Origin of the sequence: Kitasatospora sp. NPDC127060 (genome assembly GCF_042724935.1) — a bacterium.
Lineage (GTDB): Bacteria > Actinomycetota > Actinomycetes > Streptomycetales > Streptomycetaceae > Kitasatospora.
In genome coordinates, this window is record NZ_JBHXEG010000039.1 from 1 (window position 1) to 56,823 (window position 56,823).

The window sequence follows — 56,823 nt, forward strand, 5'->3', positions numbered from 1 at the left end:
CCGGCACCCCTGGTCACCAGGCGGGGTGCCGGGCTCCGGCGCGTCCGGCGCGGGCCAGGGCCGCGTCAGAGCCGGGCCAGGTCGACCAGGCCGCTCTGCTGGACGAGACCGGTGGCGGTCGAGGTGGCCGTGTCGGTCGCGTCGGACTGCTGCAGCACGCCGGTGGCGGTCGCGGTGGTGGTGTTGGCCAGGTCGTTCACCTCGTCGGTGACGGAGAGCCGGCTCTCGTCGCCGCCGAGGCTCGCGGTGGCCCCCGGGACGGTCTGCACGGCGCCCGGCACCAGGTGCGGGTCCACCTCGTCCACCCGGAGCCGGCCGTCGGCGAGCTGGCCGGTGCCGTCGTGCACCAGCGCCAGCGGCTTGCCCACGTCCAGGCCGGGGGTCTTGGCCTGCAGCGGCGCGGCCGGGGCCTCCAGCAGCACCTCGCCGAGGTCGGCGCCCTGGTCGACCAGCGGGAGCGGCAGCTGGGCCTTGGCGCTCGGGCCGACCTTGCCGGTGGCCAGCTGGGGCACCAGGTGGTTCGGCAGCAGCCCGTTGTCGGTGGTCCGGCCGGACGCCGGCGGCATGACCAGCGAGGTCGGGATGCCGGCCGTGACGTGGCTGCCCAGCGGGGTGAGCGGCACGTCCGCCGGGACCTGCTGGGTGGACAGCTTGTCCTCCAGGGCTCCGACCTGGTCCGGGCTGACCGAGGCGGCGGAGGCCGCTCCCTGGGAGGCGAGCACGCCCGCACCGACCGCCAACAGCATCGCGCCGGCCCGCTTGGAGAACTTCATGCTTTTCACCGTTCTGCCTGTCCGTACTGGGGACGTCCTGGTGGTCCAGTACCGGAGTTCCTTCGGGGAGGGCTGCGGGTACCCGCAGCCGGAAAGCAATCTGCGCAACGAGTGACCGTGAGTTCGGATTGCGGGCCTTAACCGGTTCGGCCTAATAATCCGACCGGAAACCACTCCCGGACGCGCCTCCCGGACTCTTTTCAAAAATCCCCGTAACCTTCCGTGCCGTCATTCTTTGATCTGGACGTCAGTGACTGCAGACCGGGTCTGAGCGTTCGACGCGTTGCTACGCACGGAAACCGAAAGCATTTCAGAGAGGGATCTCCCCATGATCCAGAAGTCCTTCGCCGCCGCCGGCCTGGCTGTCGCCGCGCTGGCCGGCGCCGCAGCTCCCGCCTCCGCCATCGGTGACGCGGACGGCGCAGCCGCCTCCATCGAGGGCAACGGCGGCACCAACTTCACCGGGACGGTCGGGAACAACAGCCCGAACTTCCACTTCCTGGACAACGCGAACGTCTGCCTCCCCGAGATCCACAACATCGCCGTCGGCGTCCTCGGTGTGGCCGTCCCGGTCGAGGTCCCGATCGCCAACAGCGGTGGCAAGCAGTACTGCACCCAGGGCCAGGGCACCCAGAGCCACGGCGACGCGGGCGTGTCCCACCTGGTCGGCTGACGTTCCCACAGCCCACCTCCGCACCACCCCCTGAACCACCCTCGAATCGCTCCCCGATTCACCCTTGAGAGGAAAACCGGAAATGATCAAGAAGTCCCTCGCCGCCGCCGGCCTGGCCGCCGCCGCCATCGCGATGTCCGCCGGCTCGGCTTCCGCCATCGTCGACTCGGACGGCGCCGCCACCTCCGTCCAGGGCAACGGCGGCACCAACCAGACCGGCACCCACGGCAACGGCAGCCCGAACTTCCACACCCTGGACAACGCGAACATCTGCCTGCCGGAGGTCCACAACATCGCCGTCGCCGTCGTCGGCGTCGCGGTTCCGGTCGAGGTGCCCGTCCTGAACAGCACCCCGAAGCAGATCTGCAACGTCGGCCAGAACACCCAGTCCTCCGGCGACGCGGGTGTCTCGCACCTGATCGGCTGATCAAGGGGCATGGCACGGACGGAGGGCCCGGGGAGGAAGGTCTCCCCGGGCCCTCCGGGCTTGACCGAGGTGTCCGGCCGGCCGCCGAGCCGCTGCGGCCGACCGGGTGACCGTCCGTCCGGACCGGCGCGCGGGGCGTCGGCCGGACGGGCCGAGGTGATCACCAGTCACAGCAAGGGCGCCCGCTGGGGCGCCCCCACAGAGAGGGCAGATCCATGAAGAGCATGCTGGCCAAGGCCGCCCTGACCGCCACCGCCGCGCTCGCGCTCGCGGGTGCCGCCACCCCGGCGTTCGCCCACGTCGGCCTGGCGGGCGGCGGCGGCCTCGTCGCCTCCGGCGACCACCCGTTCGTGGCCGGGATGGAGTGGGGCGTCGGCCACACCTCCAACACCATCGCCGGCGGCTTCGGTGGCGGCGCCGCCACCGCGACCGACCTGATGGGCGGCGGCGAGGGCTTCGCGCACATCAACGGCTGGAAGTAACAGCCGGAAGGCCGGGCCGCCCCCGTCGGGGGTGGCCCGGCCTTCCGCTGTGCGCGTCCGCTACTTGAGCATCCCGGCGGCCTCGACCGCCCAGTAGGTGAGAATCTGCTCGGCACCGGCCCGGCGGAGCGAGGTGAGCGTCTCCATGATCATCCGCTCCCGGTCGATCCAGCCGTTCGCGGCGGCGGCCTCGACCATCGCGTACTCGCCGGACACCTGGTAGGCGGAGACCGGCACCGGGGAGGCGTCGGCGACCTGGCGCAGGATGTCCAGGTAGGCCATGCCCGGCTTGACCATCACCATGTCGGCGCCCTCGGCGAGGTCCTGCTCCAGCTCGCGCAGCGCCTCGCGGGCGTTGGCCGGGTCCTGCTGATAGGCCTTGCGGTCGCCCTTGAGCGAGGAGCCGACGGCCTCCCGGAACGGGCCGTAGAAGGCCGAGGCGTACTTGGCGGTGTAGGCGAGGATGCCGGTGTCCTGGTGCCCGGCCTCGTCCAACGCCCGCCGGACGACGGCGATCTGACCGTCCATCATTCCTGACGGGCCGACCAGGTGGACGCCCGCGTCGGCCTGCACCCGGGCCATCTCCGCGTAGCGCTCCAGGGTGGCGTCGTTGTCCACGCTGCCGTCGGCGGCCAGCACGCCGCAGTGGCCGTGGTCGGTGTACTCGTCCAGGCAGAGGTCGGACATGACCACCAGCGAGTCGCCGACCTCGGCGACCACGTCCCGGATCGCCTGCTGGAGGATGCCGTCCGGGTTGGTGCCCTCACTGCCGATCGCGTCCTGCACGGCCGGGACGCCGAACAGCATGACGCCGCCCAGGCCGGCCTCGGCCGCCTCGACGACGGCCTTGCGCAGGCTGTCGCGGGTGTGCTGGACCACTCCCGGCATCGAGGCGACCGGGACGGGCGCGCTGACGCCCTCGCGGACGAACAGCGGCAGGACCAGCTCCGCGGGGTGCAGCCGGGTCTCGGCGACCAGTCGGCGCATCGCCGGGCTCTGCCGCAGCCGGCGCGGGCGAACGTACGGGAATTCAGCGGACACGGCTTCTCTCTCCGAACGGTTGTGCAGCGCTGGGGGCGACGAACTGCCGCCCCCAGCACCATAGTTGGGAATCCTGTCGGGAATCCTCAGCGGGCCTTGCGGCGGGATCCCGGACGGCGCTCACTGGGCCGGTAGACCGGCTCGCCCGCGGCCGTCGCGGCGTCCCGGCGCTTGGCTCCGAAGTCTGCCAGCGCCTGGGCCAGCGCGGCCGCCGACGGCGCCGGGGCCATCACGTCGACCCGCAGGCCGTGCTCCTCGGCGGTCTTGGCGGTGGCCGGGCCGATGCAGGCGATGACCGTGACGTTGTGCGGCTTGCCGGCGATGCCGACCAGGTTCCGGACGGTCGAGGACGAGGTGAACAGCACCGCGTCGAAGCCGCCGCCCTTGATCGCCTCGCGGGTCTCGGCCGGCGGCGGCGAGGCGCGCACCGTCCGGTACGCCGTCACGTCGTCGACCTCCCAGCCGAGCTCGACCAGGCCGGCCACCAGGGTCTCGGTGGCGATGTCGGCGCGCGGCAGCAGCACCCGGTCGATCGGGTCGAAGACCGGGTCGTACGGCGGCCAGTCCTCCAGCAGCCCTGCGGCGGACTGCTCACCCGACGGCACCAGGTCCGGCTTCACGCCGAAGTCCACCAGGGCCTGGGCGGTGGTCTCGCCGACCGCCGCGACCTTGATCCCGGCGAACGCCCGGGCGTCCAGGCCGTACTCCTCGAACTTCTCGCGGACGGCGCGGACGGCGTTCACCGAGGTGAAGGCGATCCACTCGTAGCGGCCGGTGACCAGTCCCTTGATGGCCCGCTCCATCTGCTGCGGGGTGCGCGGCGGCTCGACCGCGATGGTCGGCACCTCCTGCGGCACCGCGCCGTACGAGCGCAGCTGCTCGGACAGGCCGTGGGCCTGCTCCTTGGTGCGCGGCACGAGGACGTTCCAGCCGAACAGCGGCTTGGTCTCGAACCACGAGTGCGAGGCGCGGTGGGCGACCTGCTCGCCCACCACGGCTATCACCGAGGTCGCCGGGTCCACCGGGGCGGAGACCGGCGAGGGCAGCACCCGGGCCGCCTTGAGGTCGGCCGCGATGGTGGCCAGCGTGGACGTGAAGGTGCGCTGGCGGGTGGTGGTGCCGGAGAGGGTGGCGCTCAGCGCCGACTCCGGCTTGCGGCCGTTGGAGACCAGCGCGCTCGCGGTGGCCGGCAGCTGGCCCAGGGTGGTGCGGACCACCAGGGTGGTCTCCGGCGCGCCCAGGTCGACCGGGGCGCCGGACAGCAGCTGGCCGCCGTCCACGAAACGGACGTCGGTGCCGGCCGCGCCGCGCAGCGGGACGCCCGCGTACGCCGGGACGCCGACCGACTGGGCCACGCCCGGGATCACCTCGAAGGGGATCCCGTCACCGGCGCAGCTGAGCATCTCCTCGGCGGCGCAGCCGTCCAGGCCCGGGTCGCCGTCGACGGTGCGGACCACGTGCTTGCCGGCCCGGACGGCCTCGGCGACCAGCTTGGCCAGGTCGAAGCCGGTGCCCTCGGCGGCCGGGGAGTGCACCTGCACGCCGGTCGGACAGTGGGTGCGCACGGCCGCGGCGGTCAGCGGGTCGGCGACCAGGATGTCGGCCGAGGACAGCACCTCGACGGCGCGCAGGGTCAGCAGGCCCGGGTCACCGGGGCCCGCACCCAGGAAGGTGCACCGTCCGGTGGGCTGCCCGGCCGGGAACAGGGCATCGGTGGCGGCGGTGGGGCTCATCGGGCTCGCTCCCCCATCAGGGTGGCCGCGCCCGCGTCGAGCAGCCGGGCGGCCAGGGCGTGGCCGAGGGCCCGCGCCTGCTGCTCGGCGGTCTCGTCGAGGACGATCGGACCGTTGGCGGACATCTTCAGCAGGGCGGCGCCGTCGGGGTCGCCGACCACGCCGTCCAACTGCAGTTCGTTCTCCCGGCCCCAGGTGGCCAGTGCGGCGACCGGGGCCGAGCAACCGGCCTCCAGAGCGGCCAGCAGAGCGCGCTCGGCGGCCACGGCGACCCTGGTGGGGGCGTGGTCCAGCAGGGCGAGCGCGGCGGTCAGCTCAGTGTCGGCGGTGGTGCACTCGATCGCGAGCGCCCCCTGGCCGGGGGCCGGGACCATCAGCTCGGGGTCGAGGTACTGGGAGATCTCGGCGCTGCGGCCGAGCCGGTTGAGTCCGGCGGTGGCCAGCACCACGGCGTCCAGCTCGCCGGCGCTCACGTAGCCGATCCGGGTGTCCACGTTGCCGCGGATCGCGACGGTCTCCAGCTGGGCCTCGCGGGCCCGGGCCCAGGCGTTCAGCTGGGCCATCCGGCGCGGGGAGCCGGTGCCTATCCGGGCCGGGCGGCCGGCCCCGGCCAGCTTCTCCACCAGCTCGTCCAGGGTCAGGCCCTCGGCGGCGACCAGGGCGTCCCGGGCGTCCTCGCGCGCGGGGACGGCGGCCAGCGTCAGGCCTTCGGGCGCGGCGGTGGGCAGGTCCTTGAGCGAGTGCACGGCGAAGTCGATCCGACCCGCCAGCAGGGCGTCCCGCAGGGCGGAGACGAACACGCCGGTGCCGCCGATCTGCGCGAGCGCCTCCCGGGAGGTGTCGCCGTAGGTGGTGATCTCGACCAGCTCGACGGGGCGGCCGGTGAGCCTGGTCACCTCGCGGGCGACCATGCCCGACTGGGCCATGGCGAGCGCGCTGCGCCGGGTGCCGAGCCGCAGGGCGGCGGCCGGAGCCTGCTCGGAGAGCGGTTGACCATTCATGAGGTGATCGTCCCGGTGGTACTCGTGGGATGGCTGACGGTTCATCTGGTGCTCCCGGCCGAAGGCTGGGGGCGGCCGCCGACGGGCGTGCCCGACACGGCGTGCACGGCCGCCGGGTCGAGGTCGAACAGCTCGCGCAGGGCGTCCGCGTAGGAGGCGCCGCCGGGCTCGGCGGCCAGCTGCTTCACCCGGACGGTCGGGGCGTGCAGCAGCTTGTCGACGACGCGGCGGACGGTCTGGGTGATCTCGGCGCGGGAGCGCTCGTCCAGGTCGGGCAGCCGGGTGTCCAGCCGGCCCAGTTCGGCGGCGACCACGCCGGAGGCCATCGCCCGCAGCGCGACCACGGTCGGCGCGATCCGGGCGGCCCGCTGGGCGGCGCCGAAGGCGGTCACCTCGTCGGAGACGATCCGGGTGACCTCGTCGACGTCACCGGCACCGGGGCTGGCGGCGTGCGCGTGGGAGAGGCTCTCCAGGTCGACCAGCAGGGCGCCGTCCAGCTCGTGCACGGCGTGGTCGACGTCGCGCGGCATGGCGAGGTCGAGCAGGGCGAGCGGCCGGGGCGAGCGGCGCACGGCCACCGCGGCGGCCACGTCCTCGGCCCGGACCACCACGCCGGCCGCGCCGGTGCAGGAGATCACCAGGTCGACGTCGGCCAGTGCCTCGGGCACCTTGGCGAGGTCCAGGGTGCGGGCCACGTCCGGGCCGAGGATCTCCACCAGGCGCTCGGCGCGGGCCGGGGTGCGGTTGGCGATCAGCAGGTCGGTGACCCCGGAGCGGACCAGGGTGGCGGCGGCCAGCGAGCTCATCGAGCCGGCCCCGACCACCAGCGCGCGCTTGCCGGCGATCTCGCCCGCGCCCGCGGCGACCTGCTCCAGGCCGAAGGTGACCAGCGACTGGCCGGCCTTGTCGATGCCGGTCTCGCTGTGCGCCCGCTTGCCGACCCGCAGGGCCTGCTGGAACAGCTCGTTCAGGTCGCGCCCGGCGGTGTGCTCGTCCTGGGCCTTGGCCAGCGCGTCGCGCAGCTGGCCGAGGATCTGGCCCTCGCCGACCACCATCGAGTCCAGGCCGCAGGCCACCGAGAAGAGGTGGTGGACGGCGCGGTCCTCGTAGTGGACGTACAGGTGGGAGGTCAGCTCCTCCAGGTCCACCCCGCTGTGGTGGGCCAGCAGCAGCGACAACTCGGCGACGCCCGCGTGGAACTTGTCCACGTCCGCGTACAGCTCGATCCGGTTGCAGGTGTTGAGCAGCGCGGCCTCGGCGACGGTCGAGGACGCGGCCGCGTCGTGCAGCAGCCGGGTCGGGACCTCACCGGTCAGCGCGGCGCGCTCCAGCACGCCGACCGGGGCCGTCCGGTGGCTCAGTCCGACGACGAGAAGACTCATGCCCGTCCCCCACAGCTTTCGGTGTTCATGCGGGCATCACCGCGGACAGCTCGCCCTCGCCGCCCTTGGCGGACTTGCCCTTGGCCGACTGCTCGGCCTGGTCCTTGGCCGGCGGCTCGGCGCCGCCGCGGCCCTTGGCGGTGCCGCCTGCCGCCCGGCGCAGCTTGGCCGCGGCCGCGCGGACCGGGCCGGGGGCGCGGTCCAGCACGGACTCGGTGCGGTCGGGCTCCTCGCCGGCCTTGCGCTGCTCGTGGAAGGCGAGGATCTGCAGCTCGATGGAGAGGTCCACCTTGCGCACGTCCACGCCGTCCGGGACGGTCAGCACGGTCGGGGCGAAGTTCAGGATGCTGGTCACGCCCGCCTCGACCAGCCGGTCGCAGACCTGCTGGGCGGCGCCGGGCGGGGTGGTGATCACGCCGATCGAGACGTGCTGGCTCTCGACGATCGCCTCCAGCTCGTCCATGTGGCGCACCGGCAGCCCCGCGGCGGTGGAACCGACCACGTTGGGGTCGGCGTCCAACAGGGCGGCGACCCGGAAGCCGCGGGAGGCGAACCCGCCGTAGTTGGCGAGGGCGTGGCCGAGGTTCCCGATGCCGACGATGACGACCGGCCAGTCCTGGGTCAGACCGAGCTCGCGGGAGATCTGGTAGACGAGGTACTCGACGTCATAGCCGACACCACGGGTGCCGTAGGAGCCGAGGTAGGAGAAGTCCTTGCGCAGCTTGGCCGAGTTCACGCCGGCGGCGGCGGCCAGCTCCTCGGAGGAGACGGTCGGCACCGAGCGCTCGGAGAGCGCGGTGAGGGCCCGCAGGTAGAGGGGGAGCCGGGCGACCGTCGCTTCCGGGATGCCCCGGGCGCGCGAGGGTCGGCGCGCGGCGCCCTGGTCGGGCGTCTGCGAACTGCTCTGTGGTGATCGGCCGATTGCCACGGTGCTCCTGTGGGTGAAGCTGGGCTTTGGCAGCCAGGCTAAGCGTTTGTGAACGTGTGCACAAAGATGGTGTCCGTTTTGTCCCTGCACAGTGATGCGCATCACGCCGTTGTGCTCATAACACCGGCCTGGGTCAGAACCAGCTCCGGGGCCGCGGAACCGGGCAGCCAGGGGCCGTACGGGGCCTCCCGGCGCACCAGCGGGACGGCGCCGCCGGACGGCCGGGACCGCGCCCGGCCCAGCCGCGGCCAGGGCACCCGGGCGGCCTCGCGCAGCGGGCCGGTCCAGTCGTCCGGCGGGCAGGACGGGGCGCCCGCGCAGTGCCGCAGCAGCTCCGCCGTCACCCGGGCGTCACCCAGCGCGGTGTGCGCCGGGTACCAGCCCAGACCGGCCGCCTCCGCGCAGGCCGCCAGGCCGTGGCTACGGGCCTCCGGCAGGTGGGCGCGGGCCAGCCCCATCGTGCACAGCAGCGGGACGGGCGGCAGCGGCACCCCGATCCGGGCGAACTCACGGTCCAGGAAGGCGTGGTCGCAACTGACGTGATGGCCGACCAGCACCCGGCCGGCCAGCAGCTCCAGCAGCCGGGGGGCGATCTCCCGGAAGCGCGGGGCACCCTCGACGTCGGCCTGGTGTATCCGGTGCACATGGGTCGGGCCGACCGGGCCCAGCGGGTCCAGCAGGGTCGCGAACTCGCCCTCGGGACGGAGCCGGGCGTCCAGCAGCACCACCGCGACCTCGACCACCCGGTGCCGCCACGGACTGCGGCCGGTCGCCTCCACGTCCACCACCGCGAAGCCCTCGGAGGCTACGGGCGTCCCTGGGACCGGGCGGGGAAGCATGACGGCACTCCTCGTGTGCTCAGCCCCCCACGGGCGCAAACGCGTTCGATCGTAAGCCGACCGAGGCGCCCCGCCCCAAGCCCGGACGGAGTGTCTTTGGCAACGATTCGGCGAACCGCCCCCGCCGGTCGGCGGGGGCGGCGGCGCCCGTACGAGCGTCTCGTCAGGCGCCCAGGGCCTTGCGCAGACGGCTCTCGTCGACCCGCCAGAAGTCGTGCTGGCGACCGTCGATCAGGGTGACCGGGATCTGCTCCCAGTAGCGGCGGTACAGCTCCTCGTCCCGGGTGATGTCCTTCTCCTCGAAGGTCGCGCCCAGCTCCGCCGCCACCCGGACGATCACCTCCCGGGCCTCGTCGCACAGGTGGCAGCCGGGCTTGCCGACCAGGGTCACGGTACGGTCCGCCGGCTCGGGGCTCTTGCGTCGCAGCAGTGGGCTCACCCCGCCATTGTGGCGGCTGCCCACCCGCCCGCCCCCGGGGCGGTGGCGGGGAGCTGTTCACCGCACGGGCACGGCTCCGTCACGGCCGCTCCCCGCCCGGCTGGATATGCTCGATGACATGGCCGTGCTCCGAAGGCTCACCCAGGCGAGGCGCTCCACCACCGAGCGGAGCGCCCTGGCGGGCGAGGCCGCCGCCGCGGCCGCCGAGGCCGCGCTGCGCGCCGAACCGCTGCTCTCCCCCGCCGGCCCCACCGGGAACGACACGGCCGCGAACGGCACCGTCATGGAGGGCACCGTCGTGGACGCTCCCGCCGGGAACGCCGCCGCCGGGCATGCCCCCGGGACGGACGCGCCCGAGGCCGTGGCGGCGGGCAAGCCCGGAAAGGCCCCCAAGGCCCCGACCGGGAACCACACCCCCGACCAGGACGACCCGCGCGCCGCGGCCTTCTTCGACTGCGACAACACCATCCTGCGCGGCGCCGCGATCTTCTACCTCGGCGTCGGCCTCTACCGGCACGGCTTCCTCACCCGCCGCGACATCGCCCGCTTCGCCTGGCAGCAGGCGCTCTTCCGGCTGCACGGCACCGAGGACCCGGACCACATCTCGGACGCCCGGAACACCGCCCTCGGCATCGTGGCCGGCAAGCGCACCGCCGACCTGGAGGTGATCTGCGAGGAGGTCTTCGAGCAGGTCGTCGCCGACAAGATCTGGCCCGGCACCCGCGCCCTGGTCCAGATGCACCTGGACGCCGGCCAGCGGGTCTGGCTGGTGACCGCCGCCCCGTTGGAGGTGGCCCGGATCATCGCCCGGCGGCTCGGCATGACCGGCGCGCTGGGCACCGTCGCCGAGGCCCGGGACGGCCACTACACCGGCCGCCTGGTCGGCGACCTGCTGCACGGCCCGGCCAAGGCCGCCGCGGTGAACGCGCTGGCCCGGCGCGAGCGGCTGGACCTCGACCGCTGCGCCGCCTACAGCGACTCGGCCAACGACATCCCGATGCTCTCGCTGGTCGGCCACCCGTACGTGGTGAACCCGGACGGCGCGTTGCGGCGGCACGCCCGGGCGCAGGGCTGGCGGGTGCGCGACTTCCGGACCGGCCGGAAGGCGGCCCGGGTGGGGCTGCCGGCGGCGGCCGCGCTCGGGGTGCTCGCCGGGGCGGCGGCCGGGGTGGCGCTGCAGCGGCGCCGTCGGCGCGGCTGAACTCCGGCCGGCCTGAGGCCGGCGTCGGGACGAACTCCGGCCGAACTTCCGTCGGACCCGGCCCGACCGCGTCCACGGAACCGTTTCTGCCGCGCTTCCCGCCGCTCCCCCGCGCGGGTGAGAAGGCGTCAATCAGGGGCTTGACCTGGCCCCTCGTACGAGCGAACTCCCAGCTCCGACACGGCCGTCCGGGTCGGTTGTCCGAATCTGTCACCCGGTGACCGGTTCTGATCGTTCGTCAGGCCGGGAAAGTCAGGGGTTGCCGAGCCCCAAGGCTGGGAAACCGCCCCCAGTACCGCCGAATTGGTCACCCTGGGCGCCCGAACGGTCACGTTGAGCCGGATGAACGATGACATCTCCGGTCAGTGTCAGCCGAATATGCACAACAAATGGATCCCAAACGACCACTTCGACCACACGGTGTAGCTGTCATTGCACAAAGCGTTATTCTCTCCTGGATGCACGTCACCCATGCATCCCGCTCGAACGGGTGTCATGGGGAGTGCTCTCCGCGCAGGCGGAGGTGATCCGTCCACAGTTCTGCCTCTGGGAGTCCCGTGTACCCACCCGTCCGGAACGACGCGCCTGCACCCTCCCGCCCGTCGTCCGCGTCCCTGCGCCCCCGCACCGGCCTCCGCTGCCGCCCGGCCGGCGAGCGGCAGATCTCCACCGGCCTGGAACTGTTGCGCACGCTGCTCCTCAGCCAGCTCGCCACCACGCCCCAACTCGTGCCCGCCGGCGGCTCGTTCGGCCACCAGCACGGCCCCGGGACGGCGCTGCGCACCACCGCCGCCGGCTCGACCGGCACCGGCTCGCGGGGCCGCACCGGCAGCTCCGGCGTCGGCCGCAGCCGTACCCGCACCGCGCCGAGCCCCGGCTACGAGACCGAGCACAACCCGATCATGGAGCTGGTCGAGCGGGCCCAGGCCGGTGAGAGCGAGGCCTTCGGCCGGCTCTACGACCACTACGCGGACACCGTCTACCGCTACATCTACTACCGGGTCGGCAGCCGGGCCACCGCCGAGGACCTCACCAGCGAGACGTTTCTGCGCGCGCTGCGCCGGATCGGCACCTTCACCTGGCAGGGGCGGGACTTCGGCGCCTGGCTGGTCACCATCGCCCGCAACCTGGTCGCCGACCACTTCAAGTCCAGCCGGTTCCGGCTGGAGGTCACCACCGGCGAGATGCTCGACTCCAACGAGTGCGAGCGCAGCCCGGAGGAGTCGGTGCTGGAGTCGCTCTCCAACGCCGCCCTGTTGGACGCGGTGCGCCGGCTCAACCCCCAGCAGCAGGAGTGCGTGACGCTGCGCTTCCTGCAGGGCCTCTCGGTGGCCGAGACCGCGCGGATCATGGGCAAGAACGAGGGTGCGATCAAGACCCTCCAGTACCGCGCCGTCCGCACCCTGGCCCGGCTCCTCCCGCCCGACGCGCGGTGAGGCGACGGTGACCGAGGGGGCGATAGCCCGGCGACGGAGCCGGCCCGACGGCCCGTCACCACACCCGTCCGACCGACACGTCCGGGTGAACGGTCGGTCCGATGATCAGCCGTGCGTAACCGACCGCCCGCACCGCTCGTTGGCCAACGTGCAAGCCCCCACCAGGCGTACGGTCAAGCCGAATTGTGACCTATCACCCGATGGAGTGGCTTTGGCCCGCCGGGGCAACCGTCCGGCAGGCCGGGGTGTCGACAACGACGAAGGGAGGTGTGGCCCGTGACGGCAAACGTGCTGGAGCACCGGCGGGCGAAGGCCTTCGCCGAGGCGCTGGAGGCCCACCAGGCGGAGCAACGCCGCGCGGCCGACGCCGAATCGGCCAACGCCGCTGCCGGCGAGGCCGGTTCGGTCGCGATGGCCGAACTGGTCGGTCTGGCCGACGCACTGGGGGCGCTGCCCGGACCGGCCCTGGACCAGGAGGTCCGGACGGTCCAACGCGCCCAGCTGATGGCCGCGTTCGAGCAGGCCTTCGCGGGCGGGCCGGGTGCCACGGTGCCCCGCCAGCGCCGCCACCGGGCGATCCGGACGGCGCCGCGCGGCCGGTGGAGCCGCCGCTTCGCGATCGGCGGGCTGGTCGCCGGGCTCGCCGTCGGCAGCCTGGCCGGGGCCGCCGCCGCGAGTACCAACGCCCTCCCCGGGGACACGCTGTACGGCATGAAGCGCGGCCTCGAAGGGCTCCGGCTGGACCTCGCGGACTCCGACTCGGAACGCGGCGAGCTGCTGCTCGGCAACGCCGCCACCCGGCTCGGCGAGGCCAACACCCTGGTCGGGCAGACCGGTTCGGCCACCGGGCTCAGCCCGGCCACCGTGGACCGGGTCCGCCGGGCGCTGGACGACATGCACGCCGACGCCCTCAAGGGCCGCGACCTGCTGCGCTCGGTCTACCGCAGCAACGGCTCGCTGGACCCGATGCGCGCGCTGGCCGGCTTCGCCCAGGACGAGGACGGCCGCTGGAGCGAGCTGCAGGGCAGACTGCCCGTCCAGCTCACCGATCAGGCCCACTTGGTGAACCAGCTCTTCGACGACATAAGCGAGGACGTCGCGCCCCTGCGCCTGGCCCAGCCCCCCGCCAAGAGCGGTGGCGCGGCCGGCACCGGAGCGGGCGACGACTCGTCCTCCTCGACCGGCGGATCCCCGGCCGGCTCCGGAGCGAACGGCTCCGGCACCGCCCCCGGCTCCGGGCAGCCCCAGGACGGCACCGGCAACGGCAGCCGCCCCGGCAGCACCGACCGCTCCCCGGCCGACACCGGCGGCACGGTCGGCAGCGCCGGCAAGGGCGGTGGGCTGCCGAGCACCCTGCCCAGCAGCGCACCGGACGCCGTCAACGGCCTGGTCGGCAACCTCACCAACGGGCTCACCGGGGCCGGCCGGCCCTCGCCGAGCGCCGACGCGGCCCCGCCGCAGGTGCCGCAGCAGCCGTCCGGTGCGCCCAGCACGCCGAGCGGCGCCCAGCAGGGCGTGGACGTGCCCCCGCTGATCCCCGGCCTGCTGCCCGGGCTGCGGATCCTCGGCGGCAGCTGAGCGGCACGTGACCGGGCCCCGGCGGAACGTCCGCCGGGGCCCGGTCACGTCGGGGCCCCCTGACGCGGTTCAGCCGGGCCGAAGGGGCTCAGCGAAGCCCGGAGGGGCCGGGACGGGGCCGGGACGGGTCAGAAGAACACCGAGCGCCGCTGCACCAGCAGCTGGTACAGGGTGTGCTGGATGGTCTCCCGCACCTCGTCGGCCAGGTCGAAGACCAGCATCGGGTCGTCCGCCGCCTCCGCGGGATAGCCGTCGGTGGCGATCGGCTCGCCGAAGCGGATCGTCCACTTGGTCGGCAGCGGCAGCACCCCGAGCGGCCCCAGCCACGGGAAGGTCGGCGTGACCGGCACGTACGGCAGACCGAGCAGCCGGGCCAGCGTCCTGACGTTGCCGATCATCGGGTAGGTCTCCTCCGCCCCGACGATCGAGCACGGCACGATCGGCACCCGCGCCCGCAGCGCCGAGGAGACGAAGCCGCCGCGGCCGAAGCGCTGGAGCTTGTAGCGCTCCGAGAACGGCTTGCCGATGCCCTTGAAGCCCTCCGGCCAGACCCCGACCACCTCGCCGCGCTCCAGCAGCGCCTGGGCGTCCTCGTTGCAGGCCAGGGTGTGGCCGGCCTTGCGGGCCAGTTCGTTGATGCCCGGCAGCACGAAGACCAGGTCGGCGGCGAGCATCCGCAGGTGCCGGTGGTGCGGGTGGTGGTCGTGGATGGCCACCTGGGTCATCAGGGCGTCCAGCGGGATGGTGCCGGAGTGGTTGGCGACGATCAGCGCACCGCCCTCGGCCGGGATGTTCTCGATCCCCTGGACGTCGATCCGGAAGTACTTCTCGGCCAGCGGGCGCAGCAGCGAGAGCAGCACCTCCTCGGTCAGCTCCCGGTCGAAGCCGAACTCGTCGACCTCGTAGTCGCCGGTGATCCGGCGGCGCAGGAAGGCCAGCCCCTCGGTGGCCCGGCCCTCCCAGCCCTTGCCGAACAGCCGGGTGGCCGCCGGGCCGAGCTGCCCGGACAGCGCGCCGCCGACGGCCCCGGCGAGCCGGTCGGCCAGGCCGGGGCCCTCGGGCGAGGTGTAGCTGGGGGCGGACTCGATCGGAATGACCTTGGCCTCGCCCGGCCTGTTCTCGGCAGCGGCACTCATCGCGGGTTCAGCTCCTCGGGCGGTGGGTCGGTACGGCGTCGCCGGCCCCTTCGGGGCCGAGCAGGGCGGTCAGCCGGTCGGCGACGGCGGCCAGCCGCTCGGGCGGCAGCAGGCCGGGGCCCAGGGCGGCGGCGAAGTCGGCGAACGCCTCCGGGGTGCTGAACGCCGGGCGGTAGCCGAAGGTCTCCCGCAGCCGGGTGGTGTCCACCACCCGGCCGTGGGTGAGCAGCCGCAGCTGTTCCGGGGAGACGTCCACCAAGCGGGTCTGCCGGGCCAGCACGGCCATCCAGCTGACCGCGGGCAGCAGCAGCGGCAGGGTGGGCCGGCCGAGCCGGCGGGCGCACTGGGAGAGCAGCAGCACGCCCTCGCCCGCCACGTTGAGGGTGCCGGTGTTGACGGTGCCCGGTACGGGCTCGTCGGCGGCCCGGCAGAGCACCTCGACGGCGTCGTCCTCGTGGACGAACTGCAGTCGGGGGTCGTAGCCGAGCACGGTCGGCAGCACCGGCAGGGCGAAGTACTCGCTGAGCGGGGTGTCGGCGCCGGGGCCGACGATGTTGGCGAAGCGCAGCACCGTCACCGCGACGTCCGGGCGGCGCCGGGCGAAGCCGCGGACGTAGCCCTCGACCTCGGCCGCGTCCTTGGCGAAACCACCGCCGGGCGGGTCCTTCGGCTGGATCCGCTCGCTGAACACCGCCGGGTCGCGGGGCGCGGAGCCGTAGACGCCTGTGGTGGACTTCACGACCAGCCGGCGCACCCCGGGCGCCTTCTGGCAGGCGCCGAGCAGCTGCATGGTGCCGATGACGTTGGCCTCCTTGACCGCGGAGCGGTTGGTGGAGCCCAGTCCGGTGGCGCTGACGCTCAGGTGCACCACGGTGTCCACCCGGTGCTCGGCGATCACCCGGGAGACCGCGGGCCGGCGCAGGTCGAGCTGGTGGAAGGTGTACGGCGCGGCCGGTCCGGCCGGCTCCTCGACCGGCAGCCGGGGCGGCTGCACGTCCACGCCGACGACCCGGTCCACCCCCGGCCGGCGGCGGACCTCGGCGGCGAAGCGGGCGCCGAGATGGCGTGCCACGCCGGTGACGAGCACGACCACGCCCACGGTGCTGCACCCCATTCCCTCGGCCCGAGCGGCCCTCGTTGCACCGTACCGCGCCGCCCCGGGGGGCCGTGAAACGACACCGCCCGCCCTGGCCACGGGGACCAGGACGGGCGGCGAAAGCGCTGGGCGCGCTGGGCGCGGCCGAGGGCGCTTACTTCTTGTTGCGACGCTGAACGCGAGTGCGCTTGAGAAGCTTGCGGTGCTTCTTCTTGGCCATACGCTTGCGACGCTTCTTGATGACAGAGCCCACGGAACAACCCTCGCTCACTGAGACTCTCGTCCGTGAGAGACGGAGTCCATACGACTGACGTGAGGGCCTAGCCTACCGTCCGCGTGGCCGGGGCTGTAAATCGCGCTCCCCGTGACCGGGAAACTCATGGCAAATCCGGGGCGAACGGGGGCGGATCCACGGCTGTGGCCCGCCCCCGTCCGCCCGTCGGCTACGCGCTCTCCAGCCGCACGTAGGACTCCTTGAGGTACTCGTGCACCGCCTGCTGGGGCACCCGGAAGGACCGTCCGACCCGGATGGCCGGCAGCTCTCCGCTGTGCACCAACCGGTACACCGTCATCTTGGACACCCGCATGACCGCGGCGACCTCGGCCACGGTCAGGAAGACGACTTCCTGCAGGGGACGCTCGACGGAACTCATGACCATCACCCGACCCTTACCCGTGTGCAAGGCACCGGCTTCCCCTCCGGTGACTCCACCGGCACACGTGTATCCCCAGAGTAGTTATGGGTGGTACCAGTGGGAAGAGGGGAGGTGCAGTCCTCGTACGGTGGGAGATAGGACCGTTGCAGTACGTAGTCACCCCCCGGATGGCACCGGTGGGCGTACGCACAGCCCGCCCGGCGCGCGGCCGGGGCGGCGGTTTCAGGCCAGCAGACCGTGGTGCGGGAACACCGCGCGGCGGCTGGCGAGGATGGCCTGATCGAGTCGGTCCGCCGGATCGTAACCCGAGTCGAAGTCGCGCCAGGCCGGTCGGGCACCGTCGGTCATCCGCAGCGGGGCCGGGCGGCGGGTGCGGCGGTGGACCTCGGCGCGCCAGCTGTCGGGGGTCTCGGCGGCCGGGTCGACGGGCCGGCCGGCGGCGGTGGCGACCAGGTGGGTCCAGGTCCGCGGGACGACGTCCACCACGGCGTAGCCGCCCCCGCCGGTGGCCACCCAGCGGCCGCCGGTGAGCCGGTGGGCCAGCTCGTGCAGCTCCTCGGCGATCAGCCGCTGGGCGTCCACGGTGACGGCGAGGTGGGCGAGCGGGTCCTCCAGGTGGGTGTCCGCGCCGTGCTGGGTGACCAGGACCTGCGGCCGGAAGGCAGTGAGCAGTTCGGGCACCAGGGCGTGGAAGGCGCGCAGCCAGCCGCTGTCGCCGGTGCCGGCCGGCAGCGGCAGGTTGGCGGCGGAGCCGGGGGCGTCGGGGCCGCCGGTCTCGGTGGGCCAGCCGGTCTGCGGGAAGAGCGTGGCCGGGTGCTCGTGCAGCGAGACGGTGAGTACCCGGGGGTCGTTCCAGAAGGCCTCCTGGACGCCGTCGCCGTGGTGGACGTCCACGTCGACGTAGGCGACCCGCTCGGCGCCGAGCTCGAGCAGCCGGGCGATGGCCAGGGCCGGGTCGTTGTAGATGCAGAAGCCGGAGGCCTTGCCGGGCATCGCGTGGTGCAGCCCGCCGGCGAAGTTGACGGCGTGCGGGGTCTCACCGCGCCAGACCGCCTCGGCGGCGGCGACCGACTGGCCGGCGATCAGCGCGGAGGCCGAGTGGACGGCCGGGAAGGCCCAGTTGTCGTCGGTGCCGAGCCCGTGCCGGGGGTCGGTCCGCTCGGGGTGCGCGGCGGCGTGCTTGACCGCCTCGACGTACTCCCCGGTGTGCACCAGCCGCAGGGTGGAGTCGCCGGCGGGCGGCGCGGACCGGACGGTCACCCCGGGCCCGGCGGCCAGTCCGAGGTCCTCGACCAGGCGCATGGTGAGCGCCAGCCGGGTCGGGTCCATCGGGTGGCCGGGGCCGAAGTCGTAGGCGGTGACGGCCTCGTCCCAGAAGAGGTGCAGGCCGCAGGGGGTGTCACGCTCGGCTTCGGGCATGGCCTCCACCGTAGTGGGTGGGGGCCTCGGGCCTCACCGAACCCCCGCCGTCACGCGGGGGCGGGGGCCGCCACCGGGGCCGGGGCGAAGCGCTCGGCCAGCGGCAGCACGGCGAGCACCAGCAGCATCGGGGCGAGCAGCGCCCAGCGGTACGAACCGGCATCCGCGATCGCCCCGACCAGCGGCGAACCGACCAGGAAACCCACGTAGTTGAAGAGGTTGAGCCGGGCCACGGCGGCGTCCGAGTCGGCCGGGAAGAGCCGGCCGCCGGCCGCGAACACCTGCGGGATGATCGCGCAGATGCCGAAGCCCAGCACGGTGAACGAGGCGATGCCGGCCCAGGGCGCGGGCGCCACCGCGGCCAGCCCGAAGCCCAGCGCGGCCAGCGCTGCGCCGCCGCGCACCACCGGGACGGCGCCGAAGCGCTGCACCGCGCGGTCCCCCAGGGCCCGGCCGAGCAGCATCGCGACCATGTAGCCGAGGTAGGACAGCTTGGCGAGGTCCTCCCGGCTGCCCAGGCCGTCGGTGAGGTACTTGACGCTGTAGTTGGAGACCGAGGCGTCCGCGATGTAGGCGAAGGCCATCGCCAGGCACAGCGGCAGCAGCGGGCGCCAGGGGATGGACCGGGAGGCGGCGGCCGCCGCCTCCCGTACGGCGTCGCCGAGTTCGGCCGGGCCGGCGAACCGGGTGCCGGTCAGCACCGCGAGCGGCGCGATCACCGCCGCGGCGGTGCCGAACAGCACTGGCAGGCCCAGGTCGTAGTGCGAGCCGAGGCCCGCGATCGCCGCGCCGAGGATGCCGCCGAGGCTGAACGCGGCATGGAAGCCGATCATGATCGAGCGGCCGTAGCGGTGCTGGAGGCCCACCCCGAGCATGTTCATACTGGCGTCCAGCGCCCCCACCAGAAGCCCGAACCCACCCAGTGCCAGGGCGAGTTGCCACAGCGAGTCGCCCAGGCCGGCGGCCGCCAGGCTGAGGCAGACGGCCGGCTGGACGACCCGCAGCACGGCCCGGGCGCCGGTGCGCTTCACCATCTGCTCGGAGAGGATCGAACCGGCCCCGGCCAGGATCGGCACCGCGGCCAGGAAGACCGGCAGCAGGCCGTCGCTCAGCCCGTACCGGTGCTGGATCTCCGGGATGCAGGTCACCAGCAGCGCGAAGGTGGTGCCCTGGAGCAGGAAGCTGACGGCGAGCGCGGCCCGCCCGGCGCGCAGGCCGGGCGGTGTCGCGGCCGGGGCGGGCACGAGCGGTGCGGCACTCATACGGACCTCCACGCACGGGGACCGCGCGAGCCCCCGTACGGGCCCCGCTACCGGCCGGTAGAACGATGTTGGCCGAGAGCGTAGGCGGTGCGCCGCCTTTGCGGGAGGGGTCGCGCAGGGACTTCCGCGGCCGGTGCCCGCGGGCTACTTCCCGCCGGAGGCCAGCTCCCGGGAGCGGTCCCGGGCCGCCTCCAGGGCGCCCAGCAGCGCCGCCCGCACCCCGTGGTTCTCCAGCTCGCGGATGGCCGCGATGGTGGTGCCGGCCGGGGAGGTGACCGCCTCGCGCAGCTTCACCGGGTGCTCGCCGGAGTCGCGCAGCATCACCGAGGCGCCGATCGCGGACTGCACGATCAGGTCGTGCGCCACCTGCCGGGGCAGGCCGAGCAGGATGCCGGCGTCCGTCATCGCCTCGACCAGGAAGTAGAAGTAGGCCGGGCCGGAGCCGGACAGCGCGGTGGCCGCGTCCTGCTGGGCCTCGGGCAGCCGCAGCGCCTTGCCGACCGAGCTGAAGATCTCCTCGGCGCGCGCCAGGTGCTCCTCCCGCGCGTGCGAGCCGCCGGAGATGACGCTCATCCCCTCGTCCACCAGCACCGGCGTGTTGGGCATCACCCGGACCACCGGGGTGCCGGCCGCCAGCCGCTCCTCGAACCAGGCGGTGGGGACGCCGGCCGCCGCCGAGATCACCAGCCGGTCCGGGCTGATGTGCGGGGCGAGTTCCTCCAGCAGGCTGCCCATGTCCTGCGGCTTGACCGCGAGGATCAGGGTGTCGGCCAGCTTGGCGGCCTCGGCGTTGGAGACGGCCACCACCCCGTAGCGGTCGGCGAGTTCGGCCGCCCGCTCGGGGCGGCGGGCGGTCACCAGGACGTCCGACGGGTCCGTGCCGGCCCGCAGCAGACCGGAGAGCAGGGCCTCGCCGATCTTGCCGGTGCCCAGGAAGGCGATCTTCTGTCCGTGCGCTGCGCTGCTGCCCATGGTCCGCTCCTTGCCTCGGTACTGCGGCCATCCTCGCACCGGGCGGCGGCGCCCGTCGGGACCGTCCGGTCCGTGGCCGCCGTCCGGTCCGTGGCCGCCGTCCGGTCCGTGGTCCCCGCGCCCCGGCCGCGCACAGGTCGCGCCCGGCCTCGCCCCTAGGGGAGAAAACTCGGGGGTTTCCCCTATGGCCTCCCGGCCCGCGCGGGCGCACCGTGGAGCCATGGCACACGACGGAATGTCCCGACGAGAGAACCGGCAACTCGCGGTCGCCTCGGCGACCGTGGGCCCGTGGCGGACGGCCGCGGGAGTCGGTGCGGTGGTGGGGGCGACGTCCCTGGGGATCGAGGCGATCTCCGGGAACTGGTCGCTGAGCATGCTGGCCGGGCCGGCCGGCTGGGGCCTGTTCTTCTTCTTCCTGGTCGGCAGCGTCGGCGGTCAGCTGCGCCGCGACACCGCCGACCGGCGACTGCGCCGCTGGGCGGAGGCCCACCCGTGGAAGTCCGCCCTCCCGGCGGCCGGCGGACTGCTGGTGCTCAACATGCTGGCGCAGCTGTTCCTCGGCGACGCCGGACTGTTCGGCGCCTTCTTCGTCTCCCTGCTGCCCGCCGGCATCCTGCTGGCGATCGCCGGAGTGGTCGGCTCGGTGAAGCAGGCCCGCGGCAAGGGCTGAGCCGGGGGGCGATTTTCAGACAAACAGTGGCGAACCTTCCGGCGCCGCACACCGGTTCACCACAGGACGTGCCCCCGGTCGACGAATCGTCACACCCCGTCGGCATACTGGCGCGATGCCGATAGCCGAAGATCCGGAACCGCGCCCCTCCGAGGGCCGCGAGCCGGGCGGGTCCGACCCGTCCGGAGCGGGCGGGAAGGACCCGTTCGCCGACCTCGTCCTGGACGAACAGTTCATCAGGGCCGCCAGCGTCAAGGAGCAGTCCGCCCGCACCCGGATGCTGTCCGCCCGCTGGAAGCACACCCCGCCGGTCGACCCGGGCGGCCGACGCTCGGTCAACGACGGCCCGGCGCCGGCCAAGCGCCGGTTCGGCCGCAGGCCTAAGCTCCAGGTGGTCGACCCATGGGGCAACCCGCGCCCGGCCAAGCGCCGGCGCGGGTTCGAGTGGCGCACGCCGCTGTTCGTCGCGCTGACGGTCGCGGTGCTGCTGGCCGCGCTGAACGTCGACGCGCTGCGCAACTGGCTGCACAAGGACACCGGCGACGGCTCCTCGGCCGCCCACCTCCCGGTGCCGACCGTGGCCCCGGAGACGGCCAGACCGACCACGGCCCCGCCGTCCACCCCGGACGACCAGCCGACCGTCGACCACCCCTGGAAGGCCTCCCCCGCCGAGGGCTGGCCGACCGGCACCGAGGCCATGGTGCTGCCCGAGGCGAAGGCCACCGGGGTCTTCTCGGCCGACGAGGTCGCCGCCCAGCTCCAGCAGGTCAAGGACTACCTCGCGGCCGCCAACCTCGACCCCAAGGTGATCGGCGGCGCCCGCCCCGACGCCGCGCTGGCGATGCTCGACCGCGATGACCGCAAGACCGTCGCCGCCGCCCTCGACCACCCCGGCAAGGACAGCGACCCGCTGAACTGGTTCGCCCGCTTCGACCCCCGCGAGGCGCTCCTGGTCGGCGACAGCGTCAAGGCCCAGGGCCGGATCAGCTACGAGGGGGACGGCAGCGGGGGCGTGCTGATCCACACCGACTTCACCTTCGTCTACCCGGTGCAGCCCGGCCCCGACGCCCGGAAGCTGGCCGAGGCCCGCCCGGCCCCGTCCGGCTCCGCGCCGCAGTCGGTGGGCCTGGTCCGGGCGGCCACCGCCTCCGCCGGGGACACCTGGACGACCCGGGCCATCGTCCGGAGGGTCGACGACTACCGCTTCTACGACCCGTCCCGCTACAAGGTCGAGCCCAAGAAGATCGTCTTCAAGCGGTACCAGGTCGACCTGGGCAACAACGACTGCTACGTCTACGACGGCTTCGTCCACCCGCAGTTCAACCAGTTCGCCCGGCCCCACCCGGAGCAGACCGGCCCGACCGGCGATCCGTACGACCGGAGCCAGGACCTGGACGAGAACCGCGGCTGCGGCACCACCAGCCGCACCTGACGGTCAGCGCTTGCGCTTCCCGCCGGGGCGGCCGCCGCGGCCGGCCCGGCGCCGCTGGTACTGCTCGACGGCCTTCTGGTGGGCGGCCCGCCGGACCGCCTCGCCGGGGGCCTCGACCAGGCTGCGGGCGAAGTAGGCGGCCAGGCTGCCGGCCCCGCCGATCAGCCAGACCGCGCCGAGCGACTTGTCCTCGGCCATCCAGCCGGTCAGCTGGTCCTTGCCCTCGGTGAGCGCCTTCCAGGTGCGTCGGACGGCCATCAGCGAGCAGACCGCGATGGCGGCGGTCAGCAGGCCGTTCAGGAAGCCGCCGTTGTCGGAGAGGGCGATGCCCTCGACGCCGAAGCGCAGCACCAGCACGGCGGCGGCGGTGGCGGCCAGGGCGCCCGCGGAGACGCCGACCCGGCGCAGCCAGTAGCCGTTGTCCCGGTCGACCCAGCTGGTGCCGAAGAAGCGGATCGGCTCCGGCTCGGGGGCGCCGGCGGACGTGGGGGCGGGGGTGGGGGGCTGCTCGCTCACGCCGTCGATTATCACCCGACCGGCACATGCGACGGAGGAGCCGTCCCGGGCGGCGGGACGGCTCCTCCGTCGTGCGCGGGGTTCAGCCGAGCTTGCCGACGTCCCGGACGGCGCCCTTGTCGGCCGAGGTGGCCATCGCCGCGTAGGCCCGCAGCGCCTGGCTGACCTGGCGCTCGCGGTCCTTGGGCCGGTAGCCGTGCCCGGCCTCCAGCGCGCTGCGGCGCTCGGCGAGGACCTCGGCCGGCACCTCCAGGGAGATCGTCCGGGCCGGGATGTCGATGGCGATGACGTCGCCGTCCTCGACCAGCGCGATGGTGCCGCCGGAGGCGGCCTCAGGGGAGGCGTGGCCGATGGACAGGCCCGAGGTGCCGCCGGAGAAGCGGCCGTCGGTGATCAGCGCGCAGGCCTTGCCGAGGCCGCGGCCCTTGAGGAAGGAGGTCGGGTAGAGCATCTCCTGCATGCCCGGGCCGCCCTTGGGGCCCTCGTAGCGGATGACGACGACGTCGCCCTCCTTGATCCGCTTGGCGAGGATCGCCTCGACGGCCTCCTCCTGGGACTCGCAGACCACCGCCGGGCCGCTGAAGGTCCAGATCGACTCGTCCACGCCGGCCGTCTTCACGATGCAGCCGTCCTCGGCGAGGTTGCCGTACAGCACGGCGAGGCCGCCCTCGACCGAGTAGGCGTGCTCGACGCTGCGGATGCAGCCCCCGGCGGCGTCGGTGTCCAGCGACTCCCAGCGCTCGGACTGCGAGAAGGCCTCGGCGGAGCGCTTGCAGCCGGGCGCGGCGTGCCACAGCTCGACGGCCTCGGCGGAGGGCGAACCGCCGCGCACGTCCCAGTTCTTGAGCCACTCGGCGAGCGAGTCGGTGTGCACGGTGCGGACGTCCTCGTTGAGCAGCCCGCCCCGGTACAGCTCGCCGAGGATGGCCGGGATGCCGCCGGCCCGGTGCACGTCCTCCATGTAGTACGAGCCGTTGGGCGCGACCTTGGCCAGGCAGGGGACCTTGCGCGAGATGGCGTCGATGGCCCGCATGTCGAAGTCCAGCTCGGCCTCCTGGGCGGCGGCGAGCAGGTGGAGGATGGTGTTGGTCGAGCCGCCCATGGCGATGTCCAGGGCCATGGCGTTCTCGAAGGCGGCGCGGCCGGCGATCGCGCGCGGCAGCACCGAGGCATCGTCCTGGCCGTAGTGGCGGTTGGTGATCTCGACGACGGTCCGGCCGGCGTTCTCGTACAGGGCGCGGCGGGCGGTGTGGGTGGCGAGCACCGAGCCGTTGCCGGGCAGCGAGAGGCCGATCGCCTCGGTGAGGCAGTTCATCGAGTTGGCGGTGAACATGCCGGAGCAGGAGCCGCAGGTCGGGCAGGCGTTCTCCTCGATGATCGCGATGTCCTCGTCGGAGACGCTCTCGTTGACCGCCTGGGACATCGCGTCGATCAGGTCCAGCCGGCGCACGGTGCCGTCGACCAGGGTGGCCTTGCCGGCCTCCATCGGGCCGCCGGAGACGAAGACGGTCGGGATGTTGAGGCGCAGCGCGGCCATCAGCATGCCGGGGGTGATCTTGTCGCAGTTGGAGATGCAGATCAGCGCGTCGGCGCAGTGCGCGTTGACCATGTACTCGACCGAGTCGGCGATCAGGTCGCGCGAGGGCAGCGAGTAGAGCATGCCGCCGTGGCCCATCGCGATGCCGTCGTCCACCGCGATGGTGTTGAACTCGCGCGGGATGCCGCCCGCCTCCTTGATCGCCTCGGAGACGATCCGGCCGACCGGCTGGAGGTGGGTGTGGCCGGGGACGAACTCGGTGAACGAGTTGGCGACCGCGATGATCGGCTTGCCGAAGTCCTCGCGGGCTACGCCGGCGGCCCGGAGAAGCGCCCGGGCGCCTGCCATGTTGCGACCGTGGGTGACCGTACGGGACCTCAGCTCGGGCACTGTGCTCCACTCCTTCGGGGCTCTCGCCGGCGCCCCGCCGGTGAGGAGGGTGCGGGGGCCGTGTGGTGTCCGAGCCTACGCCCGCCGTCCGGCCGGCGGACCGGGCGTCCGCGATGCGGGCAGCGGGCAGGCAGCGGGCGGGCCCGGTGCGTCAGCTCGGCTTGACGGCCACGGTGAGGTCCAGGGTGTACGGCTCGATCACCACGCCGTCCGGGAACTCGCCCAGCGTGGCCTCCCGTTCGGCGGCGAGCACCGGTGCGCGCTCCTCGGGGCTGAGCGAGGCCAGGTAGGAGCGGGAGGTGAGGTCGGTGAGCAGGTGCTCGACGGTGATCCGCCGCTCCCAGCGCAGCACCGTGCGCTCGACCGCGAGTCCGGCCGGGGCGAAGTGGCCGGTGTGGGCGCTGATCCCGCCGTAGCCGTGGTAGCGGTCGGGCAGGGCGGCGGCCAGCCGCTCGGCCCGGGCCCGGACCCAGGGCACGGTCTCGTCCTGCACGTTCCACCAGGTGGCGAGGGCACCGCCGGGCCGCAGCACCCGGACCGCCTCCGGGACGGACAGCTCGGGGCGGGTCCAGTGGAAGGCCTGGGCGTAGCCGATCAGGTCGACGCAGGCGTCGTGGAACGGCAGGTCGTCGCCGGTGCCGCGGACCAGCGGCAGGGTCGGCGAGGAGGCCAGGAACTGGGCGGCCATGCCGCCGCTGGGCTCCACCGCGACGACCTCGGCGCCCCGGGCGGCCAGCAGCCGGGTCGCGATGCCGGTGCCGGCGCCGACGTCCAGGACCCTGGCGCCCTTGAGGCGCCGGCCCCACAGCCGCTCCAGCGCGTCGAACAGCTCGTCCGGGTAGCCGGGGCGGCCCCGGTCGTACTCGGCGGCGACCGCGCCGAAGCTCAGGGCTATCTCCCGGTTTTCCTGACGCTGCGCCATGTCTCCCCCTCCGTAAGGAAGTTCGCGCCCGGCCGGGCCCGACGGCTCAGCGTACGCGCGAGGGAGTCGCCAGGTGCAAGCGGGTGAAGGCGAGGGCCTCGGCCAGATCGGCCTCGCGTTCGGCGGGGGACGCGGAGCGCCGGGTGTTGACCTCCAGCACCACGTGGCCGTCGAAGCCGGTGCGGGCGAGGTGCTCCAGGAGTTCGGCGCAGGGCTGCTTGCCCCGGCCGGGGATCAGGTGCTCGTCCTTGCCGGAGCCGCTGCCGTCGGCGAGGTGGACGTGGGCGAGCCGGTCGCCCATCCGCTCGACCATGGCGAAGGTGTCGATCCGGGAAGTGGCGACGTGCGAGAGGTCGATGGTGAAGTGCCGGTACTCCTCGTCGGTGACGTCCCAGCCGGGGGCGTACGCCAGCACCTCGCGGTCGCGGTAGCGCCACGGGTACATGTTCTCGACGGCGAACCGGACGTCGGTCTCGCCCGCCATCCGGTTGATGCCCTCGACGAACTCCCGGGCGTACTGCCGCTGCCAGCGGAACGGCGGGTGGACGACGACGGCGCTCGCGCCGAGCTTCTCGGCCGCCGCCCGGGCCCGGACCAGCTTGGTCCACGGGTCGGTGGTCCACACCCGCTGGGTGATCAGCAGACAGGGCGCGTGCACCGCCAGGATCGGCAGCTGGTGGGCGTCGGAGAGCCGGCGCAGGGCCTCCAGGTCCTGGCTGACCGGGTCGTTCCAGACCATCACCTCGACCCCGTCGTAGCCGAGCTTCGCGGCCAGCTCGAAGGCGACGGCGGTGCTCGCCGGGTACACCGAGGCGGTGGACAGCGCCACCTTGGTGTCCGGGATGTGCAGGGTCGGGTGCTGGGGCAGCACCAGCCGGTCGGTGGTGCGCAGCAGCGGCGGGCGGGCGGCGTCCCGTTTGGCGGCCTTGACCGAGCGGACGGACTGGACGGCGGCCTTGGCGGCGCCGGCGGCCCGGGCGGTGCGGGTCTCCTTGGGCGGCTGCTGCCGGGTGCCGGGGGCCGGCTTCGCGGCGGGGGTCTTCTCGGTGCCGACGGTGTTCTTCGCGGTGGCGGTCTTCTTCGCCGTCTTCGCCGTCTTCGCTGCGGTCTTCTTCGCTGCGGCCTTCTTCGCTTCCGCCGTCTTCGCCGCGGCCGTCTTCGCGGTGCGCTGGGCCGCCTTGACGGCCTCGGTGGCCTTGGCCGCCTGGGCGACGGTGGCGCCCTTGACCGCCTTGCCGAGCCCCGTCTTGCTCAGGCCCGTCTTGCTCAGGCCCGTCTTGCCCAGCCGGCGGCGCGGGCTCTCCGGCCGCGGCTGCCCGTCTCCGGGAGCGCGGCCCTCCTGCGTTCCGTCCTCGCCCGCTGGTTGCACCACGGGAGACAGCGTAAGCGGAGCACGCGGCGAACGGGGTCGGATGCCCGGCGGAGTGACCACCGGCACGCTCCCGCCGCCCTACGGGGTGAGCGCGGGCCGGCGGTGGTCGGCGGGGCTGTCCATGGCGTCCAGCTCGCGCAGGATGATGCCCTCGCGCAGCGCCCACGGGCAGACGTCCAGCTCCTCCAGGCCGAACAGGTCCATCGCGGCGTCGGCGACCAGCGCCCCGGCCAGCAGCTGCTTGGCCCGTCCCTCGGAGACTCCGGGGATCTGCGCGCGCTCGGCGACGGTCATCGTGGACAGCCGCGGCAGCCAGGCGGAGAGCCCGCTGCGGGTGAGCCGGCGGTCGGCGTACGGGCCCGCGTCGGCGGGGGCGGCGCCGGTCATCCGGGCGAGCTGCTTGAAGGTCTTGGAGGTGGCGACGGCGTGCCGCGGCGGCCCGAGCCGGGAGACCTCGCCGACCACGTGGGCGATCTCGGCCCGGATGTGCCGTCTGAGCTCGCGCAGCCGGTCCGGGTCGGCGACGTCCCCGGGCAGCCAGCGGGCGGTCAGCCGACCGGCGCCCAGCGGCAGCGAGCAGGCGACGTCCGGCTGTTCGTCCAGGCCGCAGGCGATCTCCAGCGAGCCGCCGCCGATGTCCAGGTTGAGCAGTCGGCCGGAGGACCAGCCGAACCAGCGGCGGACCGCCAGGAAGGTGAGCCGCGCCTCGTCCTGCCCGGAGAGCACCCGCAGATCGATCCCGGTCTCGGCTGCGACCCGGCGCAGCACCTGCTCGCCGTTGGCGGCCTCGCGGACGGCGGAGGTGGCGAACGGCAGGATGTCGACCACCCCCTTGTCCTCGGCGACCCGCAGCGAGGAGGCGATGTGCCCGATCAGCCGCTGGACGCCGGCCTCGCTTATCGCGCCGGACTCGTCCAGCAGCTCGGCCAGGCGCAGCTCGGCCTTGTGCGAGTACGCGGCCAGCGGAGCGGCACCCGGATGGGCGTCCACCACGAGGAAGTGGACCGTGTTGGAACCTACGTCGAGCACACCGAGTCGCATAACTCTCCACGCTACGCGATTCGGCTGGGGAGGTGATCGGGTGTGACGGCATGAGTGCTGGTCCCGGTCGTTCGCGACCGTTCCGGGTGCGATCGGTGGGGGTCGTCCGGCGGGGCCGTCCGGTGGGGGCTGCCCGGTGGCGACCGCTCAGTGGCCGCGCGGCCCGGCCCGGCGCTCGGTGCGGCAGTTGGCGTCCACCCAGCGGCGGGCCGGGCCCGGGGTGTCGGTGATCAGACCGTCGGCGTCCCGGGCGGTCATCAGCTGCCAGGCGTCCGCGTCGTCCAGCGTCCAGACGTAGACCTCGCGCCCGGCCTTGCGCTCGGCGGCGATCCGGGCGGCGGTGGCCAGGCCGGCGTCCAGGGCGATCCCGTCCAGCTCGAGGTCCTTCGGGTCCTCGGCGATCCCGCCGCTCTGGATCAGCACCACCGGCAGCTCGGGCGCCACGGAGTGGGCCTGGCGCAGGTGGTCGGCCGAGAAGGAGTAGAGGATGACGTGCGCCCGGCTGTCGGCGGCGATCCGGGCGATCCGGGCGACGTCCTCGGGGCGCTGCCACTTGATCTCCATCAGCAGCGTGGTGCCGCTGCCGGAGAGGCGCCCGAGCAGCTGCTCCAGGGTCGGGACGGGTTGGTCGGCCCCGGGGCCGACGGTCACCCGCAGGGCGGCGACCTGGGCGGCGGTCAGGTCGGCGACGGCGCCCTTGCCGTCGGTGGTGCGGTCCACCGTCGGGTCGTGCATCAGCACCGGGACGCCGTCCCGGGTGGTCTGGACGTCCGTCTCCAGCCAGTCGGCGCCCTGGTCGAGGGCCGTCTCGAAGGAGGCCATGGTGTTCTCCGGCGCGTTGAACGGCGCCCCGCGGTGGCCGATCACCACCGGGGAGCCGCACACCGGCGGCGCGGCGGCGGAACGGGCCTGCAGCGCGGGGCCGCCGGAGGCGCACCCGGCGGCCAGGACCGCGAGCGCGGCGAGGACGGCCGTCTGGGCGGCGCGGGGCGGGGCGGTCACGGCTCGGTGCTCCAGCTGCGGTCTCGGTGACGACGGTTCGGACCTGCTCGGTCCGGCTCGGCTCTGCTCGGCGCTGCTCTCTCCGGCTCGGTCCGACTCGGCGCTGCTCTCTCCGGCTCGCTCCGGGCGGTCGTTGGCCGGTCGCCGGTGGCCGGTCGCCGGTGGCCGGTGGCCGGGCGCACCGGCCGAGGTCGGGTCAGAGCAGGCCGTCCCACAACTGTTCCACGATGACGGCCCACCAGTTCTCCGGATCGCCGTAGACCGTACCGTCCAGCCGGGCCAGCCCCCGCTGCAGCGCGTCCACCGCGGTGCCCGCCGCGGCCGGGTCGAGTCCGTGCAGGGCGGGCCACCAGCCGGCGAACAGCTCCAGGCAGCGGAGGAAGGCGCGCAGGTCGGCGTTGCAGTGACGGGCGGTCGCGTGGTCGGGGTCGACGGCCCGGACGGTGCCCTGGCGGGAGTCCAGGGTGATCAGCGCCCAGCCGTCCGTTCCCAGCACCGACTGGCCGGCGAGCGCCGAGCGCTCCCGTTCGGCCGCCCTGGCGCCCCGGCCGAGCGCCGTGAGGTGCGGGGCGAGCGGCGGCAGCACGGTGCCCGGCCGGGAGCCGTCCGCGATCGCCTCGACGCCCGGGTGGTGGAGCGCGAAGAATCCGTCCACCGCCTTCGGCACGCCCACCGTCAGCAGCAGCGCGGCCGCGTCCCCGGGCAGCTCCGCGCGCACCACGTCGGCCGGCTCGAAGCGCTGCACGCCCGCCGGGCCGAAGCGCCCGGCCAGCCGCTCCGCCAGGGCGGCGTCCGGCTCCTCCGGCAGCGGCGGCACGGCCCGCGGGAAGGGCACCCGGTTGCGGCCCGGGCCGTCCGGCTCGGCGGGCAACTCCCGCACGGCGGCGGCCCGGTGGTCGAAGCGGGGCCCGTACGGCAGGTCCGACTCCAGCCGGGCGTGCGGCAGTTCGGCCACCAGCGCGTACGACCAGTAGCCGCCGGGCAGCGCGGCCATCCGCAGGTCGGTCCGCACCGCGAGCACGTCCTCGGCCGCGACGCCCTGCTCCCGCAGCCACCACCAGCCGCGCAGCGCCGGGTGCGGCAGGCCGGCGGCCGAGCGCAGGGCCAGCGAGCGGGTGCCGTCGGCGCCGTCCCGGTAGGTCAGTTCGGCCCGGGCGCCCCGGCCGGTGGCCGGCGGCCTGGTCGGGTCGTAGCCGCCCGCACCGACGAAGTCCCGGTAGAGACCGACCACTTCGTCCACCGGGACGGACGGCCACACCGTGAACCGCCCGCTCTCCCGGTCCACCACCGCGCACGCGGCCCCCACCTCCGCGGGCGCCCGCCGCTCCCCCGTCCGCGGATCCACCTCCGGCCTCGGCGGCTCCGCCCACACCACCCACCCCAGCTCGAACTCGTGCGCACACACCCGCCGCACGGCCCCGGCCCCCTGCGGCAGGTCCCCGTTGATCCACCGGTGCCCCGCCTCCACCGCCTGCGCCCGCGAGATCATCCGCCCACCCCCGTCATCGATCCGGCCCGCTTCATCATCCAGCCCCGCTGAGGTACCAAGGGAGACCACCGAGGGAGGACACTGGTATCGGTCCCGCCCGACGAGAACTTCCGGAGGCGGCGGCGACGGCGTCCTGGGTGCGGGCAACGGGCTGGCGGCCGTGCACGTCGCCCGACATGTTCTCCGCCGTCGTCGCGTTCCTCGTCGACCCGGCAGTGAATGAAGTGCAGGATCCGCCGCGTATCCACGTCTCTCGCATCCTTCGAGCGGACTGATCGAGGCACTTCGGCACGGTCGGTCCGTCGCGCTCACGCCGCCGCCAGGTCCAGGGGCCGGCCGTCCGGGGTGAGGGCGATGGCCCAGAGGCCCTGGGTGGCCGGGTGGAGCGGGATGGGGCCGCGACGGGCGAGTTGGTGGTCGAGGTAGGTGACGGCGTCCCGGTGGTTGACGGCGTTCCAGGCGTGCGGGCGGCCGTAGGCGTCGAGGGTGAGCAGGACGGCCTGGGCGCCGTGGCCGGCCCGGCGGAGTTCAGCGGTGAGGCGGGTGAAGGCCTGGCCGCCGTCGCCGAGGTCGCGGAAGGGGGCGCCGAGTTCGCGTTCGGCGCGGTCGCGGCCGCCGCGTTCGCCGGCGTCGCCCTCGGTGGGGATGCGCGGGGCCGCGCAGGTGGGGCGGCCGGTGTAGGTGTCGACGGCGGAGAGGGCGATCTCCAGGCTGTTGTTGGCCCGGCCGGGGTCGCGGGGACCGCCGGCGTTGACGGCTTCGGTCCAGCCGCCGGCCGGATCGGGGTGGCGGACGGGCAGGCCGTCCTCGTCGCAGGGCACCCGGCGTTCGAGTTCGGCCTGGTGTACGGGGTCGACGGGGCCGAGCCCGCCGGGCGGTCCGTACGGGCGGCTGTCGGCGATGGTGCGCGGCCGGGTCTGCGGGTCGTCGGCGAGCGGGCCGCGGCGGGCGCGCAGGGCGAGTTGGAGGGCCATCGCGTGGGCGGTGGCGACCGGGACGGCGCCCCAGACGAGGGTCGGGTCGGCGAGGGCGGCGGCGGTGTCCCGGCGGCGGCCGTCGGTGTGCTGGGGTTCGGGCCGGCCGATGACCGGGGTGGTGCCGACGATCGGCGGCTCGGCCGGGGCCGGCGGCGTGCCGACCGGGCCGGGGGCGGTGCCCGGGTGGGGCGCGGCGCCGACCGGGCCGCGGGGCCCGCCGACCACCGGGGCACCGGCCGCCGGAGCACCGACCACCGGAGCACCCGCCGCCGGTCCGCCGGTCACGGGTGCACCGCCCACCGCACCGCCGGGCAGGCCCGTACCGATACCGCTGCCGAAGGGCGCCGCCTGGTGCGCGGGGAACCCGCCGCCGACCGCGAGCGGGCCGGGCCCGACGGTGCCGATCGGGCCGGTCACCGGGTAGCCGCCGGAGTACACCGGCGTGCCGAACTGGGCGGGCACCCCGACGACTCCGACCGGCCGGACCACCGGGGGCGCGTCCGGCGCCGGGTGGTAGACCGGGCCGCCGGTGGAGAGCGGGGTGGAGAGCGGGGTGGAGAGCGGGGTGGAGAGCGGAGCGGCGGGCGCGGGCGGCGCACCGACCGAGTCGGTCCGTACGGTCACCGGCGGATAGCCGCCCCCGCCGCTGTGGGTGGGTGCCTGGAGCGGGTAGTCCCCGTCCGACCAGCTCGCCGCGACCGGGCCGCCGCCCTGGTGGCCGGGCCCGGCGGCCGCGCGGACCGACGGCCCGTCGTCCCGGGCGGGCGGCGACCAGTCGGCGGCGGCCACGGCCCGGTGCGAGCCGGGGTACGAGGGACTCGCCGACGCCGCGGCCTGGGTGCTGTCGACCACCGGAGCCGCGATCGGAGCGGCCACCGGCGCGACGGCCGGAGCTGCGGCGGAATCGACCCCGGAGAGCACGGACGGGACGGCCGACGCGTCCGCCGGGTCCTCTACCGGCAGCACGCCCGGGGCCGTGGGGTTGTGGGGATGGCGCGGGTCGCGGGGGTCGGTCAGATCGGCGAGCGGCAGCCCGGGCAGCTCCCGGCCGGCCTGGTCGGTGAGCACCGGCTGCCCGTGCTCGTCCAGCCGGACGGCCAGGTCGGCCACCCCGACCACCGGCTTGCCGTCCGGCCCGGTCGTCACCAGCAGCCCGGCGGCGTCGGCGACCGGGGTGCCGTCGGAGCGCAGGATGACCGGCTTGCCGTCCGGGCCGAGGACGGGCTGCCCGTGCCCGTCGAGCTTGACGCTCAGGCCGGGCACGCCGACCAGGGGCTTGCCGTCCCGGCCGGAGAGCACGATCAGGCCGGTGCCGTCCTTCCCGAGCACGCCGGGCTCGCCGAGGGCGGCGGGCAGTCCGGCGGCGAGCGGGTCGAAGCCGCCCCCGGTGCGGTAGGAGGCGGTGGTGACGCCCGGTGCGGCGGCGGTGCCGAGCCGCAGCAGGGCGACGGCGGCGGGGTCCTTGAGCGCGGTGGCCAGGGCGTCCTTCATGGCGCGGCCGAGTTCGGTGAGCAGCCCGGCGATCTTCAGGGCGGCGGTCTCCACCGCGACGGCCTCGACGCCCGCGGCGACCTGACCGGCGGCGGCGTTCTTCACGTCGTCCGCGAGGCCGGCGACGGACTTCTCCAGTCCGCCGAACACCCCGGTCTGCCCGGTCCGTCCGGCGTTCCGGGCGACCACGGCGGCGGTCTGCTGGACCTTGGCGGCCTGCTCCCGGGCCTGCTGGAGCTCGGCGGCCAGGTTCTGCAGGGTGGCGATGATCTCGGCCTTGCCGCCGTCGACGGCCTGGGCGGCGGCGTCGAACGCGGTGGCGACCAGCCCGACGGCGGTGTGGGCGTCCGCCAGCCGGCCCTTGCCGCCGTCGCTGTACGTCCGCCAGTAGGCGGTGAAGGCGTCGACCGCGTGACCGGTGTTGTCGGCGGCGACCCGCTGGGCGGACTCGCCGCCGCGGCGGGTGATCCGGTCGGCCTCGGCGGCGAACTCCCGCCAGTGCGCGGCCGCCTTGCGCAGGGCCTCCTCGTCGGCCTGCGGCCACGGGTGGCCGGTCCTGGCCAGCAGCGGGACCAGTTCCTCGGGCAGTTTCCGGGACACGCGTCTCTCCCCCTTCGAGCCGGGCCGTTCAGACCGACATGTCCTGGGGGACGGCCGGTGCCGCCCCCGGGGTTGCCCCGGGCTCCGTATTCACGGCCGGCTCCGCGTATACGGCCGATCCCGGATGCACGGCCGCTCCCGAGTAGACGGCCGGTCGGGCGACCTGACCGGTCTGGCCCGACGGGCCGGACGAGCCGGGGGTGCCCCCGAAGCCGTCCGCGGTCGAGGTGTCGGTGTCGGTGGTCCGCTCGGCCATCGTGTGCAGTCCGGCGCCGACGCCTCCCACCTGGTCGGCCAACGCCGTCAGCCCGCCGAGGAGTTCGCCGCGCGCCGGGCCGTACACGGCGGCGAACGCGCTGCCGGGCTGGTCGGCGCCCCAGGGCGTGCCGAGCGCGGCGAGGTCCTTTTCCAGGGTGCCCACGGCCTTGCCCAGTTCGCGCCCGAGCTTCTCGAACTCCCGCCCCTCGCCGTGCAGTTCCCATGGCTTGAGGGCGAAGGAGCCGCCGTCGCCGTCGGTCTTCCCGGTGCTGCCGCCTGCCATCCCCGTACCTCCCCGTAGCGGACCGGCCGCCATCCTAGGCACGCCCGCGGCCGGGGCCGGACCTCTTCACCCCGCCTTCACCGCGACCCGGCGGAGACCCCGGGCCGCGACCCGGCCGCGACCCGGGCGCGACCACGGGCCCGTACGCCCCCGGAAAGCTCTACCCTTGCCGGGTGGCACCAGCAGAAACGTCCCAGAAGAAGGCCAAGGCGAAGCCGAAGGCCTCCCCCGCCCCCGTCGACCTCGCGATGCCGACCCTGCGCCGCGAGATCCCGCGCGACGAGGTCCCGCTCGACTTCCCGCGCGCCTGGGTCGAGTTCGCCGACCCCGCCGACGAGGAGCAGGTCTTCCGCTGTGACCTCACCTGGCTGACCTCCCGCTGGTCCTGCGTCTTCGGCCAGGGCTGCCACGGCATCCGCGAGGGCCGCGGCGAGTCCGACGGCTGCTGCACGCTGGGCGCCCACTACTCGGACGAGGACGACGAGAAGCGCGTCATGGGGCACGCGGCCCGGCTGACGCCCGAGCTGTGGGAGAACTTCGCCGAGGGCACCGACGCCAAGGGCCGGCTCCGGTCGGACGGCGGCGTCACCATGCTGGACGAGGACGGCGACCGCCAGACCCGCCGGGTCAACGGCGCCTGCATCTTCGTGAACAGCCCCGGCTTCGCGGGCGGCGCCGGCTGCGCCCTGCACGCGCTCGCCCTCAAGGAGGGCCGCGAGCCGCTGGAGACCAAGCCGGACGTCTGCTGGCAGCTGCCGGTCCGCCGCACCTACGACTGGATCGACCGCCCCGACGACACCCGCTACCTCCAGGTCTCGATCGGCGAGTACGACCGCCGCGGCTGGGGCCCGGGCGGCCACGACCTGCACTGGTGGTGCACCGGGGCCCCGGCCGCGCACCAGGGCGCGGTGCCGGTGTACGTCAGCTACCGCCCGGAGCTCACCGAGCTGATGGGCAAGGCGGCGTACGAGGTGCTGGCCGGGCTGTGCGAGGAGCGGATCGCCACCAAGGGCGACCGCAAGGTGGCCCCGCACCCTGCGGACCCGGCCCGGAAGAAGACCAAGAAGGCCTGACGGCCGACCCGCCGGTGTGCCGGCCCACTCACCGGCACCGGCCTACTTGTCGATGTCGCCGACCACGAAGAACATCGACCCCAGGATCGCCACCATGTCCGCCACCAGCGTCCCCGGCAGCAGCTCGGTGAGCGCCTGGATGTTGTTGAAGGACGCCGAGCGCAGCTTGAGCCGCCACGGCGTCTTGTCACCGCGCGAGACCAGGTAGTAGCCGTTGATCCCGAGCGGGTTCTCGGTCCACGCGTAGGTGCTGCCCTCGGGCGCCTTGAGCACCTTGGGCAGCCGCTGGTTGACCGGTCCGGGCGGCAGGGTGGCGAGCTTGTCGAGGCAGGCGTCGGCGAGGTCCAGCGAGTTGAGGGTCTGCTCCAGCAGGCACTCGAAGCGGGCCAGGCAGTCGCCCTCCTCGCGGGTGACGACGGTGAGCACCTGCCGCAGTTCCTCGGAGCCGTACGCGAGGTAGGGCTCGTCGCGGCGCAGGTCGAGGTCGAGTCCGCTGGCCCGGGCGATCGGGCCGCTGACCCCGTAGGCCTCGGCCTGGGCCCTGGTGAGGATGCCGACGCCGGCGGTGCGGGCGCGGAAGATCTCGTTGCCGAGGACGAGGTCCTCGAAGACCGGCAGCTGCGAGCGGACGGTGGCGACGGCGGTGCGGACCCGGCCGAGCCAGCCGGCCGGGAGGTCCTCCTTGAGGCCGCCGACCCGGTTGAACATGTAGTGCATCCGGCCGCCGGAGGCCTCCTCCAGCACGTGCTGGAGGTCCTCGCGGCCGGTGAAGGCGTGGAAGATCGGGGTGATCCCGCCGAGTTCCAGCGGGTAGGAGCCGAGGAACATCAGGTGGTTGAGCACCCGGTTGAGTTCGGCGAGCAGGGTGCGCACCCACACCGCCCGCTCGGGGACCTCCATGCCGAGCATCCGCTCGACGCCGAGCACGACGCCGAGTTCGTTGGAGAAGGCGGAGAGCCAGTCGTGCCGGTTGGCCAGCATGATGATCTGCCGGTAGTCACGGGCCTCGAAGAGCTTCTCCGCGCCGCGGTGCATGTAGCCGATCACCGGCTCCGCGGTGACGATCCGCTCGCCGTCGAGCAGCAGCCGCAGCCGCAGCACGCCGTGGGTGGCCGGGTGCTGCGGGCCGATGTTGAGCACCATGTCGGTGGTGCCCGCCTCGCCGGTGAAGTTCTCGGCTCCCGCCCCGATGCCGACCGTGGTCTCCCTCATGACCCCAGAGTCTGCCATCCCGGCAGGGCCGCCGGGCCTACTGCCCTCTCGAAGATGTCAAGGGGCGGCATGCGGACGGCCTGCAGGACCCACCCGAAGGCCCCCAGCCCGTTCGGGTCGGTGAGTTCGGCCGCCTCCCCCGCCCCGCTCAGCGCCCGCAGGTAGGCCGCCGGGTCGGTGGAGGCGAGCGCCAGCGGCGGGCGTCCGCCGCCGACCCCGAGCGCGCGCAGGGCCTCGCGCTGGGTTGTCCACAGGCTGTGGAGGCCGGGGACGGCGACGGCGTCCAGCGCGACGTGCGCGGTCACGTCGCAGGAGCCGTCCGGCACCGGGGCGACCTCCCGGCCGTCCCGGAACCCGGTGAAGGTGCCGAACGGCGGCCGCCGCCCCGCGGTGTGCCCGTAGTCGACGGCGACGGCCAGTCCGCGGTCCAGCCCGGCCACGGCCCGGGCCCAGGCCGCGTCCCGGGGGGCGCCGAACTCCACCACCTCGCCGGGCTCGGCGACCGGCCACCAGCGTTCGGCCCAGGCCGCGTCCGCCGCCGAGACGGGCTCGCCGAGGCGCTCCGCACCGGTCGCGGTGTCCACCTCCCGATAGCGCAGCACCCCGTCGTCGTCCACCTCGCCGACGTCCAGCGGCACGTTGTCCAGCCACTCGTTGGCGAACAGCAGCCCGGTCACCCCGCGCGGCGGCTCCGCCGTCCACAGGGCTGTGGACGGAAGTCCGTCGGGCCGCGCCGCCAGCTCCACGCCGTACGGGCGCAGCCGGGCGAGCACCTCGCCGGGCAGTTCGGCCAGCACCCCGGTCAGCAGTTCCCCCCGCCCGGCCCCGACGTCGACCAGGGCCAGCTCCTCCGGACGACCGAGGGCCGCGTCAACCTCCAGCAGCAGCCGTGCCACCGCACGGGCGAACCGGGGCGAGGCGTGCACCGAGGTGCGGAAGTGCCCGGCCGGGCCCTCCGGCCTGCGGTAGAAGCCACCGTCCCGGTCGTACAGGGCCCGTTCCATGGCGGGCGCCCACCGCATCCACGTCATGGGGCGGGACGCTACCCGGCACCGGGCGACCCCTCCCAACCGGAGCCACGACGTCTCCGACCTACGGAGTAGGGCGGATCGCCCTACCGGCGGACCTGGGCACCTCGCGCGACTGCCTAGGCTGGACACGTGCATCGACTCAACGCCTGGCTCCGCCGTCACCCCATGGTGGTCGACGCCGTCTGGGCGTCGATCGTGCTCCTCCTCGGCCTGCTGCCGAACGGCGACTTCCCCGACGACGGCTGGGGCCTCGACTCCGAGATCCTGATCGCGGTGCTGCTGCCGCTGCTGATGGTCTTCCGCCGGCGCTTCCCCGACGTCACCGTGGCCGCGGCCACCGGCATCGGCCTCGGCCAGGTGGCCGCCGACGTCACACCGGGCGGCTCCGCCATCGCCTACCTGGTGTTCGCCTACACCGGCGCCGCCTTCGGCCAGAAGTGGACCTCCCGGCTCGCCCTGGTGGCCGGCCTGGCCGCCGGGCCGCTGGAGTTCTGGCGGCTGCACCCGACCAAGACGGTCTCCACCGGCGGCGGGCACTACGTCTCCCGGTCGTTCGGCCTCGGCGAGTCGGTGCTGTACGCCCTGCTGATGAGCACCCCGTTCATCCTCTGCTGGGCCTGGGGCCGGCTGACCAGGGTGCGCCGCGCCTACCTGACCGAGCTGGAGGACCGCGCGGCCCGACTGGAGCGCGAGCGGGACGCCCAGTCCAAGGTGGCGGTCGCCGCCGAGCGGGCCCGGATCGCCCGCGAGCTGCACGACGTGGTCGCCCACAACGTCTCGGTGATGATCGTCCAGGCCGACGGCGCCGCCTACGTGCTCGACAACTCCCCGCAGCAGGCGAAGGAGGCGCTCGGCACCATCGCCTCCACCGGACGGCAGGCCCTGGTCGAGATGCGCCGCCTGCTGGGCGTGCTGCGCACCGCGGACACCGCCGAGGAGTACGTCCCGCAGCCGGGCGTCGAGGAGCTGCCGGACCTCCTTGAGCAGGTCCGCACCGCCGGGCTGCAGGTGGACTACGCGACCTCCGGGCACCCGCGCGAACTGCCGCGCGGCGTCGAGCTGACGGTCTACCGGATCGTCCAGGAGGCGCTGACCAACGTCCGCAAGCACGGCGGCCCCGACGTCCACGCCCGGGTCGCGGTCGACTTCGGCGACCGCGAGCTGGCCGTCCTGGTCGAGGACGACGGCCGCGGCAGCACCGACGAACAGCTGGCCGCCGGCGGCACCGACGGCCTGGGCCACGGCCTGATCGGCATGCGCGAGCGGGTCGGCATGGTCAGCGGGAGCCTCGACGTGGGCCCCCGCCCCGGCGGCGGCTTCCGGATCCGCGCCGTCCTCCCGCTCAAGACGGCGCACTAACCCCCCGCCCCCTGTTAGGAGCCACCTTGACCATCCGCGTGATGCTCGTCGACGACCAGGAGCTGCTGCGCACCGGCTTCCGGATGATCCTCCAGTCGCAGGGCGACATCGAGATCGCCGCCGAGGCGGGCGACGGCGCCCAGGCCGTGGAGCTGCTGCGGCACACGAAGGTGGACGTGATCCTGATGGACGTCCGGATGCCCCGCCTGGACGGCGTCCAGGCCACCCGCCGGATCTGCCTCGCCGAGGACGGCAGCCCGCTGCCGGACGCCCCGCACGTGCTCATCCTCACCACCTTCGACCTGGACGAGTACGCCTTCGCCGCGCTCAAGGCCGGGGCCAGCGGCTTCCTGCTCAAGGACGTCCCGCCGACCGAGCTGGTGGCCGCGATCCGCGCGGTGCACGGCGGCGACGCCGTGGTCGCCCCGACCACCACCCGCCGGATGATCGACCGCTTCGCCGAGGTGCTGCCCACCCCGCAGAGCGCCCCCGGCTCGGACGTCCTGGGCCCGCTGACCGAGCGCGAGCGGGAGGTGTTCCTGCTGGTCGCCCAGGGCCTGTCGAACGGCGAGATCGCGGCCCGGCTGGTGCTCTCCGAAGCCACCGTGAAGACCCACGTCGGCCGGATCCTGGCCAAGCTGGGGCTGCGCGACCGGGTCCAGGCGGTGGTGCTGGCGTACGAGGCGGGGCTGATCCGGGCCGGGGCCTCGGACTGATCCGGGCCGGGCCTCCGACTGGGGCCGCCCGTACACTGGGGCGGTACGTCCGGTACCCGCAGATGGACCGGAACGGTCATTCAGGACAAGGGTGGACATGGACTCGTCCGACTTCGCCGACTCCGGTGAGTTCGCCCCGCTCGCCGACGGCCTCGGCGACCCGGCCTTCGGAGATCCCCGCGACCCCGGCAACCGCCCGGCCCGGCTGGCCGTCGGCGTGGTCGGCACCGGCCGGGTCGGCCCCGCGCTGGGCGCCGCCCTGCAGCTGGCCGGGCACACCGTGGTCGCCGCCTCCGGGGTCTCCGGCACCTCCCGCCGGCGCGCCGAGGCGCTGCTGCCGGGCGTGCGGATCGTCACCCCGCCGCAGGTCATGGCCGCCGCCGACCTGGTCCTGCTGACCGTCCCGGACGACGCGCTGGCCGACCTGGTCACCGGGCTGGCCGCCACCGGCGCGGTCCGCCCCGGCCAGCTGCTGGTGCACACCTCCGGCGCGCACGGCGTCGGCATCCTGGAGCCCGCCACCCGGGCCGGGGCGCTGCCGCTGGCCCTGCACCCGGCGATGACCTTCACCGGCACCTCCGTCGACCTCGCCCGGCTGGCCGGCTGCCCGTTCGGGGTGACCGCCCCCGAGGAGCTGCGGCCGGTCGCCGAGGCCCTGGTGGTGGAGATGGGCGGCGAGCCCGAGTGGGTCCCCGAGGAGGTCCGCCCGCTCTACCACACCGCCCTCGCCCACGGCGCGAACCACCTGGTCACCCTGGTCGCCCAGGCGATGGACCTGCTGCGCACGGCCGGCGTCGCCGAGCCCGGCCGACTGCTCGGCCCGCTGCTCGGCGCCGCCCTGGACAACAGCCTGCGCTCCGGCGACGCGGCCCTCACCGGCCCGGTCGCCCGGGGCGACGCGGGCACCGTGCGGCGCCACCTGGCGCAGCTCAGTACGGTGTCCCCGGACATCCCGGCGGCCTACCGCGCGATGGCCCGTGCCACCGCCCAGCGGGCGCTCGCCAACGGGACGATCGACGACGCGTCGGCGGCGGCGCTGCTGGACGTACTGAACGAGGAGAAGCGCTAGATGGCACGCGGTAAGCAGCCGAGCAAGGCCCAGCGGGCGCCGAAGGTCCACCGGGCCGTGGTCACCCACACCGTGGACGACTTCGAGGCCGCGTTCTGGCCGGACGAGCAGCCGGTGGACAACGCCGTGGTGATGACCATGGGCGCCCTGCACGAGGGCCACGCCGCGCTGATCCGGGCCGCCCGCAAGCAGGTCGGCCGGGAGGGCCGAGTCGCGGTGACGGTCTTCGTCAACCCGCTGCAGTTCGGCCCGTCCGAGGACCTGGAGCGCTACCCGCGCACCCTGGACGCCGATGTGAAGCTGGCCGAGGAGAACGGCGCGGACGTGGTCTTCGCGCCGTCCGTCGACGAGGTCTACCCGAACGGCGAGCCCCAGGTGCGCCTGGCGGCCGGCCCGATGGGCGAGCGCTTCGAGGGCGCCACCCGCCCCGGTCACTTCGACGGCGTGCTGACCGTCGTCGCCAAGCTGCTGCACATCACCGACCCGGACTTCGCGTTCTTCGGCGAGAAGGACGCCCAGCAGCTGGCCCTGATCCAGCGGATGGTCGCCGACCTGGACTTCGACGTCGAGATCGTCGGCGTGCCGACCGCCCGCGAGGAGGACGGCCTGGCGCTGTCCTCGCGCAACCGCTACCTCTCCGAGGAGGAGCGCGGCCAGGCGCTCACCCTGTCCAAGGCGCTGTTCGCCGGCCGGGACGTCGCCGCGCAGGGCCCGAAGGCCGTGCGCGAGGCCGCCTCCGCCGTCCTGGACGGCGCCGAGGGCGTCACCCTCGACTACCTCGCCCTGATCGACCCGCACGCCTTCACCGAGGCGGCGGACGACTTCCAGGGCGAGGCGGTGCTGGCCGTCGCCGCGAAGGTGGGCTCGACCCGCCTGATCGACAACGTCCGCATGATCGTCCGGTAGCACCGACGGCTCGTCCGGCGCACCGGCAGTCAAGAACCCCCCTTCAGGCATGCACTCACAGGAGGCGTGACCCGCAATGCTCCGCACCATGCTCAAGTCCAAGATCCACCGGGCCACCGTGACCCAGGCCGACCTGCACTACGTCGGCTCGGTCACGGTGGACGAGGACCTGCTCGACGCCGCCGACCTGCTCCCCGGCGAGCTGGTCCACATCGTCGACATCAACAACGGCGCCCGGCTGGAGACCTACACCATCGCCGGCCCGCGCGGCACCGGCGTGATCGGCATCAACGGCGCCGCCGCCCGCCTGGTCCACCCGGGCGACCTGGTCATACTCATCGCCTACGGGCAGATGGACACGGCCGAGGCCAAGGGCTACGAGCCGAAGGTCGTCTTCGTGGACGAGCGGAACCGGATCACCGGCCTCGGCGGGGACCCGGCCGAGGCCCAGGAGGGCACCGGACTGCTCCGCGGGGACGCGGCGTACCGTGGCGAAGACGGCGCGGTCACCGCCGCCACGCGCTGAAGGAGCCACTGAGCCATGTCCGTTACCCATCGCCTCACCGCCCCGAACCCCGGGTGGACCGCCACCACCGACGTGGTCGTGGTCGGCTCCGGGGTGGCCGGTCTCACCGTCGCCCTCAACGTCCGCAAGGCCGGCCTGCGGGCCATGGTGGTCACCAAGTCGATGCTGGACGAGGGCTCGACCCGCTGGGCCCAGGGCGGCATCGCGGCCGCCCTGGGCGAGGGGGACACCCCCCAGCAGCACTTGGACGACACCCTGGTGGCCGGCGCCGGCGTCTGTGACGAGGAGGCCGTCCGCACCCTGGTCACCGAGGGCCCGGACGCCGTCCGCCGGCTGATCGCCACCGGCGCCCTGTTCGACCGGGGCGAGGACGGCGAGGTCCTGCTGACCCGCGAGGGCGGCCACCACCGCCGCCGGATCGTCCACGCGGGCGGGGACGCGACCGGCGCCGAGGTGTCGCGCGCCCTGGTCGCCGCCGTCCGCACCGACCCGGGCATCGAGCTGATCGAGCACGCGCTCGTCCTCGACCTGCTGACCGACGCCGAGGGCCACGCCGCCGGGCTGACCCTGCACGTGATGGGCGAGGGCCAGCGCGACGGCGTCGGCGCCGTCCGGGCCCGCGCGGTGGTGCTCGCCACCGGCGGCATGGGCCAGGTCTTCTCCGCCACCACCAACCCGGCGGTCTCCACCGGCGACGGCGTGGCGCTGGCGCTGCGGGCCGGCGCCACCGTCACCGACCTGGAGTTCGTCCAGTTCCACCCCACCGTGCTCTGGCTGGGCCCGGACGCCGAGGGCCAGCAGCCGCTGGTCTCCGAGGCGGTCCGCGGCGAGGGCGCCCACCTGGTCGACGCGGACGGTGTCCGCTTCATGGTCGGGCAGCACGAGCTGGCCGAGCTGGCCCCGCGCGACGTCGTCGCCAAGGCGATCACCCGGCGCATGCAGGAGCAGGGCGCCGAGCACATGTTCCTGGACGGGCGGCACTTCGGCGCCGAGATGTGGGAGCACCGCTTCCCGACCATCCTCGCCTTCTGCCGCGCCAACGGCATCGACCCGGTCACCGAGCCGATCCCGATCGCCCCGGCCGCGCACTTCGCCTCCGGCGGCGTCCGCACCGACCGGCACGGCCGCACCACCGTCCCCGGCCTGTACGCCTGCGGCGAGGTCGCCTGCACCGGGGTGCACGGCGCCAACCGGCTGGCCTCCAACTCGCTGCTGGAGGGCCTGGTCTTCGCCGAGCGGATCGCCGCCGACCTGGCCGGCCGGCACGCGGCCGGCGAACTGCCCGAGCGCGCGGTCGACGTCGCCGCCGCGCGCGCCGCGCGGCCCGTCCCGCTGCCGCCGTCCGAGGCCCGGGCGGAGGTCCAGCGGCTGATGTCGCGCGGCGCGGGCATCCTGCGCTCCGCCGCCTCGATGGCCGACACCGCGGCCGGGCTGGCCCTGCTCGCCGAGCAGGCCCACTTCCACGTGGCCGAGGAGAAGCCGGCCGATCCCCGGGTGGAGACCTGGGAGGCCGCCAACCTGCTGCTGGTCGCCACCGCACTGGTCGCGGCCGCCGCGCAGCGCGAGGAGACCCGCGGCTGCCACTGGCGCGAGGACTTCCCCGAGCGCGACGACGCCCACTGGCGGCGCCACCTGATCACCACCCTCGCCGCTTCCGGCGACCCCGTCAGCACCCCCGAGGAGCAGTAGAACCATGACCCACTCGCACGAGGAACTCCCGCTGGCCGACCAGGGCGGCTGCGGCGACGGCTGCGCCTGCGGGGACGGCGAGGGCTACGAGACCGGCCTGGACCCGCAGCTCGCCGAGCTGCTGGAGGCGGCCGGGCTGGACCCGATCGAGGTCGAGGACATCGCCACCCTGGCGCTGGCCGAGGACCTGGCCGGCGGCGAGGACGTCACCTCGGTCGCCACCGTGCCCGCCGAGGCCGTCGCGACCGCCGACTTCACCGCCCGCCAGGCCGGCGTGGTCGCCGGTCTGCGGGTCGCCGAGGCGGTCGTCTCGCTGGTCTGCGAGGAGGAGTTCGAGGTCGAGCGGCACGTCGAGGACGGCGACCGGGTGGAGGCCGGCCAGGTGCTGCTGTCGGTGCGCTCCCGCACCCGCGACCTGCTGACCGCCGAGCGCAGCGCGCTCAACCTGCTCTGCCACCTGTCCGGCATCGCCACCGCGACCCGGGCCTGGGCGGACGCCCTGGAGGGCACCGGCGCGGTCGTCCGGGACACCCGCAAGACCACCCCGGGCCTGCGCGCGCTGCAGAAGTTCGCGGTCCGCTGCGGCGGCGGCGCCAACCACCGGATGGCGCTCTCGGACGCCGCCCTGGTGAAGGACAACCACGTGGTCGCGGCCGGCGGCGTGGCCGAGGCCTTCCGGGCCGTCCGGGCCGCGTACCCGGAGCTGCCGGTCGAGGTCGAGGTGGACGAGCTGGCGCAGATCCCGCCGGTGCTGGACGCCGGGGCGGACCTCATCCTGCTGGACAACTTCACCGTCGACCAGCTGAAGGAGGCCGTCGCGCTGGTGGCCGGCCGGGCGAAGCTGGAGGCCTCCGGCGGACTGACCCTGGCCAGCGCGCGCGAGGTCGCCCAGACTGGTGTCGACTACCTGGCCGTGGGCGCGCTGACCCACTCCTCGCCGATCCTGGACATCGGCCTGGACCTGCGCGCCTGACCGTCAGGTCGAGAGCGGTTCCTGCCCCGACCCCGTCCCGACTCGCAGAAAGCGTCCCCGTGCTCCTCACCATCGACGTCGGCAACACCCAGACCACACTCGGCCTGTTCGACGGCGAGGAAGTGGTGGAACACTGGCGGATCTCCACCGATCCGCGCCGCACGGCCGATGAACTGGCGGTGCTGCTGCAGGGGTTGATGGGCAACCACACCGCGGTCCGGGAGGCCGCGGTGGAGGGCCTGGCGATCTGCTCCTCCGTCCCCGCCGTGCTCCACGAGCTCCGCGAGGTGACCCGCCGTTACTACGGCGACGTCCCCGCGGTGATCGTGGAGCCCGGCGTGAAGACCGGGGTGCACGTCCTGATGGACAACCCCAAGGAGGTCGGCGCGGACCGGATCGTCAACGCACTGGCCGCCAACCACCTGTACGGCGGCCCGTGCATCGTGGTCGACTTCGGCACCGCGACCACCTTCGACGCCGTCAACGCCCGCGGCGACTACGTCGGCGGCGCGATCGCCCCCGGCATCGAGATCTCGGTCGAGGCGCTCGGCGTCCGCGGCGCCCAGCTGCGCAAGATCGAGCTGGCCCGCCCGCGCAACGTGATCGGCAAGAACACCGTCGAGGGCATGCAGTCCGGCATCCTCTACGGCTTCGCCGGGCAGGTCGACGGCCTGGTCGAGCGGATGGCCCGGGAGCTGGCCAAGGACCCGGACGACGTCCAGGTGATCGCCACCGGCGGCCTCGCGCCGCTGGTCCTCGGCGAGGCCGCCACCATCGACGAGCACGAGCCCTGGCTGACCCTGATCGGCCTGCGCCTGGTGTACGAGCGCAACCGACCGACGAGCTGAGCCCGGCCGGGCCGATCGTGCGGAATTCCGCGCGACGTTACCGACAAATCGGATATTCGTCACGTAGTGTCAGCCCATGCCTACGCCACACGGATCGCGCGGCGGCATGGCCTTCAGCGCCGACGAAGTCCGCGTGCTGCGCCGAGCCCTCGCCCAAGCCCTGCACCCCGCAGTCCCCGTCCACCTCCAGCTGCCCGACCGGACGGCGTTCGCCGGGCCGGGCGCCGAACTGTGGGCCGAGGACGTCCAGGACGCCCTGCGCCTGACCGAGGCGATCGACGAGGCCGTCCAGGAGGGCGGCCGACTGCGCGCCTTCCTGCTCGCCGACCTCGGCCGCTACCGCGCCGCCCTCCCCGGCAGCGCCGCCGGCTACCTGGAGCGGCTGGAGGAGGCCGTGACCGACGGCTACCTGCCCGGCCCCGAGGACCTCACCGCGCTGCGCGGGCTGTCCCGCCAGCCCTGCGGCCACGGCGAGCGGGCCCGCCGCTCCCGACTGGCCGGGCGCTGCCACGCACTGGCCGAGGCCGCCGTCCGCGAGCGGCTCGCGCTCACCACCGGGCACCCCCGCCACCTGGTGGCCGTACCGAACCCCGCCGCACCACCGAGCAGTCACCCCACCCCTGTAGGAGGACGGACCACGATGAGCAGCACCGACTCCCGGGACTCCCGCCCGGAGCAGCCCGCCGCCGCGCAGACCCCGCCCCGTCCGCACCGGATGCCCACCCCGGCCGAACTCTTCGGCCGCCGCCCCAAGCCCCCGGCCCACTCCGCCCCGCCGGCCGACCCGTCCCCCGAAGAGATCGAACTCCGCACCGGCACCGGCTGATCCCGCCCCGCCCAGTCCCCGGAGGGGAGGCCGTCGACCCGACGGCCTCCCCTCCGGTGTCATCCGGTCGCGGAGCACGGTGTACGGCTGGCTACCCTTGTGGGGTGAGCGATCAGAGTCTTGTTCCCGCGACCGACGACCTTCCCGAGCAGATGCGCGTCCGGCGCGAGAAGCTGGACCGGCTCCGGGCGGCCGGGGTCGACCCGTACCCGGTCGGATTCCCCCGTACCAGCACCATCGCGGACCTGCGTGCCAAGCACCCGGACCTCGAGCCCGACACCGCGACCGGCGAGCGCGCCGGGATCACCGGCCGGGTGATCCTGTCCCGCACCGGCGGCAAGCTCTGCTTCGCCACCCTGCGCGACGGCAGCGGCGACCTCCAGGTGATGCTCTCCCTGGACAAGCTGGGCGCCGAGCGGCTGGCGGCCTGGAAGGCCGACATCGACCTCGGCGACCAGGTCGGCGTCGAGGGCGAGGTGATCACCTCCAAGCGCGGCGAGCTGTCCGTGATGGTGGACCGCTGGGAGCTCACCGCCAAGTGCCTGCGTCCGCTGCCGGACAAGCACAAGGGCCTGACCGACCCGGAGGCCCGGGTCCGCCAGCGCTACCTCGACCTGATCGTGAACCCCGAGGCGCGCGAGATCCTGCACCTGCGCAGCAAGGTCGTCCGCTCGATCCGCCGCACGTACGAGGACCGCGGCTACATCGAGGTCGAGACCCCGATGCTGCAGCCGGTGCACGGCGGCGCCAACGCCCGTCCGTTCAAGACGCACATCAACGCGTACGACATCGACCTCTACATGCGCATCGCCCCCGAGCTGTACCTCAAGCGGCTGGTGGTCGGCGGCGCCGAGAAGGTCTTCGAGATCAACCGCAACTTCCGCAACGAGGGCGCGGACGCCACCCACAACCCCGAGTTCACCTCGCTGGAGTCGTACGAGGCCTACGGCGACTACAACACCCAGGCCGAGCTGATCCGCGAGACGATCGTCAACGCCGCCCGGGACGCCCTGGGCACCACGGTGATCAAGGGCGTGGACGCGCACGGCGTGGAGCACGAGATCGACCTGGCCGACCCGTGGGAGGAGGTCGGCGTCTACCCGGGCATCTCCGCCCACCTGGGCGTCGAGGTCACCCCGGAGACCACCGTCGAGGAGCTGCGCGCGCTGGCCACCGAGCACGGCATCCCGTTCGAGAAGGACTGGGGCCACGGTCAGATCGTGCTGGAGATGGTCGAGCGGCTACTGGAGGAGAACGCCGTCCGGCCGACCTTCATCAAGGACTACCCGACCGAGGTCTCCCCGCTGACCCGCCAGCACCGCTCGGTCGCCGGCGTGGCCGAGAAGTGGGACCTGGTGATCTTCGGCACCGAGATCGGCACCGCCTACTCCGAGCTGGTCGACCCGGTCGAGCAGCGCGCCCGGTTCACCGCGCAGTCCCTGCTGGCGGCCGGCGGCGACGTCGAGGCGATGCAGCTGGACGAGGACTTCCTGCGCGCCCTGGAGTACGCGATGCCCCCGACCGGTGGCCTCGGCCTCGGCGTGGACCGCCTGATCATGCTGCTGACCGGCAAGAACATCCGGGAGACCGTGCTCTTCCCGCTGGTGAAGCCGGAACCGAAGGCTTCCGCCGCGACGGCGGAGAAGACCGAGGAGGACTGACCTGATGGACTACGTCAGCGCGATCGTGCCGCCGCTCGTCATGGCGATCGGCTTCGGATTCCTGGTGCGGGCCATCGTCCGCAGCCAGGGCGGGGCCCAGAAGGCCAAGGAAGACCTGGACTGATCGACTGACGCCGTCAGCCGCCCGAACCACCGCGCGCCGTCATTCCCGATTCCCGGGGGTGGCGGCGCGCCGGTTTGGCGCACTTCACAAGATTTGCCCCATTCACTCCCTATCCTGGCCGGACTATGGTCCGGCAACTCGGCGAACTTGAGAACGCCATCATGACCCGGGTGTGGCGGTGGAACCGACCGGTGACGGTTCGCGAGGTTCTCCTGGACCTGCAGTCGGAACGCGAAATCGCGTACACCACGGTGATGACCGTCCTGGACAAGCTGCACAGAAAGGGCTGGTTGCGCCGCGAGCGGGCCGGCCGGGCCTATCGATATGAACCGGTCTCCTCGCGCGAGGCGTACACGGCGGCCCTGATGAACGACGCCTGGGCCACCAGTGACAATCCCGCGGCGGCACTGGTCCACTTCTTCGGCCTGATGTCGCCGGAGCAACGCGAGGCACTGCGGGACGCGTTGCGGGTGGCGGCTCTGTTCCCGTCCGATCCGCCGGCCGCGGAATCCCCCGCGGACGGCCCGGATACCGGCGGAGCGGATACCGGCGGGACCGCGCCGGGCGCGACGCGATAACGTCCCGCCATGGAGGTCACCATCCGCCGCGCGCGGACCACGGACGTACGGACCGTACGCGGGCTCATCGACGCCTACTCGCGCGACGGCATTCTGCTCGACAAGCCCACAGTCACACTGTTCGAATCCGTCCAGGAGTTCTGGGTCGCGGAACGCGACGACAACGGCGTGGTGGTGGCCTGCGGCGCCCTGCACGTGATGTGGGAGGACCTCGCCGAGGTCCGTACGCTCGCGGTCGATCCGTCCTGCCGGGGCTTCGGGATCGGGCACCTGCTGTTGGAGAAGCTGGTGCAGACGGCTCGCTGGCTGGGCGTCCGTCGGATTTTCTGCTTGACGTTCGAGGTTCCGTTCTTCGCGAAACACGGTTTCGTCGAGATCGGAGAGCTCCAGGAAACCGATGATGGTACGACAGACCCGGCGGCGATCGCTACGGATGTCTATGAAGAACTTCTCCGCTCGTACGATGAAGGTGTCGCCGAGTTCCTTGACCTGGAGCGGGTGAAGCCCAACACACTGGGCAACTCACGCATGCTGCTGCACCTCTGAGCGGCTCCGGGCCGGTCAAGGGTTTGTGTTTTCCGGAGAAAGGCGCTTTCCTTTCCTTAGGCAATGGGTCGTTTAGCGGAAAGGGAAGCCCGTGGCACAGAGGGTGCAGGTCATTCTTGAAGACGATCTCGATGGCGGTTCGGCGGACGAGACGGTGACGTTCGCGCTCGACGGCGTTGCCTACGAGATCGACCTGAAGAGCGCCAACGCGGACAAGCTGCGCGGTCTGCTGGCGCCCTACCTGGAGAAGGGCCGCAAGCAGAGCGGCCGGCTCGCCGGCACCCGGCGTCCGGGCCGCGGCACCGCGGCCCGCCCGTCCGGCAGCGCTCCCGACACCGCGAAGATCCGCGCGTGGGCCAAGGAGCAGGGCATGGAGGTCAACGACCGCGGCCGGGTGCCGAGCACCGTCCGCGAGGCCTACGACAAGGCCAACGCGGCCTGACTCCGGCGCCACCGGCCCGCCGGGGCGGATGCGGGGCCCCGGCGACCGCGTACGGCACCGACGACACACGCGCGGGGCGCGGAGGGGTCTCCTCCGCGCCCCGCGGCACGCACCCGGACGACCGGGGCACCACCGGTACCGGCAGCCGCGTCGGCACCGGCGGCCGGGGCGGCGGGCTCGGGCGGCGGAACAATCACGAGCTGTGCAACGCTGTAGGAGCGAAGCGGTAACGCGGACACCCCGGGACGGCGTACAACCGGCCCCGGCCGCCGTCGAACCAGCGCCACCGCGGCCCGACTTCTCGCCAGGCGAACACCGCCACCGCGGAAACTGCGCGAGAACCGCCCCGATACCGGGTATGAATGCAGGTGGACGGGTTCTTCGACCTGTCCAGGGGCAGCATGTACGACCGGCCGGAGTGGGTCCGGCTCCGCCCCGGCGGCTCTTGTTCGCCGATGGCGTAGCGGATTCCGGTGCATCCGGCCCACCTGTGGGAACACCGATTCCCAGCATCAGGTTGGGATTGGTGTCGGCTGGTCGCGCAGCATCTCGCTCCTCTACCGGGGGAGTGAATCCGTGGGCCGCGCCGCTGAGCGGGACTAGCATGCGGAAGGACAGGGCGGGGACGGACCCCGAACTGCCCGACCGCTCTGAGGAGCGATAAACGATGTTCGAGAGGTTCACCGACCGCGCGCGGCGGGTTGTCGTCCTGGCTCAGGAAGAAGCCCGGATGCTCAACCACAACTACATCGGCACCGAGCACATCCTCCTGGGTCTGATCCACGAGGGCGAGGGCGTCGCCGCCAAGGCCCTGGAGAGCCTCGGGATTTCCCTTGAGGCGGTGCGCCAGCAGGTCGAGGAGATCATCGGCCAGGGCCAGCAGGCCCCGTCCGGTCACATTCCCTTCACCCCCCGGGCGAAGAAGGTCCTGGAGCTGTCGCTCCGGGAAGCCCTGCAGCTCGGCCACAACTACATCGGCACCGAGCACATCCTGCTCGGCCTGATCCGCGAGGGCGAGGGCGTCGCCGCCCAGGTCCTGGTGAAGCTGGGTGCCGACCTCAACCGGGTGCGCCAGCAGGTCATCCAGCTGCTCTCCGGCTACCAGGCCAGCGGCGGCAAGGAGTCGGCCACGGCCGGCGGGCCCGCCGAGGGCACTCCGTCGACCTCGCTGGTCCTGGACCAGTTCGGGCGCAACCTCACCCAGGCCGCCCGCGAGGCCAAGCTCGACCCGGTCATCGGGCGCGAGAAGGAGATCGAGCGGGTCATGCAGGTGCTGTCCCGCCGCACCAAGAACAACCCGGTCCTGATCGGTGAGCCCGGCGTCGGCAAGACCGCCGTGGTCGAGGGCCTGGCGCAGGCGATCGTCAAGGGCGAGGTTCCAGAGACGCTCAAGGACAAGCAGCTCTACACGCTGGACCTGGGCGCCCTGGTGGCCGGCTCGCGCTACCGCGGTGACTTCGAGGAGCGCCTGAAGAAGGTGCTCAAGGAGATCCGCACCCGCGGCGACATCATCCTGTTCATCGACGAGCTGCACACCCTGGTCGGCGCGGGCGCCGCCGAGGGCGCCATCGACGCCGCCAGCATCCTCAAGCCGATGCTGGCCCGTGGCGAGCTGCAGACCATCGGTGCCACCACCCTGGACGAGTACCGCAAGCACCTGGAGAAGGACGCCGCGCTGGAGCGCCGCTTCCAGCCGATCCAGGTCGCCGAGCCCTCGCTGCCGCACACCATCGAGATCCTCAAGGGTCTGCGCGACCGCTACGAGGCCCACCACCGGGTCTCCATCACGGACGCCGCCCTGGTCGCCGCCGCCACCCTGGCCGACCGGTACATCTCGGACCGCTTCCTGCCGGACAAGGCGATCGACCTGATCGACGAGGCCGGTTCGCGAATGCGCATCCGCCGGATGACCGCGCCGCCGGACCTGCGCGAGTTCGACGAGAAGATCGCCGACGTGCGCCGCGAGAAGGAGAGCGCGATCGACGCGCAGGACTTCGAGAAGGCCGCGTCCCTGCGCGACGACGAGAAGCAGCTCCTGCAGGCCAAGGCCAAGCGCGAGAAGGAGTGGAAGGCCGGCGACATGGATGTCGTCGCGGAGGTCAACGAGGAGCTCATCGCCGAGGTCCTGGCCACCGCCACCGGCATCCCGGTCTTCAAGCTGACCGAGGAGGAGACCTCCCGGCTGCTGCGCATGGAGGACGAGCTGCACAAGCGCGTCATCGGCCAGAAGGACGCCATCAAGGCGCTCTCCCAGGCCATCCGGCGCACCCGTGCGGGCCTCAAGGACCCGAAGCGCCCCGGCGGTTCGTTCATCTTCGCCGGCCCGTCCGGCGTCGGTAAGACCGAACTGTCCAAGACGCTCGCCGAGTTCCTCTTCGGCGACGAGGACGCGCTGATCGCGCTCGACATGTCCGAGTTCTCCGAGAAGCACACCGTCTCCCGGCTGTTCGGCTCCCCGCCCGGCTACGTGGGCTACGAGGAGGGCGGCCAGCTGACCGAGAAGGTCCGCCGCAAGCCGTTCTCGGTCGTCCTCTTCGACGAGGTCGAGAAGGCCCACCCGGACATCTTCAACTCGCTGCTGCAGATCCTGGAGGACGGTCGCCTGACCGACTCCCAGGGCCGCGTGGTCGACTTCAAGAACACCGTCATCATCATGACGACCAACCTCGGTACCCGGGACATCTCCAAGGGCTTCAACCTGGGCTTCGCGGCCACGGGTGACACCCAGACCGGGTACGAGCGGATGAAGGCGAAGGTCGGCGAGGAGCTCAAGCAGCACTTCCGCCCCGAGTTCCTGAACCGCGTCGACGACATCGTGGTGTTCCACCAGCTGTCCGAGGAAGACATCATCCAGATCGTCGACCTGATGATCGACAAGGTGGACGAGCGGCTCAAGGACAAGGACATGGGCCTGGAGCTCAGCGTCGAGGCCAAGAAGCTGCTGGCCAAGCGCGGCTACGACCCGATCCTGGGTGCCCGTCCGCTGCGCCGCACCATCCAGCGCGAGATCGAGGACCACCTCTCCGAGAAGATCCTCTTCGGCGAGCTGCGGGCCGGCCACATCGTGGTCGTCGACGTGGAGGGCGAGGGCAAGGAAGCCAAGTTCACCTTCCGCGGCGAGGAGAAGTCGGCCGTCGCGGACACCCCGGCCGCGGTCGCCTCGTCCGGTCCGGACCTGACGAAGTAAGCCAACATTTAACAGACAACTTCACAGCCACCGAGCCCCCGGCGTTCGCGCCGGGGGCTCGGTGCGTTCCGGCGCCCGTCCACTCCCCTGACCAGGGCTCTCCTGACCGAACCTCGCCTGACCGGGCGTCAGCTGACGGGAAATCGGTGAGCATAGCGCCGTGGCCATGTCAGGGTCAAGGTCTATCTTTTCCCGCCCCACTTCGGTCAAATGACGTCCACCTGTCTTTCATATTGGTTTACCGGGCCTTGGCCAAGAGTCGGCTCGGTCGGGGAGGGCGTCACAACGTTGAAGACCACCAGGAGAGCCGCAGCGGTCACCACCGCGGCGGCGGTCATAGTCACGCTCGGCGCGGGTCTGTTCCCGAGCAGCGCCGTCGCGGCCGGCTCGGCACCGGTTCCGAGGGACCCCGCCGACGCCGTCCAGTCCGTCAACACCGAGCACAACATCCCGGGCCCGCTGACCGCCAAGGTCGACGCCGAGAAGAAGGCCGCCACCGAGCAGCTGCTCAACGGCACCGCCCAGGTCGAGCAGCACAACGGCAGCACCAGCGTGAAGCTCGGCAAGGACAAGTACGTCGAGCTCGCCCGTGAGCGCACGGACAAGATCTTCACGATCCTGGTCGACTTCGGCGACCAGGTCGACAACACCACCAAGACCGCCGACGGCAAGGTCAAGTACGGCGGCGAGGCCGGCCCCAAGCACAACGAGATCGAGGCGCCGGACCGCGCCACGAACAACTCGACCGCCTGGCAGGCCGACTACAACCAGCAGCACTACCAGGACCTGTACTTCTCCAAGGACAAGCCCTCGCTGAAGACCTTCTACGAGAAGCAGTCCTCGGGCCGCTACTCGGTCGACGGCGTGGTCTCGGACTGGGTCCGGGTGCCGTGGAACGAGGCCCGGTACGGCTCCGACTACTGCGGCTCCAACGTCTGCGCGAGCGCCCAGGACCTGATCCGCGACGCCGTCGACATCTGGTACAAGGACCAGCAGGCGAAGGGTCAGACCGACGCCCAGATCAAGGCGACGCTGGCCCAGTACGACCAGTGGGACCGCTACGGCTCGCACCACGACGGGAACTTCAACCAGCCCGACGGGTACATCGACCACTTCCAGATCGTGCACGCCGGTGAGGACAAGTCGGCCGGCGGCGGCAAGCAGGGCAGCAAGGCCCTGTGGGCCCACCGCTCGTACGTCTACGGCAACCTGACGGGCCAGGCCGGCCCCGACGGCAACAAGCTCGGCGGCGTCCAGGTCGGCAACTCCGGCCTCTGGATCGGCGACTACACGATGCAGCCGGAGAACGGCGGCCTCGGCGTCTTCGCCCACGAGTACGGCCACGACCTCGGTCTGCCGGACCTCTACGACACCGCCGGCAAGGGCATCGACAACTCGGTCGGCTTCTGGTCGCTGATGTCCTCCGGCTCCTGGCTCGGCGAGGGCAAGGACAGCATCGGCGACATGCCGAACGACCTCGACGCCTGGAGCAAGTACCAGCTCGGCTGGCTGAAGGTCGACCGCGCCAAGGCCGGCACCGAGTCGACCCACCACATCGGCCCGGTGGAGTACAACACCAGCCTGCCGCAGGCGCTCCTCGTCGACCTGCCGAAGAAGAGCATCACCACCGACATCAACAAGCCCTTCGGGGGCAACAGCGAGTGGTGGAGCGGCAGCGCCGACAACCTGAACGTCACGCTGACCCGCGAGATCGACCTGACCGGCAAGGCCAAGGCCAGCATCAACGCCAAGGCCTGGTACGAGCTGGAGCAGGACTTCGACTACGCCTTCGGCGAGGTCTCCACCGACGGCGGCAAGACCTGGACCGTCGTGGACGGCACCTGGAACGGCGCCGCGCTCCCCAAGGAGAACGGCCGCCCGGCCCTCAGCGGCCAGGCCGCGGCCTGGGGTGACCTGTCGTTCAACCTGGACGCTTACGCCGGCAAGAAGATCCAGTTCCGCTACCACAACACCACCGACGGCGGCCTGCACTTCCGCGGCCTCGCGGTGGACAACATCGCGGTGACCGCCGACGGCGCCACCGTGTTCAGCGACGACGTGGAGAACGGCGACAACGGCTGGACCGCCGCCGGCTTCACCCGCTTCGGCGGCTCGTACACCAAGGACTACGCGCAGTACTACATCGCGGAGAACAAGCAGTACGTGTCGTTCGACCAGACGCTGAAGACCGGCCCGTACAACTTCGGTTCGGCCGCCAAGCCCGGTTGGGTCGAGCACTACTCGTACCAGCCCGGTCTGCTGATCTGGTACTGGGACGAGTCGCAGACCGACAACAACGTCAGCGCCCACCCGGGCCACGGCCTGGTGCTGCCGGTCGACTCGCACCCGGCTCCGCTGAAGTGGACGGACGGCACCCTGATGCGTCCGCGCATGCAGGGCTTCGACTCGACCTTCGGTTCGCGCCGCGTCCCGGCGCTGACCCTGCACAAGGCCGACGTCGAGACGGTCATCCCGAAGTCCAAGGGCGTCGACGAGTTCTCCGACCTGAAGTCGTGGTGGTCGAAGGACAACCCGTATAGCGGTGTCGACGTGCCGAAGACCGGCACCAGCATCGAGGTCGAGAACGAGTCCGCGAACTACCTGGAGACCTGGATCCGGGTCCGCCCGGTCGACAACTGATCGTCCTGACGGTCAGGCCGTGATCGCGCGGCACTGAAGTCTCCCCGTCCGGCCCGTCCCCGCCATCGCGCGGGGGCGGGCCGGACGCTTTTCCGGCGGCAGTTCAAACCCCGCCACCGGGTGGCACTCGTCACAGCGCTCCGAGGTGGTACGACCGGGCCTAGTAGTCGGGCGGGGCGGGCCACCCACGCGGACCGGGCCGGTCGCAGGCGATGCGATCTCATGATCATTAAGCCCTCGGGCTGAATCCGGGTGCCGCTGCCGACTACACGGGGTAGTACTCGCCGTTTTTGAGGCTCCGCTAGGTGACGGTTAAAGCTGAGTGGTCCCCCGCTCAGCGCAGCGCCCGGTCGGGCGCTTCACGCTGCTGCCCCCGTACGACCGTGAGGTGCGACCGGCGATGTCCAACGTTCCGCCCGTGGGGCCGGCCCTGCGCCGGCTCGCCGTCCGTGCGACGGCCCAGGCGGCCGTCTGGCAGCCGCGGATCGGCCAGGCCGTCCGCAGCCACGCCGTCCCGCCGCTGCGGCTGCTCGCCACGCCCCGGCACACCACCCTGCCGGGCAGCCGGCAGCGCATCGAGCACGACCACGCGCTGGTCTCGGCCGGAGCGGCCGTGGCACTGCTGGCGGGCGTGCTGCTGGCGGCCGCACCCGGCAGCGCCGCGGCGCAGACCGTACGGCCGACCACCCCGGGCAGCTCGGCCTTCACCGCGCCGCGGGCGGAGGTGCCCAGCCCGGGCCTGGTGCAGGTGGCCGGGCCGAGCCCGTACAAGCTGCCGGACGACGCCGCCTCGGCGCAGGCCTTCGTGGCGGTGGCACCCAACCTGCGGCCGCTCGCACCTCCGGTCGCCGAGCCCGCTCCCGCCGACGCTCCCGCCGCGCAGCCGGGGGCCGCACCGGCCCCCGCGGCCGTGCCGGACTGGTCCGCGCCGGCGCCGGACGCGCCGACCAGCAATCCGTACGG

At 73.4% G+C, this 56,823-nt stretch carries 51 protein-coding genes (1 of these 51 only partly in view); 25 read left to right on the forward strand and 26 right to left on the reverse strand.

The genetic code is table 11. The features are described from left to right. Positions 1-65 precede the first annotated feature (65 nt). Positions 66-773: a hypothetical protein gene (locus ACFWIS_RS21575; protein WP_380456269.1), complete on the reverse strand. Its 708-nt coding sequence runs from the start codon at positions 771-773 to the stop codon at positions 66-68. A 328-nt stretch (positions 774-1,101) separates the two neighbouring features. Here ACFWIS_RS21575 and ACFWIS_RS21580 point away from each other — a divergent pair, with 328 nt between their 5' ends. The 3 genes from ACFWIS_RS21580 to ACFWIS_RS21590 all read left to right on the forward strand — a co-directional run bounded on the left by ACFWIS_RS21580 (position 1,102) and on the right by ACFWIS_RS21590 (position 2,355). Then, positions 1,102-1,446 (forward strand): rodlet layer protein, encoded by a 345-nt coding sequence (locus ACFWIS_RS21580; protein WP_350507669.1) that lies wholly within the window; start codon positions 1,102-1,104, stop codon positions 1,444-1,446. 82 nt (positions 1,447-1,528) lie between these two features. Next, complete coding sequence (locus ACFWIS_RS21585) at positions 1,529-1,873, forward strand: rodlet layer protein (protein WP_188309838.1); 345 nt, start codon at positions 1,529-1,531, stop codon at positions 1,871-1,873. 215 nt (positions 1,874-2,088) lie between these two features. Further along, entirely contained in the window at positions 2,089-2,355 is a 267-nt protein-coding gene (locus ACFWIS_RS21590) for a hypothetical protein (RefSeq protein ID WP_380523962.1), read from the forward strand. 60 nt (positions 2,356-2,415) lie between these two features. On the opposite strand, the gene hemB is transcribed toward ACFWIS_RS21590, so the two are convergent. The 7 genes from hemB to ACFWIS_RS21625 all read right to left on the reverse strand — a co-directional run bounded on the left by hemB (position 2,416) and on the right by ACFWIS_RS21625 (position 9,718). Next, complete coding sequence (gene hemB / locus ACFWIS_RS21595; RefSeq protein WP_380456265.1) at positions 2,416-3,396, reverse strand: porphobilinogen synthase; 981 nt, start codon at positions 3,394-3,396, stop codon at positions 2,416-2,418. A gap of 86 nt (positions 3,397-3,482) precedes the next feature. Further along, a complete protein-coding gene (locus ACFWIS_RS21600; protein WP_380456263.1) occupies positions 3,483-5,129 on the reverse strand; it encodes a uroporphyrinogen-III synthase in 1,647 nt (548 codons plus the stop codon). Further along, positions 5,126-6,130, reverse strand: a complete 1,005-nt coding sequence (gene hemC / locus ACFWIS_RS21605) for a hydroxymethylbilane synthase (protein WP_380456261.1) — start codon at positions 6,128-6,130, stop codon at positions 5,126-5,128. Before hemC ends, ACFWIS_RS21600 begins: the two co-directional genes overlap by 4 nt. A gap of 41 nt (positions 6,131-6,171) precedes the next feature. Further along, positions 6,172-7,512 (reverse strand): glutamyl-tRNA reductase, encoded by a 1,341-nt coding sequence (locus tag ACFWIS_RS21610; protein WP_380456259.1) that lies wholly within the window; start codon positions 7,510-7,512, stop codon positions 6,172-6,174. A 25-nt stretch (positions 7,513-7,537) separates the two neighbouring features. Further along, positions 7,538-8,434, reverse strand: a complete 897-nt coding sequence (locus ACFWIS_RS21615; protein WP_380456276.1) for a redox-sensing transcriptional repressor Rex — start codon at positions 8,432-8,434, stop codon at positions 7,538-7,540. A 107-nt stretch (positions 8,435-8,541) separates the two neighbouring features. Beyond that, positions 8,542-9,279 (reverse strand): exonuclease domain-containing protein, encoded by a 738-nt coding sequence (locus ACFWIS_RS21620; RefSeq protein WP_380456257.1) that lies wholly within the window; start codon positions 9,277-9,279, stop codon positions 8,542-8,544. 163 nt (positions 9,280-9,442) lie between these two features. After that, the gene (locus tag ACFWIS_RS21625; protein ID WP_380456256.1) at positions 9,443-9,718 is read right to left on the reverse strand and encodes a glutaredoxin family protein; all 276 of its coding nucleotides are present in this window, start codon (positions 9,716-9,718) and stop codon (positions 9,443-9,445) included. Positions 9,719-9,836: 118 nt separating this feature from the next. On the opposite strand from ACFWIS_RS21625, the gene ACFWIS_RS21630 reads away from it, so the two are divergent. From ACFWIS_RS21630 to ACFWIS_RS21640, 3 genes are all read left to right on the forward strand, one after another. Further along, positions 9,837-10,919 carry an HAD-IB family hydrolase gene (locus tag ACFWIS_RS21630; RefSeq protein WP_380456254.1) on the forward strand — a complete coding sequence of 361 codons (1,083 nt, stop codon included), beginning with the start codon at positions 9,837-9,839 and terminating at the stop codon, positions 10,917-10,919. A 662-nt stretch (positions 10,920-11,581) separates the two neighbouring features. After that, on the forward strand, positions 11,582-12,355 hold the full coding sequence (locus ACFWIS_RS21635; protein WP_380456274.1) for an ECF subfamily RNA polymerase sigma factor, BldN family: 774 nt from the start codon (positions 11,582-11,584) through the stop codon (positions 12,353-12,355). Between the two features lie 276 nt (positions 12,356-12,631). Beyond that, positions 12,632-13,933 carry a DUF5667 domain-containing protein gene (locus ACFWIS_RS21640; protein ID WP_380456252.1) on the forward strand — a complete coding sequence of 434 codons (1,302 nt, stop codon included), beginning with the start codon at positions 12,632-12,634 and terminating at the stop codon, positions 13,931-13,933. Positions 13,934-14,061: 128 nt separating this feature from the next. Here the strand turns inward: ACFWIS_RS21640 and ACFWIS_RS21645 are convergent, their stop codons facing one another. From ACFWIS_RS21645 to proC, 7 genes are all read right to left on the reverse strand, one after another. Continuing rightward, the gene (locus ACFWIS_RS21645; RefSeq protein ID WP_380456250.1) at positions 14,062-15,069 is read right to left on the reverse strand and encodes a lysophospholipid acyltransferase family protein; all 1,008 of its coding nucleotides are present in this window, start codon (positions 15,067-15,069) and stop codon (positions 14,062-14,064) included. 7 nt (positions 15,070-15,076) lie between these two features. After that, complete coding sequence (locus ACFWIS_RS21650) at positions 15,077-16,168, reverse strand: NAD-dependent epimerase/dehydratase family protein (RefSeq protein ID WP_380456248.1); 1,092 nt, start codon at positions 16,166-16,168, stop codon at positions 15,077-15,079. Positions 16,169-16,319: 151 nt separating this feature from the next. After that, positions 16,320-16,418: a 30S ribosomal protein bS22 gene (locus ACFWIS_RS21655; protein ID WP_003948845.1), complete on the reverse strand. Its 99-nt coding sequence runs from the start codon at positions 16,416-16,418 to the stop codon at positions 16,320-16,322. 190 nt (positions 16,419-16,608) lie between these two features. Beyond that, positions 16,609-16,818 carry a helix-turn-helix domain-containing protein gene (locus ACFWIS_RS21660; protein WP_045699258.1) on the reverse strand — a complete coding sequence of 70 codons (210 nt, stop codon included), beginning with the start codon at positions 16,816-16,818 and terminating at the stop codon, positions 16,609-16,611. 225 nt (positions 16,819-17,043) lie between these two features. Next, positions 17,044-18,240: an acetoin utilization protein AcuC gene (locus tag ACFWIS_RS21665; protein WP_380456246.1), complete on the reverse strand. Its 1,197-nt coding sequence runs from the start codon at positions 18,238-18,240 to the stop codon at positions 17,044-17,046. 50 nt (positions 18,241-18,290) lie between these two features. Then, positions 18,291-19,502: an MFS transporter gene (locus ACFWIS_RS21670; protein WP_380456244.1), complete on the reverse strand. Its 1,212-nt coding sequence runs from the start codon at positions 19,500-19,502 to the stop codon at positions 18,291-18,293. Positions 19,503-19,646: 144 nt separating this feature from the next. Further along, positions 19,647-20,474 (reverse strand): pyrroline-5-carboxylate reductase, encoded by an 828-nt coding sequence (gene proC, locus ACFWIS_RS21675; RefSeq protein ID WP_380456243.1) that lies wholly within the window; start codon positions 20,472-20,474, stop codon positions 19,647-19,649. Positions 20,475-20,694: 220 nt separating this feature from the next. Here proC and ACFWIS_RS21680 point away from each other — a divergent pair, with 220 nt between their 5' ends. Both ACFWIS_RS21680 and ACFWIS_RS21685 read left to right on the forward strand, forming a co-directional pair. Continuing rightward, positions 20,695-21,144, forward strand: coding sequence for a hypothetical protein (locus tag ACFWIS_RS21680; RefSeq protein WP_380456241.1), 450 nt, complete (start codon positions 20,695-20,697; stop codon positions 21,142-21,144). 115 nt (positions 21,145-21,259) lie between these two features. Continuing rightward, positions 21,260-22,576: a hypothetical protein gene (locus ACFWIS_RS21685; RefSeq protein ID WP_380456239.1), complete on the forward strand. Its 1,317-nt coding sequence runs from the start codon at positions 21,260-21,262 to the stop codon at positions 22,574-22,576. Positions 22,577-22,579: 3 nt separating this feature from the next. Here ACFWIS_RS21685 and ACFWIS_RS21690 read toward each other — a convergent pair whose 3' ends face one another. The 9 genes from ACFWIS_RS21690 to ACFWIS_RS21730 all read right to left on the reverse strand — a co-directional run bounded on the left by ACFWIS_RS21690 (position 22,580) and on the right by ACFWIS_RS21730 (position 34,454). Continuing rightward, a complete protein-coding gene (locus ACFWIS_RS21690) occupies positions 22,580-23,092 on the reverse strand; it encodes a hypothetical protein (RefSeq protein WP_380456237.1) in 513 nt (170 codons plus the stop codon). 82 nt (positions 23,093-23,174) lie between these two features. Continuing rightward, on the reverse strand, positions 23,175-25,019 hold the full coding sequence (gene ilvD, locus ACFWIS_RS21695) for a dihydroxy-acid dehydratase (protein WP_380456235.1): 1,845 nt from the start codon (positions 25,017-25,019) through the stop codon (positions 23,175-23,177). Between the two features lie 151 nt (positions 25,020-25,170). Continuing rightward, positions 25,171-25,941 carry a class I SAM-dependent methyltransferase gene (locus ACFWIS_RS21700; RefSeq protein ID WP_380456233.1) on the reverse strand — a complete coding sequence of 257 codons (771 nt, stop codon included), beginning with the start codon at positions 25,939-25,941 and terminating at the stop codon, positions 25,171-25,173. 46 nt (positions 25,942-25,987) lie between these two features. Continuing rightward, positions 25,988-26,791, reverse strand: coding sequence for a sugar phosphate isomerase/epimerase (locus ACFWIS_RS21705; protein WP_350507752.1), 804 nt, complete (start codon positions 26,789-26,791; stop codon positions 25,988-25,990). A 600-nt stretch (positions 26,792-27,391) separates the two neighbouring features. Beyond that, complete coding sequence (locus tag ACFWIS_RS21710) at positions 27,392-28,354, reverse strand: Ppx/GppA family phosphatase (RefSeq protein ID WP_380456231.1); 963 nt, start codon at positions 28,352-28,354, stop codon at positions 27,392-27,394. 147 nt (positions 28,355-28,501) lie between these two features. Then, a complete protein-coding gene (locus ACFWIS_RS21715; RefSeq protein ID WP_380456229.1) occupies positions 28,502-29,356 on the reverse strand; it encodes a glycerophosphodiester phosphodiesterase in 855 nt (284 codons plus the stop codon). Positions 29,357-29,552: 196 nt separating this feature from the next. Continuing rightward, positions 29,553-30,845, reverse strand: a complete 1,293-nt coding sequence (locus ACFWIS_RS21720; RefSeq protein WP_380456227.1) for an SUKH-4 family immunity protein — start codon at positions 30,843-30,845, stop codon at positions 29,553-29,555. A 308-nt stretch (positions 30,846-31,153) separates the two neighbouring features. Then, the gene (locus ACFWIS_RS21725) at positions 31,154-33,913 is read right to left on the reverse strand and encodes a toxin glutamine deamidase domain-containing protein (RefSeq protein ID WP_380456225.1); all 2,760 of its coding nucleotides are present in this window, start codon (positions 33,911-33,913) and stop codon (positions 31,154-31,156) included. 28 nt (positions 33,914-33,941) lie between these two features. Further along, a complete protein-coding gene (locus ACFWIS_RS21730; RefSeq protein WP_380456224.1) occupies positions 33,942-34,454 on the reverse strand; it encodes a hypothetical protein in 513 nt (170 codons plus the stop codon). A gap of 248 nt (positions 34,455-34,702) precedes the next feature. On the opposite strand from ACFWIS_RS21730, the gene ACFWIS_RS21735 reads away from it, so the two are divergent. Continuing rightward, on the forward strand, positions 34,703-35,527 hold the full coding sequence (locus ACFWIS_RS21735) for a hypothetical protein (protein ID WP_380456273.1): 825 nt from the start codon (positions 34,703-34,705) through the stop codon (positions 35,525-35,527). Positions 35,528-35,569: 42 nt separating this feature from the next. Here ACFWIS_RS21735 and ACFWIS_RS21740 read toward each other — a convergent pair whose 3' ends face one another. Together ACFWIS_RS21740 and ACFWIS_RS21745 are read right to left on the reverse strand one after the other, a co-directional pair. Continuing rightward, entirely contained in the window at positions 35,570-36,739 is a 1,170-nt protein-coding gene (locus tag ACFWIS_RS21740; protein WP_380456223.1) for an NADH-quinone oxidoreductase subunit D, read from the reverse strand. Further along, complete coding sequence (locus ACFWIS_RS21745; protein ID WP_380456221.1) at positions 36,736-37,770, reverse strand: SAM-dependent methyltransferase; 1,035 nt, start codon at positions 37,768-37,770, stop codon at positions 36,736-36,738. The genes ACFWIS_RS21740 and ACFWIS_RS21745 overlap by 4 nt, the downstream gene beginning before the upstream one ends. Before the next feature lie 165 nt (positions 37,771-37,935). On the opposite strand from ACFWIS_RS21745, the gene ACFWIS_RS21750 reads away from it, so the two are divergent. The 16 genes from ACFWIS_RS21750 to ACFWIS_RS21825 form a co-directional block, all read left to right on the forward strand. After that, on the forward strand, positions 37,936-39,129 hold the full coding sequence (locus ACFWIS_RS21750) for a sensor histidine kinase (protein WP_380456271.1): 1,194 nt from the start codon (positions 37,936-37,938) through the stop codon (positions 39,127-39,129). 26 nt (positions 39,130-39,155) lie between these two features. Next, entirely contained in the window at positions 39,156-39,845 is a 690-nt protein-coding gene (locus ACFWIS_RS21755; protein WP_380456220.1) for a response regulator, read from the forward strand. A gap of 97 nt (positions 39,846-39,942) precedes the next feature. Then, a complete protein-coding gene (locus tag ACFWIS_RS21760) occupies positions 39,943-40,914 on the forward strand; it encodes a Rossmann-like and DUF2520 domain-containing protein (RefSeq protein WP_380456218.1) in 972 nt (323 codons plus the stop codon). Further along, positions 40,915-41,820 (forward strand): pantoate--beta-alanine ligase, encoded by a 906-nt coding sequence (gene panC / locus ACFWIS_RS21765; RefSeq protein WP_380456216.1) that lies wholly within the window; start codon positions 40,915-40,917, stop codon positions 41,818-41,820. 76 nt (positions 41,821-41,896) lie between these two features. Then, the gene (gene panD / locus ACFWIS_RS21770) at positions 41,897-42,346 is read left to right on the forward strand and encodes an aspartate 1-decarboxylase (RefSeq protein WP_380456214.1); all 450 of its coding nucleotides are present in this window, start codon (positions 41,897-41,899) and stop codon (positions 42,344-42,346) included. Between the two features lie 15 nt (positions 42,347-42,361). Continuing rightward, on the forward strand, positions 42,362-44,035 hold the full coding sequence (locus ACFWIS_RS21775) for an L-aspartate oxidase (RefSeq protein WP_380456212.1): 1,674 nt from the start codon (positions 42,362-42,364) through the stop codon (positions 44,033-44,035). 4 nt (positions 44,036-44,039) lie between these two features. Beyond that, on the forward strand, positions 44,040-45,008 hold the full coding sequence (gene nadC, locus ACFWIS_RS21780) for a carboxylating nicotinate-nucleotide diphosphorylase (RefSeq protein ID WP_380456210.1): 969 nt from the start codon (positions 44,040-44,042) through the stop codon (positions 45,006-45,008). Positions 45,009-45,067: 59 nt separating this feature from the next. Next, on the forward strand, positions 45,068-45,856 hold the full coding sequence (locus ACFWIS_RS21785) for a type III pantothenate kinase (RefSeq protein ID WP_380456208.1): 789 nt from the start codon (positions 45,068-45,070) through the stop codon (positions 45,854-45,856). Positions 45,857-45,932: 76 nt separating this feature from the next. After that, complete coding sequence (locus tag ACFWIS_RS21790) at positions 45,933-46,682, forward strand: hypothetical protein (protein WP_380456206.1); 750 nt, start codon at positions 45,933-45,935, stop codon at positions 46,680-46,682. Positions 46,683-46,786: 104 nt separating this feature from the next. Beyond that, complete coding sequence (lysX, locus tag ACFWIS_RS21795) at positions 46,787-48,343, forward strand: bifunctional lysylphosphatidylglycerol synthetase/lysine--tRNA ligase LysX (protein WP_380456204.1); 1,557 nt, start codon at positions 46,787-46,789, stop codon at positions 48,341-48,343. A gap of 249 nt (positions 48,344-48,592) precedes the next feature. After that, the gene (locus ACFWIS_RS21800; protein ID WP_380456202.1) at positions 48,593-49,045 is read left to right on the forward strand and encodes a BlaI/MecI/CopY family transcriptional regulator; all 453 of its coding nucleotides are present in this window, start codon (positions 48,593-48,595) and stop codon (positions 49,043-49,045) included. Positions 49,046-49,054: 9 nt separating this feature from the next. Continuing rightward, positions 49,055-49,591: an amino-acid N-acetyltransferase gene (locus tag ACFWIS_RS21805; protein ID WP_380456200.1), complete on the forward strand. Its 537-nt coding sequence runs from the start codon at positions 49,055-49,057 to the stop codon at positions 49,589-49,591. A 91-nt stretch (positions 49,592-49,682) separates the two neighbouring features. After that, positions 49,683-50,033, forward strand: coding sequence for an Lsr2 family protein (locus tag ACFWIS_RS21810; RefSeq protein ID WP_380456198.1), 351 nt, complete (start codon positions 49,683-49,685; stop codon positions 50,031-50,033). Positions 50,034-50,700: 667 nt separating this feature from the next. Next, positions 50,701-53,220, forward strand: coding sequence for an ATP-dependent Clp protease ATP-binding subunit (locus ACFWIS_RS21815; protein WP_380456196.1), 2,520 nt, complete (start codon positions 50,701-50,703; stop codon positions 53,218-53,220). Between the two features lie 288 nt (positions 53,221-53,508). Beyond that, positions 53,509-55,860, forward strand: a complete 2,352-nt coding sequence (locus tag ACFWIS_RS21820) for an immune inhibitor A domain-containing protein (protein WP_380456194.1) — start codon at positions 53,509-53,511, stop codon at positions 55,858-55,860. Positions 55,861-56,260: 400 nt separating this feature from the next. Next, positions 56,261-56,823 carry the 5' portion of a M23 family metallopeptidase gene (locus tag ACFWIS_RS21825; RefSeq protein WP_380456192.1) on the forward strand. It continues 361 nt past the right edge of the window, so the window shows 563 of its 924 coding nt (coding positions 1-563); its start codon is at positions 56,261-56,263; its stop codon lies beyond the right edge, outside the window.

Excerpts from the sequence above, each read along its gene's own strand:
- ACFWIS_RS21575 (WP_380456269.1), bottom strand. The coding sequence starts at position 773 with ATGAAGTTCTCCAAGCGGGCCGGCGCGATGCTGTTGGCGGTCGGTGCG.
- ACFWIS_RS21580 (WP_350507669.1), top strand. The coding sequence starts at position 1,102 with ATGATCCAGAAGTCCTTCGCCGCCGCCGGCCTGGCTGTCGCCGCGCTG.
- ACFWIS_RS21585 (WP_188309838.1), top strand. The coding sequence starts at position 1,529 with ATGATCAAGAAGTCCCTCGCCGCCGCCGGCCTGGCCGCCGCCGCCATC.
- ACFWIS_RS21590 (WP_380523962.1), top strand. The coding sequence starts at position 2,089 with ATGAAGAGCATGCTGGCCAAGGCCGCCCTGACCGCCACCGCCGCGCTC.
- ACFWIS_RS21600 (WP_380456263.1), bottom strand. The coding sequence starts at position 5,129 with ATGAGCCCCACCGCCGCCACCGATGCCCTGTTCCCGGCCGGGCAGCCC.
- hemC (WP_380456261.1), bottom strand. The coding sequence starts at position 6,130 with ATGAATGGTCAACCGCTCTCCGAGCAGGCTCCGGCCGCCGCCCTGCGG.
- ACFWIS_RS21610 (WP_380456259.1), bottom strand. The coding sequence starts at position 7,512 with ATGAGTCTTCTCGTCGTCGGACTGAGCCACCGGACGGCCCCGGTCGGC.
- ACFWIS_RS21620 (WP_380456257.1), bottom strand. The coding sequence starts at position 9,279 with ATGCTTCCCCGCCCGGTCCCAGGGACGCCCGTAGCCTCCGAGGGCTTC.
- ACFWIS_RS21630 (WP_380456254.1), top strand. The coding sequence starts at position 9,837 with ATGGCCGTGCTCCGAAGGCTCACCCAGGCGAGGCGCTCCACCACCGAG.
- ACFWIS_RS21645 (WP_380456250.1), bottom strand. The coding sequence starts at position 15,069 with ATGAGTGCCGCTGCCGAGAACAGGCCGGGCGAGGCCAAGGTCATTCCG.
- ACFWIS_RS21660 (WP_045699258.1), bottom strand. The coding sequence starts at position 16,818 with ATGAGTTCCGTCGAGCGTCCCCTGCAGGAAGTCGTCTTCCTGACCGTG.
- ACFWIS_RS21665 (WP_380456246.1), bottom strand. The coding sequence starts at position 18,240 with ATGCCCGAAGCCGAGCGTGACACCCCCTGCGGCCTGCACCTCTTCTGG.
- ACFWIS_RS21670 (WP_380456244.1), bottom strand. The coding sequence starts at position 19,502 with ATGAGTGCCGCACCGCTCGTGCCCGCCCCGGCCGCGACACCGCCCGGC.
- proC (WP_380456243.1), bottom strand. The coding sequence starts at position 20,474 with ATGGGCAGCAGCGCAGCGCACGGACAGAAGATCGCCTTCCTGGGCACC.
- ACFWIS_RS21680 (WP_380456241.1), top strand. The coding sequence starts at position 20,695 with ATGGCACACGACGGAATGTCCCGACGAGAGAACCGGCAACTCGCGGTC.
- ACFWIS_RS21685 (WP_380456239.1), top strand. The coding sequence starts at position 21,260 with ATGCCGATAGCCGAAGATCCGGAACCGCGCCCCTCCGAGGGCCGCGAG.
- ACFWIS_RS21700 (WP_380456233.1), bottom strand. The coding sequence starts at position 25,941 with ATGGCGCAGCGTCAGGAAAACCGGGAGATAGCCCTGAGCTTCGGCGCG.
- ACFWIS_RS21710 (WP_380456231.1), bottom strand. The coding sequence starts at position 28,354 with ATGCGACTCGGTGTGCTCGACGTAGGTTCCAACACGGTCCACTTCCTC.
- ACFWIS_RS21720 (WP_380456227.1), bottom strand. The coding sequence starts at position 30,845 with ATGATCTCGCGGGCGCAGGCGGTGGAGGCGGGGCACCGGTGGATCAAC.
- ACFWIS_RS21730 (WP_380456224.1), bottom strand. The coding sequence starts at position 34,454 with ATGGCAGGCGGCAGCACCGGGAAGACCGACGGCGACGGCGGCTCCTTC.
- ACFWIS_RS21735 (WP_380456273.1), top strand. The coding sequence starts at position 34,703 with ATGCCGACCCTGCGCCGCGAGATCCCGCGCGACGAGGTCCCGCTCGAC.
- ACFWIS_RS21740 (WP_380456223.1), bottom strand. The coding sequence starts at position 36,739 with ATGAGGGAGACCACGGTCGGCATCGGGGCGGGAGCCGAGAACTTCACC.
- ACFWIS_RS21745 (WP_380456221.1), bottom strand. The coding sequence starts at position 37,770 with ATGACGTGGATGCGGTGGGCGCCCGCCATGGAACGGGCCCTGTACGAC.
- ACFWIS_RS21750 (WP_380456271.1), top strand. The coding sequence starts at position 37,936 with ATGGTGGTCGACGCCGTCTGGGCGTCGATCGTGCTCCTCCTCGGCCTG.
- ACFWIS_RS21760 (WP_380456218.1), top strand. The coding sequence starts at position 39,943 with ATGGACTCGTCCGACTTCGCCGACTCCGGTGAGTTCGCCCCGCTCGCC.
- panC (WP_380456216.1), top strand. The coding sequence starts at position 40,915 with ATGGCACGCGGTAAGCAGCCGAGCAAGGCCCAGCGGGCGCCGAAGGTC.
- panD (WP_380456214.1), top strand. The coding sequence starts at position 41,897 with ATGCTCCGCACCATGCTCAAGTCCAAGATCCACCGGGCCACCGTGACC.
- ACFWIS_RS21775 (WP_380456212.1), top strand. The coding sequence starts at position 42,362 with ATGTCCGTTACCCATCGCCTCACCGCCCCGAACCCCGGGTGGACCGCC.
- nadC (WP_380456210.1), top strand. The coding sequence starts at position 44,040 with ATGACCCACTCGCACGAGGAACTCCCGCTGGCCGACCAGGGCGGCTGC.
- ACFWIS_RS21790 (WP_380456206.1), top strand. The coding sequence starts at position 45,933 with ATGCCTACGCCACACGGATCGCGCGGCGGCATGGCCTTCAGCGCCGAC.
- ACFWIS_RS21800 (WP_380456202.1), top strand. The coding sequence starts at position 48,593 with ATGGTCCGGCAACTCGGCGAACTTGAGAACGCCATCATGACCCGGGTG.
- ACFWIS_RS21805 (WP_380456200.1), top strand. The coding sequence starts at position 49,055 with ATGGAGGTCACCATCCGCCGCGCGCGGACCACGGACGTACGGACCGTA.
- ACFWIS_RS21815 (WP_380456196.1), top strand. The coding sequence starts at position 50,701 with ATGTTCGAGAGGTTCACCGACCGCGCGCGGCGGGTTGTCGTCCTGGCT.